Here is a 40,678-nt window from a genome sequence, read left to right as displayed (position 1 = left end):
GATCGCTGATGATCGGGGCAGTGGGGTTCATGGGCGTGAAATCCAAACCAGGCATAAGGTTGCGAAATTCGCAGTTCAGCCAGTCGGCCATAACCCGCCAAAGAGGCTAACAGCGTTGGGATGTGAAACGCGCCAGGCAGCGGGGCGCGGCGGCATTGTGCCTAGTTGCGGGGGAGGATTGAGGGGGGGTGGAGCGTTTAAATATGAGGCCTACATAAATTAGAGAAACGCCCTACACAACATGTCAGCCGGGGTCACAGTGGGCCCCCTCACAAAGCGGCCTGCAAGGGGAATGCACGGCGGGCGGGGCCCATCAGGAGAAGTTCTGCACCAGCACTTCGCTGCCCGCGCCCAGGCGCCGGTAACTGAGCAGCGCCGCCGCCAGCACTACCGCCCCGGCCGCCAGCGCCAGCCAGAAACCGCTGCGGGCGCCGAACTGGTCCACCAACGCGCCGGAACCGGCGGCGCCAATCGCCACGCCGACGCTCAGGCCGGTGATAAGCCAAGTCAGGCCTTCGGTAAGACGGGCCGGCGGCACCAGTTTTTCGATCAGGGCCATGGCTACGATCAGGGTCGGGGAGAAGAACCAACCGGCCACGAACACCGCCAGGGACAAGCCGAGGATATCGCTGGCCAACAACAGAGGCAGGGTGGTCAGGGCCGTGGCCATGCCACCGTAGAGGAACAAGCGGGGCAAGGGGATGGCGGTTTTCCACGCGCCAAAGGCCAGGCCTGCCACGCACGAACCGATGGCGTACACCGACAACACGATGCTCGCCGCCGCCGGTTGCCCCTGCTGCTGGGCAAAGGCCACGCTGACCACGTCCACCACCCCGGCGATGGTGCCCATGGCCATCATCAACAGGCACAACAGGCGCACCGCGCCACTGCGGATCACCGAGCGCTGGCGGCCGGCCGCGCGGGGGTGAATCGCCGGCTCCGTGGCCCGTTGCAGCACGAACGCGGTCACGCCGATCACCAGCATCACCAATGCCACCAACGGCCCGGCCTCGGGGAACAGGCCCACCGACAAACCCACCGCCACGGGCGGGCCGAGGATGAAGCACAGCTCATCGAGCACCGACTCAAGGGCGTAAGCGGTTTGCAGCTGTGGCTGGCCGCGGTACAGCGCCGTCCAACGCGCCCGCACCATGGGCGACATGCTGGGCATGCAACCGGCCAGCGCGGCGAACACGAACAGCATCCAGTGGGGCGCCTGCAAGCGGGTGCACACCAGCACCATCAGCAACCCGCCGCCGCCCACCAACGCCGCCAGCGGCAGCACCCGGCCCTGGCCGAAGCGGTCCACCAGGCGCGACACCTGGGGCGCGCAAAAGGCCGTGGCCAGGGCGAAGGTCGCCGCCACCGCCCCCGCCAGGGCATAGCCGCCCTGCAATTGGGCGAGCATGGTAATCAGGCCGATCCCCGTCATGGAATACGGCATGCGCGCCACTATGCCCGCCAGGACAAAGGCCCGGGTGCCAGGGAGCTGGAAGAGTTCGCGGTAAGGGTTGGCCATGGGGCTGGGTCTCTGGGTCGGGGTGTGACGCAGCATCAAAGCACAGGTCAGGGACCTGCAAATACCCAGAGTGTGTAGGTGTTTGGTAAGGACCGTGGGTAGCCAGCGGGCAGCCCGCTGGCTACGTCAGAATCAGTATCAGGCGATCAGTGCCGTTTGTGCTTGCGCTTGTGCTTGCTCGACTTGCCGTGGCTCTTGCCGTCGTCGTTGGACAGGTTGCTGCCCACTGCCCCACCCGCCGCACCGCCCAGGCCCGCGCCGATGGTGGAACCGGTGGAACCACCCAACTGGTTACCGACCACCGAGCCACCCGCACCGCCCAGGCCACCACCGATGGCGGCCTCGGTGCGGCTGCCCTTGCGCGCACCCACCGCACTGCCCGCCGCGCCACCGACGCCAGCACCGATGGCCGCGCCGGTGCTACCGCCCAGTTGCTGGCCGACCACGTTGCCCAGGGCACCGCCCAGGCCGCCGCCGACGGCAGCGGTGCCATCCCCTGCCGCCATTGCACCTTGTGCGGCGAGCAGACCGAAAACCAGAGCAGGCAGTGTTAGACGCATGACGAGAACCTCGAGAATCGCAATGGGAGTGCCCGACCCACGCGCCGGTAAAGGCGCGGTGCGGGCGACAAAGGATTGGACAGGCAATGGCGAGAGAGATTCACACAGGCAAAAAAAAGCCCGCTGGGGAAGACGGGCTTGAATGGATCTGCTTTTTAACGGATGAGCTGAGACTACCGAGGCGCTTGTGAATAATTCGTGAAAGGAATGTGGACAGAACGAGAAATAACGCCCACAACCGTAGGAAAGTTCCTAAAAATACATCACACAGGCATCGCCGCCAGAGCCATGATGGCCGCCAAGGCCTGCTCCCCTGCCTCGGGCGCCAGTGCCGCCTCGCGCCCTGCCCCACGCAGGACCGACAACCCCTCCAGCAGCGCCACGATCAACACCGCCCGCCCCCGTATCGTTTCGGCCGGCACCTGGGCTGCGTCCCGCGCCAGCAGCACACACACGCGGTCGATGTAGGCCTGGTAGAACCCGGTCAGCGCGGTGTTGGCCGCCGGGTCGTGGCCGGCCATCGCCCACAGTTCCCACAGCACCTGGCAGTCCTGGCAGTGCAGATGGCTGTCGAGTACCAGGGTCAGGGCCGAGGCCAGGTCGTCTGGAGCCGCGGCCAGGCGCTGGTCCCACTCGCGCAGATAACGCTCGACCACCGCTGCCAGCAGGCTGTCCAGAGAGGGGAAGTAATACTGCACATGGCTCAGGGACAGGTCCGCCGCGCTGGCCACCGCACGCATACGAAAGCCATGGGCGCCCTGCTGCGCCAGCACTTGCAACGCCGCCTCCAGAACCCGCTCGCGGCGCACCTCGCCTTTTGTCGCCATCCCTTACCTCCTGACCGTTGAAAAAAACCTCGACGCCGCCCGCCACCGATGCCAATAATTGGTCAATTGACCAAATATAGGAAATCACCCCGTGAAAGTACACCGCGTATTGCTGGCCGGCGGGGCCGGCGTCGTCGGCGCGCAAGTGGCGGCCATGCTGCATCGGCGCCAGCCCCAAGTACAGTTGATTGTCGCCGGGCGTCGCGTGCAGGCCGCCGAGGCGGTGGCGCGGCCCCTGGGCGCTGAAGCGCTGCAACTGGACATCGACGGGCCGCAGTTCCCGGCCCTGGCCGAGGGCACGCTGATCGTCGCCCTGGCCAATGACCGCCACGACCGCTTGCTGCGGTTCGCCTTGGACGGCGGCCATCCTTATATAGATGTCACGCGCTGGACCGAGCGCCTCAAGCAAGCGCTGGTGTGCGTCGCCAGTGGCCCGCCGCCACGGGCGCCGGTGGTCTTCGCCTCGGCATGGATGGCCGCCACCGCCGGCCTGATGGCCCGCGAACTGGTGCAGGACTTGGCCAGCGTCGAGCGCATCAGCCTGGACATTCTCTACGCCTTGGCCGACCGCGCCGGGCCGAACTCGGTGGAGTACCTGGATCGTCTGTCGGTGCCCTTCCACACCTTGGATGGCGGGCAGTGGCAGCAGCGCCAGGGTTTCAGCGACGGCCAGGTGGCGAATTTCGGCGACGCCGGGCGCCACACCACGTACCGCTTCGACACCCCCGACCAAGCCAGCCTGCCGCACCTGTTGGGCGCGGCGACGGTGGAAGCGCGCATCGCCTTCGACGACCGCAACGCCACGCGCCTGTTGCGCACCCTGGTGGCCTGCGGCGTGTGGAAGCTGATTGCCGGCCCGCGCTTTACTCCCCTGCGCCGCGCCATGCTGTACAACCCCGGCAACGGCGGGCCGCACCGCATCCGCCTGCGCGCCGCAGGCACGGACCGGCAGGGCAGCCCCGCACAGCGCACGCTGTTGCTGACCGACCCCGCCGGCCAGACCCACCTCACCGCCCTGGGCACCGTGCTGCAAATCGAGCGCCTGCTGGGCCTGGAACAACCGCCACCCGCACCGGGGGTTTATTTGGGGGAAAACCTGCTCGACCCCTGCCAGACCAAAGCACAGCTTCAGGCAGAAGGTGTGTTGATAAGCGAGTAAAAAACCATGCTGACGGGCGAGATAGAACCGCCCGGTTGCCTGCGACAGAGAATGACCGTTTATCGGGCGAGAACTATTCACCCAGAACAAGGTAAAACGCCCTACATAGCTGCTCTCGTTATATCCCTAGATTGGCGCCTTCATTTTTCAACACGGTAATTTCCTCGTGTTTAAGCGCCTTTTCTTACTCATCACCTGTAGCTTTTTCGTACACATCAGCCAAACCACAGCCAGCCCACTGCCCCAGGTCATCGACCGTGCCCACGATTTGATTGGCACACCCTATCGCTGGGGCGGCAACAGCGAAAAAAGCGGTTTCGATTGCAGCGGCCTGATGGTCTACCTATTTCACCATGAAGCCGACATCAAGTTGCCTCGCACCACCGCCGCCATGGTCAAGGCCGGCTACAAGACCGTTGAAAAGCCCCATTTGAAACCGGGAGACGCGGTGTTTTTCGCGCGCAATGGCAAAGGCCCGATCAACCATGTGGGGCTGTACATCGGTGACGACAAATTCATCCACGCCCCGCGCACCGGCAAAAACGTGCGCATCGACAGCTTGAGCAACAACTATTGGCGGCGCAGCTACAAAACCGCCAAGCGCTTCCATGAACCGCCACCGCGCCCGTTCAACGCCACCGCCGCCCAGCAAGGCCTGGCCCTTCAGAGCCACCAACGCAGTAGGTAGAACATCCCCATGCTCAGCAGCACCGTGGTCAGCACACGGCCAGTCCACAGCATCAGCCCCACCGCACACAGGCCGGCCCACAGGTAAGGGTTGGCCGGGTTGAGGTTGAGCTGATGGTCACTGATGAAAATGATCGGCCCGCAGATCGCGGTGAGCATGCCCGGCACCGCGAAACCAAGAAAATCCTTCACGTTGCGCCCCAGGCGCAATGGCAGCCGCGGTTCCAGGAACAGGTAGCGGTTGAAAAAAACGATCAGGCCCATGCCCACAATAATGGCGAAGATCATCACAGGCGCACCGCCAGGCGTTTGCACATAAACCCGGCGGCCATGCCCGCCAACCCCGCGGCGACCACCGCCGACTCCCACCGCCAGTAGCTGAACAGCACCGCGCAAAACAGCGACACCGCCACGCAGATCACCGTAGGCACGTCGCGCACCACCGGCGTAATCAAGGCAATGAAAGTTGCCGCGATGGAGAATTCCAGCCCCAGGTGTTCCAGCCCCGGGATGCTCTTGCCCAACACGATGCCGGCGAGGGTGAAGAGGTTCCAGATCAGGTAAAAACTCAGGCCCACCCCCAGGGCGTACCAGCGGTTGAAGGTCTGGCGGTCGTACTGGCTGACCAGAGCGAAGAACTCGTCGGTGAGCAAAAAGCCCAAGCCCATACGCCAGCGCAACGGCAGCGGCGACAGGGTCGTGCGCATGTGCATGCCATACAGCAAGTGCTGGGAGGTCAACAAAAGCGTGGTCAACAAGATCGACAGCGCGCCCGCGCCACCTTTAATCATGCCGATGGCCACCAGTTGCGCCGCGCCGGCAAACACAATCACCGACAGGCCCTGGCTTTGCAGCGGCGTGAGTTGAGCGTCGATGGCGGTGGACCCGGCCAGCAGGCCCCAGGGCGCACAGGCCAGGGACAGCGGCAGGATCGCAATCGCGCCACGGACGAATGCATGTTGGGGAAGCGCAGTGGGCATCGCAGGGTGCTCATCAAGGTCGGCCGCCAAGGTTGGCAGTTTTGCCAATGCCTGTCTTGAACGATCTTGCGTTGCGAACGTAGAAAACGGCACAAATGGGGCGCCAAACGGCGGCGAATGGGGGCGGCATGCAAATAAAACCGGTCAATTACCGTTTTTATTTGCGCTTGGACTAACCTTTTAGACCATTCAGCCGATGATATTCCCCCCGTCATACCATCAAGAGCATAGGGATATGAGAAACAACCAGCCTGTCACCCACAGAGAAGTCGCCCTGGGTTCGTCGCAAAAGCTCATCTCCACTACCGATGCCCGGGGTGTCATCACCTACTGCAACGATGCGTTTGTCGCGATCAGCGGCTTTGAGCGCGATGACCTGATCGGCGCCCCGCAGAACATCGTGCGCCACCCCGATGTACCGTCCGCCGTGTTCGCCCACATGTGGGCGGCCCTCAAGCAAGGGCGCCCGTGGATGGGCATCGTCAAGAACCGCAGCAAGAATGGCGACCACTACTGGGTCAACGCCTACGTCACGCCGATCTTCGAGGGCAACCAAGTGGTGGGCTACGAGTCGGTGCGGGTCAAGCCCACGGCCCGGCAGATCCAGCGCGCCCAAGCCCTGTATCTGCGCATCAACCAGGGCAAACCGGCCCTCCCCCGGCGCCATCTGTGGCTGAGCCTGGCCCAAGACTGGCTGCCATTGCTGCTGCTTAGCCAAGTGAGCGCGGCGCTGATGCTGTGGCTCGGCGCGTCGCTGGCTTTCGCCCTGGCGGCGGTGCTGGCCATCGCCCTTGGCGGTGCGACCCTGTACGGGCGTAAAAACGGCCTCAAGCATTTGCTCCAGGGTGTGGAACGCAGCACCTGTGATGGTTTGATCGCCCAGATGTACAGCGACGGCCGTGGCCCCCAGGCGCGCCTGGAAACCGCCCTCATCAGCCAGGACGCACGCCTGAAAACCTGCCTCACGCGCCTGCAGGACAGCGCCGAGCAGGTCAATCAATTGGCCAGCCGCTCCGACACGCTCGCCGCCGATAGCTCCAAAGGCCTGGAACGCCAGCGCGTGGAAACCGAGCAGGTGTCCACCGCCGTCAACCAGATGGCCGCCACCACACAGGAAGTGGCCAGCCATGTACAGCGCACCGCCGACGCGACCCAGCAGGCCCATCAACTGACCAGCCATGGCCGCAACGTGGCCCGCGACACCCGCCAGGCCATCGAGCGCCTATCGGTGGTGGTGGGCGAAACTGGCGAGACCGTGGCTCAACTGGCCCGCGACAGCAATGAAATCGGCACGGTGGTGGACGTCATCAAAGGCATCGCCGACCAAACCAACCTGCTGGCCCTCAACGCCGCCATCGAAGCGGCGCGGGCCGGCGACATGGGCCGCGGCTTCGCGGTGGTCGCCGACGAAGTGCGGCAACTGGCCCAGCGCACCACACAATCGACCCAGCAAATCCACCAACTCATCACCCAGCTCCAGCAGTCGTCCAACAACGCGGTGCAGGTCATGGCCAGCGGGCATCGCCAGGCCGAAGAAGGCGTGGCCTGGGTGCTCGAAGCGGACAAGGCGCTGGTGGGCATCAGCGATGCGGTGGCCCACATCACCGATATGACCACCCAAATCGCCGCCGCCACCGAGGAGCAAACCGCCGTGGCCGAAGAGATCAGCCGCAACATCACCACCATCGCCCACCTCGCCGACCAGACCTCCGAGCAGGCCCAGCATTCGGCCCTGCTCAGCCAGGAACTGACCCGCACCGCCACCACCCAGTACTCCCTGGTGGAACGCTTCAACCGCTAGCCGCGAGCGGGGCGACGCCAGTTGCGGCGCCCCGTGCGCGACAAGTTTTCCTGTTGTGCAGCTACAAGTTTTTTTGTTGGACGCATCCCCCCCTGGCGGCAAAGATGCTCGCCACTGACGCTGGACCTCCCGGGTCAATAATAAAAACCGAGTCGCGCTGCGCGCCGTTCTCCAAGCATGAACCTGACCTGCGCGTCGGTTCGCTGTGGCGCCGTGGCCTGCCGCTGAGGACTTCAACCCCATGCAAACCGTCGTGAACCTGTGGCCGCTGATAGGCGTGCTCGTCATCGTGGTCGGCTTCGTGCTGCGCTTTAACCCCTTGCTCGTCGTCACCGCGGCGTCTATCGCCACGGGCCTGGCCGCACACTTTTCCCCGGAAAAAATCCTCGCCACCATGGGCGAAGGCTTCATCGAAACCCGTGCCCTGCAACTGATCCTGCTGCTGCCCCTGGCCGTCATCGGCCTGCTGGAACGCCACGGCCTGCGCCTGCATGCGCAGAACTGGATCGCACGGTTCCAGCGCGCCACCGTCGGGCGCCTGCTGATTATTTACCTGTTCGTGCGCGAATCCACCGCCGCCATGGGCCTGACCAGCCTGGGCGGGCACCCGCAAATGGTGCGCCCGCTGCTGGCGCCCATGGCCGAGGGCGCAGCGGAAAAACGCTACGGCAAACTCCCCGATGCCCTGCGCCACAAAGTCCTGGCCATGTGCGCGGCCACCGATAACGTGGGGCTGTTCTTTGGCGAAGACATCTTCGTCGCCTTCGGTGCGATTGCCTTGATGCACACCTTCCTGTTGGGCTCGGGCCTGGACGTCGAACCGCTGCACATCGCCTTCTGGGGCATCCCCACGGCCATTTGCGCGTTCATCATCCACGCCATCCGCCTGCACCGTTTCGATCGCATGCTGACCCGCGAAATGCAGCCCACCGGGCAACCCGGCCGCCAGGTGGAGAGCGCGCAATGATTATCTCGATCCAATACCTGTTCTGGCTGGCCGGAGTGCTGCTGCTCATCACCGCCGGCATGATCCTCAGCGACCGCAGCCACCCCAAGCGCTGGTCCACCGGGCTGTTCTGGATGCTCTTCGCCGTGGTCTTCCTGGTGGGTGAACGCCTTGACCCGGCCGTCGTCGGCGGCGGTGTGGTGCTGATGGCAATCATCGCCGGCCTGGGCGGCGTCGGCCGTGGCGCCCACGCCGAATTGCACGTCAAGGCCGCCCGCGCCAGTGCCGGACGCCTGGGCCACAAACTGTTCATTCCGGCCCTGGCCATTCCGCTGACCACCGTCATCGGTTCAGTGCTGCTCAAGCACACCGAGATCGGCGGCGTGCCACTGCTGGACCCGAAGAACACCACTTTCGTCTCCCTCGGCCTGGGCTGCCTGATCGCCCTCGGGCTGGCCTGCTGGCTGACCCGCGACACGCCGATCCAGGCCATGCGCGAATCCCGGCGCCTGACCGAAGCCCTGGGCTGGGCCATGGTGCTGCCGCAGATGCTGGCCATGCTCGGCCTGCTGTTCAACGAAGCGGGCGTGGGCGACGCCGTGGCGCACGTGGCCACTACCTACATCAACCTCGACCTGCGCCTGGTGGCGGTGATGGTCTACGTACTGGGCATGGCCCTGTTCACCGTCATCATGGGCAATGGCTTCGCCGCGTTCCCGGTGATGACCGGCGGCATCGGCGTACCGGTGCTGGTGGGTGTGTTCGGTGCCAACCCCGCCGTGATGGCGGCCATCGGCATGTTCTCCGGCTACTGCGGCACCCTGATGACGCCCATGGCGGCCAACTTCAACATCGTCCCCGCCGCGCTGCTGGAACTGCCGGACAAAAACGCCGTTATCAAGGCCCAGATGCCCACCGCGCTGCTGATGCTGGTGGTCAACATCATCCTTCTCTACCTGTTGATGTGAGGCGCCAATGAACACCCTGCTGCTGACCGGGTTCGAGCCCTTCGACCAAGACCCCATCAACCCCTCCTGGGAAGTGGCGCGCAGGCTCGACGGCGTGCAGTTGCGCGACGACCTGCGGATCGTCGCCCGCCAGTTGCCCTGCGCCTTCGCCACCGCGCCGGGCAGCCTGGCGCAACTGCTGGCCGAACACCGCCCGCAGATGGTCATCGCCCTGGGCCTGGCCTCGGGGCGCCCAGACCTGTCCATCGAACGCGTGGCCATCAACCTCCACGACGCCCGCATCCCGGACAACCTCGGCCAGCAACCCATCGACACCCCCGTCGCCCCCGACGGCCCCGCGGCCTACTTCAGCACCCTGCCCGTCAAAGCCATGGTCAAAGCCCTGCGCGAAGCCGCCATCCCCGCCAGCGTTTCACACACCGCCGGTACCTTTGTCTGCAACCAGGTGTTCTACCTCCTGCAACACAGCCTCGCCGGCACCGGCATACGCAGCGGCTTTATCCACGTTCCCTGCCTGCCCGCCCCCACCACGCCCCATCCGACCATGGCTTTGGCCACACAAGTCGAGGGCCTGCGCATCGCTGCGCTGGCGGCTTGGGAGACTGCGGTGGATGTGGTGGAGAGTGGGGGGCAGGTGAGTTAGGGGCAGTAACGGCTGGTTCCACAGCGCTTCTGCCCGCACGTAAACATGCACTGAGCCTGTAGCGTGATGACCCGAAGGCCGACTTTCCAGATGCCAGAAACCACAAAACCCCTGATTTCGCTAGAAACCAGGGGCTTTGTGTATCGAATATGGCGGTTGAGGAGGGATTCGAACCCTCGATACAATTTCTTGTATACACACTTTCCAGGCGTGCTCCTTAAGCCACTCGGACACCCAACCGTTGCTCTTCAAACTCTTTCAGTCTGTCGAGGCGCGCTAATGTAGTCGAAAGCTTTTCCGATGGCAAAGGTTTTTTTCAGAATTTTCATGCGCTTAAGGCATTTAGGCAGCTTGCCCGGCTGGGGTGCAGGGCAAACCGGCCAATCTCTGGCTTGGCGGGCCCTTCTATATAGAAGGTAATGGGCCGCGGGCGTGGCGGGTGGGGCCTGGCGCTGGGCTCGGGGCTGACCGGGCGGTCAGTCACGGCGCTTTACCTGGAGGGTGGCGGTGAGTAACGTCTGCCTACTTCATTACAAGGAATAGCGTCATGAGTGAGTTGATTTCCTACCACCTCGAAGACGGTATCGCGACCCTGACGTTGAACAACGGCAAGGTCAATGCCATTTCCCCGGACGTGATTGCCGCGTTCAATAGCGCGCTGGACCAGGCAGTGGCCGACCGTGCCGTGGTCATCATTACCGGGCAGCCGGGGATTCTGTCCGGTGGCTATGACCTGAAAGTCATGACCTCCGGCCCCAAGGAGGCGGTGAGCCTGGTGACCCAGGGCTCCACACTCGCGCGGCGCCTGCTGTCGCATCCCTTCCCGGTGATCGTCGCCTGCCCTGGGCACGCGGTGGCCAAAGGTGCCTTCATTCTGTTGTCGGCCGATTACCGCATTGGTGTCGACGGCCCGTTCAGCATTGGCCTGAACGAAGTGCAGATCGGCATGACCATGCACCACGCCGGCATCGAGCTGGCCCGCGATCGCCTGCGCCGTTCGGCGTTTCACCGTTCGGTCATCAATGGCGAGATGTTCAACCCGCAGAGCGCGGTAGACGCCGGTTTCCTCGACAAGGTTGTGGCCCCTGAAGAGTTGCAGAGTGCAGCGCTGGAAGCTGCCCGTCAGTTGAAGAAGATCAACATGACCGCCCACAAGAACACCAAGCTCAAAGTGCGTAAGGCCCTGCTCGATGCCCTGGAGAGCGCGATCGCCCAGGATCAGCAGCACATGGGCTAAGCCGCGCTCCCTGGCCGCAAAAAAAACCGCATCCCTGGGGCTGCGGTTTTTTTCTGCCTGGAGTTTGCCTTCGAAGGCGTGGCTGACTTGCGCCCGAACTCTCGCCGTGAGGGGTGACGTGTGAGCTGTTTGGAGGGTGCCGATGGAGCGGCCCGGTGAGCATCCCCACGCAACATAGAGACTTGATCCGACACCATCTGCCGGAAACATGCGCTTAAACATCCGCTATCTCCTACCTCCACCGGGGTAATTGTGCAAAACAGTGCACATCCGTACACTGCGCCACCTTTTGTCCCGGCGGGCCCACAAATGCTGTACCTGTTTCGCATGTTGCTGATGAGCCTGCACTTTCTGCTAGCAGGTGTGCTGGGCGTGGTGCTCGGCCTATGCCGCCCGTTCAACCCAGACAACAGCCGCCTGTGCGCGCGGCTCTACGCCTGGCCGGCGATGTGCATTTTGCGCCTGCGGGTGCGGGCCAAAATTGCCTCCCTCAAGCATAAGCCGTCGGGCTGCGTGATCGTCGCCAACCACCAGTCCAACTACGACCTGTTCGTGCTGGGCAACGTGGTGCCCTACCGCACCGTGTGCATTGGCAAAAAGAGCCTGAAGTGGGTACCGCTGTTCGGCCAGTTGTTCTGGTTGGCGGGCAATGTGCTGATCGACCGCGGCAACGCCCGCAAGGCGCGCCAGGCGATGCTCACCACCACCGAGACTTTGCAGCACAAGGACACCTCCATCTGGGTGTTCCCCGAAGGCACCCGCAACCTGGGCCAGGACCTGCTGCCGTTCAAGAAAGGCGCGTTCCATATGGCCATCGCCGCTGGCGTGCCGATCATCCCGGTGTGCGTGAGCAGCTACATCACCCACATGCGCCTGAATCGCTGGAACAGCGGGCAGATCCTGATCGAATCACTGGCCCCCATCCCCACCGCCGGCCTGACCCTGGACGACATCCCCGGGTTGATCGAACAATGCCGCGTGCAAATGCACGACTGTATCGCCGCCCTCGACCGCCAAGTGCTGGCCCGGTAGTAGCAAGCGGGCTGGCCCGCGCTGGGTGCGTAGCGCACCCCGACGGTGTATTGCCCAGTAGAGGTTTACGACCCTGCGCAGCCGAGCGCAGGCAAGCCTGCTGACTACTCAAGCACGCTCAGGCTAAGCTGCACGCTGTTTGTGGCCAGAAGAAGTGAACCGGGACCATGGGTAGAGTCGTTGCAGCAGCGGTGTACAGCGCCGGCAAGAAAGTCACCAACATCACCCTCGACGAAGGCAGTGCCTGGGCCGCCAAGCCCGGCCACTTTGTGTGGATCGGCCTGGAAGAGCCCGATGCCCAGGAGCTCGCCAACCTGCAACGCCAGTTCAACTTGCATGAACTGGCCATCGAAGACGCCCTGGAAAAACACAGCCGCCCCAAGCTGGAAACCTTCGGCGACGCACTGTTTATCGTGACCTACTCGCCGATCCGCACCGCCGGCAAGCTGGAGTTCATCGAAACCCACATCTTCGCCGGCAAGGGCTACATCATCACCGCCCGCAACGGCCACTCGGCGTCCTATGCCCACGTGCGCCAGCGCTGCGAGGCGCGGCCGCTGCTGCTGGAGCACGGCGAAGATTTCGTGCTCTACGCCTTGCTCGACTTCGTGATCGAGAACTATCAGCCCGTGGGCGAAGCCATTCATGCCGAAATCGATGAACTGGAGCGCAACGTGCTGTGCAGCGCGATGAACGAACGCGACGTGCTGGCCCTGCACAGCCTGCGCCGCGATGTGCTGCGCCTGCGCCGCTATGCCGCGCCCATGGTGGAGATCAGCGAGGAGCTGCAAAAGCTCAACTTCCCGTTTATCGACAAGAACATGCGCCCCTACTTTCGCGACGTGCAGATCCACGTCACGCGGCAGATGGAAGATTTGTCGACTCTGCGCGATATCGCCAGCCAGACCATTGAGATCGGCGTGCTACTCGAAGCGGCGCGCCAGAGCGTGGTGCAACGCAAATTCGCGGCGTGGGCGGCGATCCTCGCCTTCCCCACCGCCGTGGCGGGCATCTATGGGATGAACTTCGAGAACATGCCTGAACTGACCTGGCACTACGGCTACTTCGGCGTGCTGGGGTTCATAACCTTGGGGTGCGTGGGGTTGTGGGCCAGCTTCAAGCGCTCGGGGTGGCTGTAGCAAACCACATGGCTACGTTGTCGGAGCAACTGTCTTACCTCTCCCACTCGTCACCGCCATTCAATGCCGCCATCGCGAGCAGGCTCGCTCCCACAGTGGAAAAATGAAAATCCCGCCCACACCCCCGTTCAACTGTGGGAGCGGGCTCGCCCGCGATGGCCGCATTCCAATCACTAGAGAGGCTGCGGTTTTACCCGCCTCATCGCGGGCAAGCCCGCACCCACAAGCCTTCTTCCACACAAGCGCCCACCAGGCAGTGGCGGTCTGTCAGGCCTGATGCGCCACAAACCGCATCATCCACTCCGCCACCGTGGTGCCGTGGTGGTCGTGTTCCAGGCTGGCCACGCCGCGGGTGTAGACCTGTTCCCCCAGGTGCTGCTGGCGCAGGTCGAGCAAGGCGCGGGAGTAGTCGTGAATGAATTCCGGGTGGCCCTGGAAGCACAGCACCTGGTCATTGATGTGGTAGGCGGCGAACGGGCAGAAATCGCTGGAGGCGATCACCGTGGCGTTTTCCGGCAGCGCGGTGACCTGGTCCTGGTGGCTGATGAGCAGCGTCAGTTCTTCCACCACCGGGCTCATCCACGGCGCCTTGGCCGCCAGTTGATAGTTGTGGGTGCCCACGCCCCAGCCCTGGGTCGCGCGCTCGCTGCGCCCACCCAGCAACAGCGCCAGCAACTGATGGCCAAAGCAGATGCCCAGCAGTTTGTCGCCGCGCTCGTAGCGCTCAAGCAGGTAGGTCTTGAGGGTTTCGATCCACGGGTCGGTGCCGAAGGAATCGGCCTTGCTGCCGGTGACCAAGTAGGCGTCGAAGTGTTGGTCATCGGCCGGGTACTGGCCCTGCATCACGTTGTAAACGGTGAACTGGGCGGCAATCGGCTGGCGTGAAAACAAGCGCTGGAACATCTGCCCGTACCCCTGGTATTGGTCCACCAGTTCGGGGCGCAGAACGTCGGTTTCCAGAATGCAGATGTGTAGCGACATAAAAAGTACCTGACACGGTAAAGGCAAGAGCGCACGCCCCAGAGCCTGCCTTGAAATACCAGCCCAAGGCAAGCGTCGGGGCGCGGCTCAACCAGTCAGAACAACTGCCCCCGGGCGGCTTTTTCCAGCAGCAGCGCCGGCGGCGCGAAGCGCTCGCCGTACTGCTCGCGCAGGTACTGGGCGCGGGCGACGAAATCAGCCACGCCGTACTGGTTGATAAATTGCAGCGCACCGCCGGTCCATGGGGCAAAACCGATGCCGAAGATCGAGCCGATGTTGGCGTCGGCGGTCGAACGCAGCACGCCCTCCTCCACGCAGCGCACGGTTTCCAGGGCCTGGATGAACAGCAGGCGATCACGCACGTCCTGGGGCGCGATCTGCCCGTCAGCCTTCTCGAACCGAGCCTTGAGTTCGGGCCACAGGTGCTTGGTGTCGCCCACCGGGTAATCGTAGAAACCGCCACCGGCGGCCTTGCCCGGGCGCTGATACTCGTTGAGCAACAGGTCGATCACGGCGAACGCTGGGTGCTCGGGCAACGGCTTGCCTTCGGCTTGCAGGTCTTTGATGGTCTGCTGGCGGATGTGGCTCATCAGGCTCAGGGACACTTCATCCGAGATCGCCAGCGGCCCGACAGGCATGCCGGCCTTGCGCGCCTCGGTCTCGATCATCGCTGCAGCGATGCCTTCGCCGAGCATGGCGATGCCTTCGTTGGTGAAGGTGCCGAACACCCGGGAGGTGAAGAAGCCGCGGCTGTCGTTGACCACAATTGGGGTTTTCTTGATTTGCAGGACGAAATCGAACCCCCGGGCCAGGGTTTCGTCGCGGGTGTGGGTGCCCTTGATGATTTCCACCAGGGGCATTTTGTCCACGGGGCTGAAGAAGTGCAGGCCAATGAACTTGCCTGGGTCCGGCACGGCCGTGGCGAGGCCACTGATGGGCAACGTGGAGGTGTTGGATGCGATCACCGCATCGGCGCCTACCACCTGCTGCGCCGCCGCCGAGACGCGCGCCTTGAGTTCACGGTCTTCGAACACTGCCTCGATCACCAGGTCGCAACCGGCCAAATCGGCGTCCTGCTCGGTGGCGTGGATGCGCGCCAGAGTGGCGTCGCGCTGCTCCGCGCTCAACTGGCCACGCGCAACCTTCTTGTCGAGCAGCGCCGCGCTGTGGGCTTTGCCCTTTTGCGCCGCCGCCAGGGTTACGTCTTTGAGCACCACCTCGATGCCGGCCACGGCGCTGACGTAAGCGATGCCGGCGCCCATCATGCCCGCCCCCAGCACACCGACCTTGCGCGTCACGGTCGGGGCAAACCCGGCGGGGCGCGAGCCGCCGGCGTTGATTTCGTTGAGCTGGAACCAAAAGGTGCCAATCATGTTTTTCGCCACCTGGCCGGTGGTCAGCTCAGTGAAGTAGCGGGCCTCGATCAACTGCGCGGTGTCGAAATCCACCTGCGCGCCTTCTACGGCGGCGCAAAGGATTTTCTCCGGGGCCGGCAGGCAGCCTTGGGTCTTGCTGCGCAGGATCGACGGGGCAATGGCGAGCATCTGCGCCACTTTCGGGTGGGACGGCGTGCCGCCGGGGATCTGATGGCCTTTGATGTCCCACGGCTGTTTGGCGCCGGGGTTGGCCAGAATCCAGGCGCGGGATTTGCTCAGCAGTTCATCGCGGTCCGCCGCCAACTCATCCACCAACCCGGCCTGCAAGGCTTGCTGGGGCCGCACTTTCTTGCCTTCAAGCAAATACGGCAGGGCTTTTTCCAGGCCCAGCATGCGCACCGTACGCACCACGCCACCGCCGCCCGGCAGCAGGCCGAGGGTGACTTCCGGCAGGCCGATCTGCACCGATGGATGGTCCAGCGCGACGCGGTGATGGCAGGCCAGGCAGATTTCCCAACCGCCGCCCAGAGCCGCGCCGTTGATCGCCGCAACCACTGGCACGCCGAGGGTTTCCAGGGCGCGCAGTTGGCCCTTGAGCTCCAGGATATTGCGGTAGAAGGCTTCGGCCTGGGGCTTGCCGACTTTGATGAGTTCGTTGAGGTCGCCGCCGGCGAAGAAGGTCTTTTTCGCCGAGGTAATGATGACGCCGGCAATCGCGTCTTTGTCGGCCGTGAGCCGGGCCACAGTGGCGGCCATGGCGTCGCGGTACACCGCGTTCATGGTGTTGGCGCTCTGGCCCGGCATGTCGATGGTCAGTACGACGATCCGGTCCTGGTCTTTTTCATAGCGAATGGCAGCGGTCATGGCAGCAGTTTCCTTGGAATGGGGGGCTCAGAGGCGTTCGATGATGGTGGCGATACCCATGCCGCCGCCGACGCAGAGCGTGGCCAGGCCATAGCGTTGCCCGCGCACTTCCAGTTCATCGAGCAAGGTGCCGAGGATGGCGCACCCGGTGGCGCCCAAGGGGTGGCCCATGGCGATGGAGCCGCCGTTGACGTTAACCCGCGCCGGGTCGATGGCCATGTCTTTGATGAACTTGAGCACCACCGAGGCAAAGGCTTCGTTGACCTCGAACAGGTCAATGTCCTCGACCCGCAGCCCGGCCTTGGCCAGGGCCTTGCGCGTGGCGGGCGCGGGGCCGGTGAGCATGATGGTCGGGTCGGTGCTGGTGACCGCCGTGGCAACGATCCGCGCCCGGGGCGTGAGGCCCAGTTCGCGGCCCTTGGCCTCGGAGCCGATCAGCATCAACGCGGCGCCATCGACAATCCCCGAGCTGTTGCCCGGGGTGTGTACGTGGTTGATCCGCTCCACGTGGCTGTAGACCCGCAGCGCCGTGGCGTCGAAGCCCATCTGGCCCATCATCTCGAAACTCGGCTTGAGGCTGCCCAGGCCTTCGAGGGTGGTGCTGGCGCGGATGAACTCGTCATGGGCCAGCAGCACGATGCCGTTCTGGTCGCGCACCGGCACCAGGGATTTGTCGAATGAGCCGTCGCCGCTGGCGCGTGCCGCTTTTTGCTGGGAATGCAGGGCGAAGCGGTCGACGTCGTCGCGGCTGAAGCCTTCGAGGGTGGCGATCAGGTCGGCGCCAATGCCTTGGGGCGCGAATTGGCTGTGGATGTTGGTTTGCGGGTCCAGGGCCCAGGCCCCACCGTCGCTGCCCATGGGCACGCGGGACATCGATTCGACGCCGCCGACCACCACCAAATCCTCGAAACCGGAACGCACTTTCATCGCCCCCAGGTTGACTGCCTCCAGCCCCGAGGCGCAAAAGCGGTTGATTTGCACACCGGCCACGCAGATATCCCAATCGGCCACCAAGGCAGCGGTCTTGGCGATATCGGCGCCCTGGTCACCCACGGGCGTCACGCAGCCCAGGACAATGTCATCGACCTGGCTGGTGTCCAGTGCCGTGCGCTGTTGCAGGGCGCCGAGCAACCCGGCCACCAGGTTCACGGGTTTGACGCTGTACAAGGCGCCGTCGGCCTTGCCTTTGCCACGGGGCGTGCGTAGTGCATCGAAAATCAACGCTTGGGTCATGACGTCCTCGAACCGCTGTGCAGGAGAGTGAATGGCGAGTTCCCACCTTAGGCTCGGCGGCGGCGGATTCAATGACCTAAGCGCTCACGGGCCTTGACGGTCACGCTCAGACGAACGGTAGTCGCCTAACGGATTGCCCCGCGTGAGGGCGCCACGTGTCTAGCCAAGGGGCCGCTAGGCGGCTGGCAATAGGCCTCATACCTATTTGGAAGGTTTTATAAAGACATCCATATGAAATGGGTCTAAGCCAGGCGCCACGTGGCCCCTAAGGTAAATTCTGTACGAGATAGCCGTCGGGTTTTGCCGGGGCTCTCGTCACAAGGAAAGTACAGCGCTTTGCCCAGACGGATCTGACAGGCAAGCATTTGACGCTCAGGAAATAACAAAAAAGGCAGTCAGCCATGTTTAAACACTCGAAAGTACGCCAGGCCGGGCTCATTCTTTTCGCCACCACTCTGCTGTTGATCGTGCCGAACATCACCAAGTTGATCGGGTAGACGTGGGTGTGCCAGTCTTGCCGGCTCGCCCGGTAACTGGCACATACCCCACTTTTTTCGACAGGCCTCCCTTCTTGAAAGCCCTTCTGCTGCTGGCAGCCCTGCTGCTTTGCCCGCCCTTGTCCGCGGCACAACTGGTGCTGGAGCTGGGCACCCCGCAACGCACCTGGCAAACCGCCGAACTGCTCGCCCACCCGCAAGCGCAAGCCGTGCATATCCGCAACGACGTGACCTATAAGCGCGACATGACTTACCGCGCCGTGCCCCTGGCAGCGTTGCTGACGGGCATTACTGCGGCCGATCACCTGCAAGCCGTGGCCCTGGACGGTTTTGCCGCCGAACTGGCCGCCGCGCCACTGTTGCAAACTGCCGGCGCCCAGGCTTGGCTGGCGGTGGAAGACCCGCAAGCACCCTGGCCGCCATTGGCCCAGGGCAAGCCCAGCGCCGGGCCGTTCTACCTGGTGTGGACACACCCGCAGGCCAGCGCCATCAGCCCCGAGCAGTGGCCGTTCCAAGTGACGCGAATCAAACGCCTGGCCCCGGTGGCCGAACGCTTCCCGGCGCTGCGCCCCGACCCGGCCCTGGCCAGCGACGACCCGGTCAACCGTGGCTTTGCGCTGTTCCAGAAAAACTGCCTGGCCTGTCATCGCCTCAATGGCGCGGGCGATGCCCAGGTCGGCCCGGACCTGAACCTGCCTTACAGCCCCACCGAATACTTCGGCGCCGACTTTCTCAAGCGCTACATCCGCGACCCGCAAAGCCTGCGCCACTGGCCCCAGGCAAAAATGCCGGGCTTTAACGCCAGCATTCTGCCGGATGAGCAATTGGCGTGGTTGGTGGAGTATTTGACCCATATGGCGGGGCGCAAACCGCGCCTTTGAGGCTGCGCGGCTGCTGTAGCAAGCGGCGGCATCAGCAGCACGCCGTTAGCTTTACTGCTGCTGGACGAGAAGCACCGGTGTGGGCGAGACGAACACCTTGGCGTGCATCTGCTCGCAGCCGCCGCCCCGACGCATGCCGCGTACCGGGCAGGCGTCGAGGTAATCCAGGCCCACGGCCAGTTTCAGGTGGCGTTCGGGGCGGGCCAGTTCGTTGGTCACGTCGAAGCTGTACCAGGCGTCGTCGAGCCAGGCTTCGGCCCAGGCGTGGCTGGCCAGGTGTTCGCAGTTTTCGCTGTACAGGTAACCCGACACGTACCGCGCCGGGATGCCCAGGCTGCGGGCGCAGGCGAGGAAGGCGTGGGTGTGGTCCTGGCACACGCCGGCGCGCCCGGCGAAGGCCTGCGCGGCGCTGGTGTCCACTTCGGTGGAGCCGGGGGTATAGGTCATGTGCTGGTTGAGGGCGTGCATCAGGTCGATCAAGGCACTGCGGTCGCGACGGCTGAAGCATTGGCGGCGGGCGAATTCGCGCAAGGCCTCATCGGCCTCGGTCAGCCGGGTGAAGCGTAAAAACGGCAGCGCCGACTGGCTCTCGTGCTCGGCCTCGCGTAATTCGTCGATGTCCACCTGGCCCCGGGCGCCAATGATGATGGCTTCGTGGGGTTCGTCCAGGGTCAGCACGTGGAGGATGTTGCCGAACGGGTCCAGTTGCGCGCGCACCGGGCGCGGCAGGTCCAGTTGCCAACTCAATACGTGCTGGCGCTCGCTGTCGTGGGGCGTGAGGCGCAGGTACTGGATGCTGGCGCGCACCTGGTCGTCGTAGTGGTAGGTGGTTTCGTGGCTTATGGAGAGTCTCATGCAGCCTCCAGGTAGGAACGGTGAATGGCGTTGCCCAACTGGCGCACCAGTGGGATGAACTCGGTCAGCCAGGCGTGCAGGCCTTCGTCGAGGATTTCGTGGATACCGGTGTAGCGCAGGCGCGCGTCCATTTCCGCCGCCAGGCGTTGGGCCGGGCGGCCGTTGGTGCCGGGCAGGCTGGCGAGGATTTGGTCGATTTCTTCGGTGCAGGCGCGTAACGAGCGCGGGACGTCGGCGCGTAACAGCAGCAGTTCGGCCACATGCCGCGCGCCGGGGGCGTCGCGGTAGATCTCGGTGTAGGCCTCGAACGAGGACAGCGCCCGCAACAACGCGCTCCACTGGTAATAGGCATGGGCGGTGCCGTCGCTCACCGCTTCGGCCTGGTCGCCGGCCATCTCGTAACGCGCATCGAGCAGGCGCAGGGTGTTGTCGGCCCGTTCGATAAAGGTGCCCAGGCGTATGAAGCGAAAGGCATCGTTGCGCATGATGGTGCCGTAGGACGCCCCGCGGAACAGGTGGGAACGTTCCTTGATCCACTCGCAGAAACGGCTCATGCCGTAGCGCCCCAGACCTTGCTCGGCGATGCCGCGAATTTCCAGCCAAGTGGCGTTGATGTTTTCCCACATGTCGGCGGTAATCCGCCCACGCACCGCGTGGGCGCTGGCCCGCGCCGCGCCCAGGCAGCTGTAGATGCTGGCGGGGTTCTCCGCGTCCAGGGCGAAGAAATGCAGCAGGCGTTCGGCGTGCAATTCGCCGTGGCGTGCCAGGTAATCGTCCAGGGTGCCGGTAATCAGCAACGGCATCGCCAGTTCATGCAGGCCATCGCCGCGCCCGTCCTGGGGCATCAGCGACAGCGAATAACTGACATCGAGCATCCGCGCGAGGTTTTCCGCCCGCTCCAGGTAACGCGACATCCAATACAAATCCGAGGCAGTTCTACTCAACATGGCAAGCTTCCTTCAATCCTCGACCACCCAGGTGTCCTTGGTACCGCCGCCCTGGGACGAGTTCACCACCAGGGAGCCCTCGCGAAGGGCCACGCGGGTCAAGCCGCCGGGTACGACCCGGGTTTCGCGGCCAGACAAGACAAACGGGCGCAAGTCGATATGGCGCGGCGCAATGCCGTTTTCGACGAACGTCGGGCAGGTGGACAGCGACAGCGTGGGTTGCGCGATATAGGCGTGGGGCTTGGCCTTGATCCGCTCGCGGAAAGCTTCGATTTGCGCCGCCGTGGACGCCGGCCCCACCAACATCCCATAGCCACCCGAGCCTTGGGTTTCCTTGACCACCAGGTCTGGAAGATTGGCCAGCACATGGGAAAGCTCCGAGGGGTTGCGGCACTGCCAGGTCGGCACGTTCTTCAGAATGGGCTCTTCGTCCAGGTAAAAACGGATCATGTCGGTGACGAAGGGGTACACCGACTTGTCGTCCGCCACCCCGGTGCCGATGGCATTGGCCAGTACCACGTTGCCGCAGCGATAGGCCGCCAGCAGGCCCGGCACGCCGAGCATGGAGTCCGGGTTGAAGGCCAAGGGGTCGAGAAAGGCGTCGTCCAGGCGCCGGTAAATCACGTCAACGGCCTTCGGGCCGTCGGTGGTGCGCATGAACACGCGGTCGTCGCGCACGAACAGGTCGGCGCCCTCCACCAGTTCCACGCCCATTTCCCGGGCCAGGAACGCATGCTCGAAAAACGCGCTGTTGAAGCGCCCGGGGGTCAGCACCACGACGCTAGGGTCGTCCAACGGGCTAGAGCTTTTCAGGGTGTCGAGCAACAGGTTGGGGTAGTGGTCGATGGGGGCGATGCGCTGGGCGGCGAACAGCTCGGGGAACAGGCGCATCATCATCTTGCGGTCTTCGAGCATGTAGCTCACGCCGCTGGGGGTGCGCAGGTTGTCTTCGAGCACGTAGTAGGTGCCGTCGCCGTCGCGCACTAGGTCCACTCCGGAAATATGGGAGTAAATGTCGCGGTGCAGGTCCAGGCCCTGCATGGCCAACTGATACTGCTCGTTGGCCAGCACCTGCTCGGCCGGAATGATCCCGGCCTTGATGATGCGCTGCTCGTGGTAGAGGTCGGCCAGGAACATGTTCAAGGCCTTGACCCGCTGGATGCAGCCGCGCTCGACCACGCGCCATTCGCTGGCGGGGATGCTGCGCGGGATGGTGTCGAAGGGAATCAGGCGCTCGGTGCCCTGCTCGTCGCCATAGAGGGTGAAAGTGATGCCGGCCCGATGAAATAGCAGGTCGGCCTCCCGACGCCGCTGGGCCAGCAGTTCATCCGGTGTTTCGGCCAACCAGCGGGCGAACTCCCGGTAATGCGGGCGCACTAGGCCGGCGGCATCGTACATCTCATCAAAATAGGTGCGGATCATGCCGTACTCCTTGTCACCAGGACACGAAGGCTTCGCAAGCCTCGTGCCATCGGCATAAACGCTTAAATATCAATCAGTTGGATATACAGCCAGCGATCGGCGCACCATTCCTGTGCAGCAAACGCCTCCCTCTGATCGATCCCGCTTCATTGCGAAGCAATAGCCATAGCTATCAACAGCATAGTCAGAGTTGATTTCACTGCACGCCGGCGCGTCGGGATAATCGCCGCCACTTGCCCCAAAGCGCCCAGGACGGCGGACCGGGTGCCCACGCTCTTCCCTTTTGGCCACCTTCGCGGTGGCTTTTTTTTTGCGCGTCTGTCGCCAGGTTCAGTGCCGCACAAACAAAATCGGCCGACCCGAAGGTCAGCCGATGCCGGTATGTGATGACACTCAGGGTGTTCAGGCCAACCGCCCGCGAACCTCCTGCTTGACGCCCCAACCTTCGAGAATGCCGCCCAGTGGTTCGACCACTGCCTCGAAGTCCTGCTCGAAATCGCCGATGCCGCCGTATGTGGCGTACATCACCTTGCTCAACTCCAGGTGCCAGGCGCCGTCGTCGCGCGCACTGACTTGGGCATTGAGGGATTCACCGCGAAACTGCCTGGCTGCCCGGCGCGCTCCTTCTTCGTCCGGGAAAATGGCGTAAAACTCGATGGGATGGAATCGTGAAAAATCAAAGCCGCCTTCTTTCATGCGGCGCAGCACGCTGGTGCTGAGGTCTTCTTGATAGGCTGTGCTCATGAAACGTCCTCCTCACGATGGATAGACTTTCCGTACTCCCTGCACTGGCGCACGACGGCGGACAGCGATATGGCCCGGTAATGGCCAACGGGAAACAAGCATGTAGCTGACAAGACCGGAACTAGCGATGGACTCGCTGATCTCCGTTGCAGAGTAGCCCGAAGCCATTAGCTCTGCCAACGGGCTATGGTGGGTTTTTTAACCGGGGCTGGTCGGTAGAACACTGATGATTTCGATGCTGTTCTGCTCTTTCAGGCTCTTGAGCGTCGGGTCATCGGCGCGCCCTTCCAGGTCATTGAGGGGCAAGGCGTCGAGCGCGGGAAACAAGCGGGCCCGGATCAGCTTGGCCGCCTCTTCATGACTGGGCGGACCGACGCACTCGAACACCTCGACATTGGGTTCACCGTGATCGTCGACATAGGTGACATTCCACTTTTGCATCAGCGCCTCCTCGATAAACCCCAAAGTGGGCTCACAGTATCTCGACCGGCCCCACGCCCGATTCGTTCAACCCGCCCCACAGCAAAAGACCGCCACGGGGGCGGTCTTGGGCGGGCACGTTGCGCCCTTACTTCTCGGCGCGTTCCTTGAGGGCCTTCAAGGTATTGAACGGCGCCTCGACCACGAACTTGTTGGCCAGCCACGACGGCACGCTGCCGCCCGGCTCGGTGTGGACCTGGTAGGTCACTTCAATCTGGTCCGCGCCCTTAGGCACGAACTTCCAGAAGCCCTCGACCTGGGCCACCCGCACAAAGCCCTTTTCTTCGGGCAGGTAGGTGGGCACGCCTTTGAGCGTGCGGGTCAGGCTGCCATCGGCGCCTTGCTCGGTGGTGATCTGCGTCACCGAATCGCGCGGTGTGACCGGCCATGGCGTATTGAACTGGGTGTAGGTCCAGCTCTGCGCGCCTTCGTGCTTGAGCAGTTTCTGCGACTTGCACTCGTGGATCCAGGCGCAAGCGCCGGCCACGTCTTCCTGCAGACCGCGCAGCTTGTCCATGGAGGTCTTAATCACCGTGACGCCGCGGTAGGCCTTGTACTGAGAGCCTGCGACTTCACTCAGGGAAATCTTGATACCGTCCTCATCCTTGGCGGTTTTCCAGTCCTCAGCTTGGGCGGTGGCCGCCAATAAAACCGTTAAACCACAGCACATTGCCATTCGATGCAGCGAACCCATTGTCTTATTCCTTGTTGTTGAAGTTCCGGTCATGGCTGGCCCTCAGGCCGCCGTCATGTCTTCCCACCAACCGATCAGCCTGATGGCTTCTTCGCGATCACTACCACAGACCTCGACATCCGCCTGAAACGCACCACACACGGGCGGGCGTTCGGGCTGGCCGAAAATCAGGCACAGGTGTTCGACCGACAGGTGCAGGCAACGTTCGCCCGCAGCTTTGCCGTTAGGCATGCCGGGCAACGGTGTACTGATGGAGGGGGCGATGCAGCAAGCGCCACAGCCTTGGCGGCAGTTCATGACGAGGGGTTCCTAGATAACAAGCCAGAGCAGGTGAAACGCGGCACAGGTTACTCGCTAAAACAGCCGTTTGAAATTCCCCGGAACCGGGTTTTTACGCGCAAAGCGCCGTGACCGGGCAGTCGGCGACAAAGGGTCATGGCCAGAACGCGCAACGGCGGTGATGGGCTACTGCTTGAACTCGAAGTCCAGGGCTGCGCCTTCCACATCGCGGCGCTCGTCATTGCGTAATTGCAGGCCCATTTCGTTGCTGAGCAAGCGCCCGTTGAGCTGGAAGGGGCTGTCGTCCTTGGGTTTTTCGTTGAACAACGGCGGCAGCAGTGGCTCGCGCTTGACCAGCGAGGGCAGCGCGCCCAGTGGCTGCAAGTGGCGAACCATGTCCTGGGGCAAGCTCAGGTCCAAGTGCGCCGGCACCAACGGGGTTTTCGCCAGTTCGCTGGCAGACTTGGATTTAGCCGCGACCGGCGCACGTTTGCGCGTGGGCCGAGGCTTGGGCTTGGCGGCGGTATTTTTCGGGGAGACCGTTTTTTTCGCGCCGACCCCAGCCGGGTTCACTGTGGTGCTAGCGGTGGACTTCTCCTGGCCGCTGGCCGCCAGCACGGTGCCCACATTGAGGGCACTCAACAGGCCGACCAATAACCAAACAGCGGGAAAACTCGGTTTCATAGACCTGACAGCATTAACGGCAGAGGGCCATATGCTGGCCTGTTGAACACTTGATGACAAGCGCGCCGGCTCAATCGCCCGCTCAAAGCCCCGCAAAACCGCCGGTGGTTTCCTGGCACAGTTGGCTGGCCAGCATGCCCAAGGTCATCAAGGTGCGCTCCGCCTCACGGTTCCAGGGCGTGGCGCAGTTGAGGCGGATGCAGTGGTTGAACTGCTCGGTGTTACTGAAAATCAGCCCAGGTGCAATGCTGATGCCCTGCTGCAACGCCCGCACATGCAGCTCCTGGGTGTTGACCCGCCCCGGCAAACTGACCCACAGGATAAAGCCGCCCGTAGGCCGGGTCATTTGCGTACCTTCGGGAAAATGCTGCTGCACCGCCAGTTGAAAGGCGCTGAGGTTCTTGCGGTACTCCTGGCGGATGTAGCGCAGGTGGCGGTCGTAGCCGCCGTTTTCCAGATACGCGGCGATGCCCATTTGTGTGACGCTGCAGGCCGAATGGGTACTGAACGTCTGCAAACGTTGGATTTCCTGCTGGTATTTGCCGGCAATCATCCAACCGATGCGCACCCCCGGCGACAGGGTTTTGGAAAAGCTCGAACAGTAGATCACCCGGTCCAGTCGATCGTAGGCCTTGAGGGACTTGGTGCGCCCCTGCTCGAACATCAGTTCGCCATAAATATCGTCTTCGACGATCTGGATATCGAAATCCGAGGCCAGGCGCAGGAGTTGCTTCTGGCGCTCTTCCGGCATGGTCCCGCCCAAGGGGTTGCTCAGGCGCGTGGTCAGCACCAGGGCCTTGATTGGCCACTGGTTGGCCGCCAATTGCAGGGCCTCCAGGCTCATGCCGGTGGAGGGGTCGCTGGGGATCTCGATGACCTTAAGCCCCAGCAGGTCCGCCAGTTGCAGCAGGCCGTAATAGGTCGGCGACTCGGCGGCGATCAGATCGCCGGGGCGGGTCAGCACCCGCAGCGACATCTGCAAGGCATCGACACAGCCGTGGGTGATAACGATTTCCGAAGGGTCGACCACCACCCCGGCATCGCGCATGCGGATCGCCACCTGGCGGCGCAGCGGTTCGAACCCGGGGCTGAACATGTAGCTGAAGGCCCGCGGGCTATGGAAACGGGTGACCTTGGCCAGTTGCTGGTGCAACGCCCTTACCGGCAGGTAATCCACGCTGGGCACCGCCGCCCCCAGAGGAAACACGCCTTCGCGGCGCGACTCGACCAACACCTGCTGGATGATACTGCTGCGGGTGACCAACCCCGGCCGCTCGACCCGCGCGATATCCGGGGTAGGCGCCGTCAGTGCTGGCGTCTGGTGCACGTAGTAACCCGACTGCGGCCGTGCGCGGATCAGGCCCTGGTCTTCCAGGTTGGCATACGCCTGCAGCACTGTGGCATGGCTGACATTGAGCTGCGAACTCATCTTGCGCACCGACGGCACGCGCTCGCCGGGCTGATAGACACCGCGCCGAATGTCCTCGGCCAACTGCTGGGCGATACGTTGGTAGAGCAAAAGGTTGGTCATGACGCGGTACTCGGCTTACGGGCCTATTATTTTTGTGGGACGTAACACCGGCACAGTTTAGAAGTGTACGGGCACAGTTGCCACAATAGTCGAGCAGCCAAGGCAGTGACAGGAAAAACTGGACGGTTTGCGCTGTTGTTCACAGGTGCAAACCCGCGCATCAGTGGCAGGTTTACCCTGTGGGCGCGGGTTTGGTCCGCTCCCACAGGCTCGTTCAGTGTTTTTTTTGGAGGGCCGGATTTAGCGGGCGGCGCCGAGTTGGCCTTTTTCGTCGGAAAAGACGATTTCCACCCGGCGATTCTGGGCACGGCCGCGCTCGGAAGCGTTGGCTTCCACCGGGTATTCATCGCCATAGCCTTCGACCTGGATGCGTTTTTCTTCGATGCCCAGGTCGATCAGTACGTCCGCGACCGCTTGGGCGCGGTCGCGGGACAGTTTCAGGTTGTCCTGGCGCCCGCCCGTGCTGTCGGTGTAACCCTCGATGCGCACCACGCGCTTTGGGTTCAGTTGCAAGAACTGCACGAGTTTGAGCACGGTACGGTTGGCTGAGCTTTTCAGGTCGGCCTCGCCGGTGTCGAACAACACGTCGCCCAGGGTCATCACCAAGCCGCGGTCAGTCTGGGTGGTGGCCAGGCTGATGATCTGCTCTTCCAGCCACTTGCCCTGCTGCTGCACGCTGAGCAACTTGGCCTCGCGCAAAGCCAGTTGCAGGCGTTGGCGCTCCAGTTCCAGCTTGGCGGCGCGCTCCTGGTTGAGCACCTGCTCGGTGTGCTCCAGGGCGATGTCGCTGTAGCGCTGGCTCAGGTAGGCGTAATGGGCCACGTCTTCGCCACTGCCCCAGTAACTGGAGAGACGATCGGCACGGGCCAGGGATTCACCGGCGCGGATCACATCCTTGGGCGCGATGCGCAGCACATTGGAGTCTTCCTTGACCTTCTGGAACTGGGTCGCTGCCTGTTGCAGCGCCGCATCACTGTGCTGGCCGGCGCAGCCGAAAAGGCTGGCGCAACTGGCCAGGAGCACACCGCCCATCACGCTTTTATTCAGGCTCATTGGGCGTCTCCCAACTGCTTGCGCAAGCGCGTGATACGGGTGTTAAGCACATTCAACTGCTCGCGGCTCTTGAGGGTCAGGACCCGCGCTTCGGCCAGGCGGGCGTCCAACTCGGCCTGTTCAGCCTGCATGCGGGCGTCCTTGAAGGACTGATCGGACATCTCGGCCCGCGCGCGCAGCAATTTATCTTCGGCCAGTTTCAACTCGGCCACGTCCTCGGGCATGGCGCCCACGGCCTTGGCCTGTTCCAGGGCTTGCTCGGTCAAACGCATTTGTTCATTCGGCGCCGGATCGGCTGCACAACCCGCCAGAGCCAGAACGGCCAGGGCAGCGAAAAGAGGTCGAATACTCACTAAAAATCCCTACTGATTTGGGGCGCTGGCGGGTTGCTTCTGCTGGGCCTTCCAGCGCTCGATATTGCGCTGCAGCACAGCCTGCGCCAGGCCGGACGCTGGCAATTCTGTCATCTTTTTGGCCAACTGTCCGCGCAACCATGGATCGTTGCAGGCCGAGTTATGGGAAACCGCCAGGAACAACCCCGGCTGATCCACTGCTTGCCCGTGGGCCAGGAGGTCGTCGGCCATGCCCAGGGTCTGGGCCATGGCCATTCCCGCATAGCGCCCGGCCAGGACGTATTCCACTTCGCCCAGCAGCAATTTCTGCAAGGCCTGGGTCAGGTTGGGGGTGCGCACCAGGGCCAGGTTTTGCTCGGCGAACAGTTCAAAATCCTGGGTAAGCCGGGCCTTTTGCGACAAGGCCCCGGAGTGGCCCTGTAAGTCTGAAGCCTGGCTGTAGACCAGCGGCGAATCCTTGCGGGTCCAGACCAGATAGTCGTTGCGTACCAGCGGTGGGTGCACGTAGTCCAGGGCGGCCAGTTCATTAACCGTCAACGGTGCGTCCAGCAGCAGGTCCATGCGCCCGCTGCGCACTTCGTCCAAGGCCTGGGCCCGTTTGCCGGCGTACAACACTTCGACCTTAAGCCCCAGCTCACCGGCCACTTGCTGCATCAGGTCGGCACTGGCGCCGATCAAATGTTTGGGGTCTTGCGGGTCCTGCCACAGGTAGGGCGGGGCATCCGGGCTGCCAGTCACCACCAGCCGCTCGCATTTACCGGCCGCGCCCGCCAGTACCGGCAACAGGCCCAACCCCACCAGCAACGACATTCCGCCCAAGCGTCGCAACGCCATGCCTACCTCCCCACCCACAGTGAACACAATAAAAAAAGCCCGACCATAAGGCCGGGCTCTTTATAAGTGAAGCGACTGGTTTAAACCAGCTTCTCCAACTCAGGTACAGCTTCAAACAAGTCAGCTACTAGGCCGTAATCAGCCACCTGGAAGATCGGTGCTTCTTCGTCCTTGTTGATCGCGACGATCACTTTGGAGTCTTTCATACCGGCCAAATGCTGAATCGCGCCGGAGATACCGACAGCGATGTACAGCTGTGGCGCGACGATCTTACCGGTCTGGCCAACCTGCATATCGTTAGGCACGAAGCCTGCGTCCACGGCCGCACGGGAAGCACCCACAGCAGCCCCCAGCTTATCGGCCAGGGCGTAGAGGTGCTTGAAGTTGTCGCCGTTCTGCATGCCACGGCCGCCGGAAACGACGATCTTGGCAGCGGTCAGCTCAGGGCGGTCGGACTTGGCCAGCTCTTCGCCAACGAAGGACGACTTGCCCGCGTCGTGCGCAGCACCAACGGCTTCAACCGCGGCCGAACCGCCCTCGGCGGCAACCGGGTCGAAACCGGTGGCACGCACGGTGATGACTTTCACCGAGGCCGAGGATTGCACGGTAGCAATGGCGTTACCGGCGTAGATCGGGCGCTTGAAGGTGTCGGCCGATTCTACCGAGATGATCTCGGAGATCTGGTCAACGTCCAACTGAGCGGCAACGCGCGGCAGGATGTTTTTGCCGTTGGAAGTCGCGGCAGCCAGGATGTGGCTGTAGCCAGCGCCCAGTTCGGCAACCAGCGGCGCGACGTTTTCCGGCAACTGGTGGGCATAGGCAGCGTTGTCGGCCAGCAGCACCTTGGACACACCAGCCACTTTCGCAGCGGCTTCAGCCACGGCGCCAGCGTTGGAGCCCGCTACCAGGATGTGAATGTCGCCACCGATTTTCGCAGCCGCAGCCACAGTGTTCAGCGTGGCCGGGGCCAGCACTTTGTTGTCGTGTTCAGCAATAACCAAGATAGTCATTTAGATTACCTTCGCTTCGTTTTTCAGTTTCTCGACCAGTTCAGCCACCGACTTGACCTTGATACCCGCGCTGCGTGCAGCCGGCGCTTCGACTTTCAGGGTCTTGTTGGTGGAGGCGGTGGAAACGCCCAAAGCGTCCGGAGTCAGCACTTCCAGAGGCTTCTTCTTGGCTTTCATGATGTTTGGCAGGGACGCGTAGCGCGGCTCGTTCAAACGCAGGTCGGTGGTGACGATCGCTGGCAGGCTCAGTGAGACTGTTTGCGCGCCGCCGTCGATTTCGCGGGTGACTGCAACCTTGTCGCCCGCCACTTCGACTTTCGACGCGAAGGTGCCCTGGCCGAAACCGGTCAGCGCCGCCAGCATCTGGCCGGTCTGGTTGTTGTCGCTATCGATGGCCTGTTTACCCAGGATCACCAGTTGCGGCTGCTCCTTATCGACCACAGCCTTGAGCAGCTTGGCCACGGCCAGGGAGTTCAGTTCATCGGCGGATTCGACGAGGATGGCACGATCGGCACCCAGGGCCAGTGCGGTACGCAGTTGCTCTTGGGCAGTGGACGGACCAATGGAGACGACGACGATTTCAGTCGCTACACCTTTCTCTTTCAGGCGTACCGCTTCTTCCACTGCGATTTCGCAGAAAGGGTTCATCGACATCTTGACGTTAGCGAGGTCGACGCCGGAGTTGTCCGCTTTGACGCGAACCTTGACGTTATAGTCGACCACTCGTTTGACAGCTACAAGAACCTTCATGGATTCCTCGTTACTCTCCGGTGAAAAGAAAGTCGCCTAGGCGAACCTGGCGGTTGATGCTTATCGGCGCAAGGGCACCTCTAAAAACGCCGGCATATTGAACGGGGGACTGTGCCCGCAAGGCGGATGACCATTCGTCAGTAGTGACTGACAAGTCATTCCCTTTCGCGGTGTGTAAACTGCGCGCCAAACCACGCGCCTATGTCACCTGATGCTGCCTTCGCCCTGTCTTTAGAGGTGCTCTTGAAACCAACAGCCAGCCTACGGCGAGCGCAAAACCGACCGTATCTTGACCGGAACGCCTATTCCGGTCAATACGGCAAAATGGTCAGTTATAAGCCGCGCTTCTTTGATTTATCTGGCTTCCAGCAAATTCAAACAAACGTTTGTATTGGACGCTGAGAGTGGTGTAGATATAATGCGCCGCTTAGAGAGACAGGTGGGTCATCCATTGCTTGCCCCCCTTGAGTGCGGCGTCATAAAGCGGTAGCCCAAACAACGGATGCAACACCAAACCTCCAATTAGAAAAAACTGTGAGCCTTGAGTAGGAGAGAGCCTGTGGAACGCGAATACATGGAATTCGACGTAGTCATCGTCGGAGCCGGCCCCGCTGGCCTGTCTGCCGCCTGCCGTCTGAAGCAAAAGGCCGCGCAAGCGGGCCAGGAAATCAGCGTCTGTGTGGTCGAAAAAGGCTCGGAAGTCGGTGCGCACATCCTGTCGGGCGCCGTGTTTGAACCCCGGGCCCTGAACGAACTGTTCCCGGACTGGAAGGAACTGGGCGCACCGCTGAACACGCCAGTGGTACGCGATGACATTTATGTACTGCGCAGTGCCGAGAACGCTACCAAAGTTCCCGACTTCTTTGTGCCCAAGAGCATGCACAACGAAGGCAACTACATCATCTCCCTGGGCAACCTGTGCCGCTGGCTGGCCCAGCAGGCCGAGAACCTGGGCGTGGAGATCTACCCAGGCTTCGCTGCCCAGGAAGCGCTGTTCGACGAAAACGGCGTGGTGCGCGGCATCATTACCGGCGACCTGGGCGTAGACCGCGAAGGCCAGCCCAAGGAAGGCCTGTACACCCCCGGCATGGAACTGCGTGGCAAGTACACGCTGTTCGCCGAAGGCTGCCGTGGCCATATCGGCAAGCAACTCATCAAGCGTTTCGACCTGGGCAGCGACGCCGACGCCCAGCACTACGGCATCGGCCTGAAGGAAATCTGGGAAATCGACCCGGCCAAGCATCAGCCAGGCCTGGTAATGCACACCGCCGGCTGGCCGCTGGACATCATGAGCAACGAGAACACCGGTGGCTCGTTCCTTTATCACCTGGAAAACAACCAAGTGGTGGTCGGCCTGATCGTCGATCTGTCCTACAGCAACACCTTCCTGTCGCCGTTCGATGAGTTCCAGCGCCTCAAGCATCACCCCGTGCTCAAGCAGTACCTCGAAGGCGGCAAGCGCATCAGCTACGGCGCCCGCGCACTGAGTAAGGGCGGCCTGAATTCGCTGCCGAAAATGGTCTTCAAGGGTGGCGCGCTGATCGGTTGCGACCTGGGCACCATGAACGTCGCCAAGATCAAGGGCAGCCACACGGCCATGAAGTCCGGCATGCTCGCCGCCGACGCCGTGGCCGATGCGCTGCTGGCCGGCGGCGAAGGCGCTGACGAGCTGACCAGCTACGTCGATGCGTTCAAGGCCAGCTGGCTCTACGAGGAACTCTTCGCCACCCGCAACTTCGGCCCGGCGATGCACAAGTTCGGCCCGATCCTGGGCGCCGGGTTCAACTGGTTCGACCAGAACATCCTGGGCAGCAAGATCCCGTTCACCCTGCACGACACCAAGCCGGACTACGCCTGCCTCAAGCTGGCCAAGGACAGCAAGAAGATCGACTACCCCAAGCCCGACGGCAAACTGAGTTTCGATAAGCTCAGCTCGGTATTCCTCTCCAGCACCAACCATGAAGAAGAGCAGCCCTGCCACTTGAAACTGGCCGACCCGAGCATCCCGATCAACCAGAACCTGCCGTTGTACGACGAACCGGCGCAGCGCTACTGCCCGGCCGGCGTATACGAAGTCATCACCAAAGAAGACGGCGAAAAGCGCTTCCAGATCAACGCCCAGAACTGCGTGCACTGCAAGACCTGTGACATCAAGGACCCTGCGCAGAACATCACCTGGGTCACGCCCGAAGGCGCTGGCGGCCCGACTTACCCGAACATGTAAGCCGCACGCTTGAACATCGAGGCTCCCGCATGGGGGCCTTTTTGTTGCCCGCCGCTTTAGCGCCCGCCTACGACGCCACCCGCTCCGCCCCCGGGTTACGCTCGAAATAGCGCTTGTACTCACGGCTGAACTGCGAGGTGCTCTGATACCCCACGCGGTGGGCCGCCTGAGCCACGCCCATGCCTTCGGCCACCAGCAATTGCTGGGCCTTGAGCAAACGCAGGCGTTTGAGGTACTGCACCGGCGACAACAGGGTGCTGCGCTTGAAATGCTCGTGGAAGGTCGATGCGCTCATGTTCGCGTAGCGCGCCAGGGTTTCCACATTCAGCGGCTCGGCATAGTGCTCGTGCAAATGGCTGAGGGACGCGGCGACCCGGGCAAATTGCCCCTGCTGTTCCACCAGCGCCCGCAGCACATCGGCCTGGGGCCCGCGCAGCGCGACGAACAACAGCTCGCGCAAACGGGCGCTGCCCATCACCTGGCATTCCAGCGGATCGTGCAGGCAGCGCAACAGCCGCTCGACGCAACCGCGCATGCTGTCATCGAGCACCGCCGAGCTCATGGACTCCAGGGTTTGCGCCGCCACGGGGCCTCCCTCGTCGCGGCCCATCGCCAACACCAACTCGCCGAGCACGGCGCGGTCGATGCCGATCGCCAAGCCCAATAAAGGCGCATCCGCCGAGGCGAAGGTTTCGCACTCGAACGGCACCGGCAACGCCTGGATCAGGTAATGGCCAGCGCCGTATTCCAGGGTGCGCGGGCCCAGATACGCCAGTTTGCTGCCCTGCACGATAACCATCAGGCTCGGCTCGTAGATCTGTGGCCCGCGCGCCACATCCCGGCTGGCGCGCAGCAATTGCACGCCCGGCACGGCGGTGGGAATGAAGCCATCGCGGGTAGCAAGCGGCGCGAGCAAGGCAACCAACGTGGCATTGGCGTCCAAATGACGGGTCAACAACATGGCACAGGCTTCAGGCAAAAAATGAGGCGCCCATCATCGCAGGTCTGCTGGCCGTTGCCGCGCGCCACGGGGCGAATCCGGAGGAATAGGCAAGAGAGCCGGAGTATTCGCCCTGTCGAGCCGGGCCACCGGCGCGCAAAATAACCCGCCTCAACAGTCAACGCATCTGCGAGGTTCTTCATGTACACAGCCATCGGTTACGCCGCCCAGTCCGCGACCACTCCCCTCGCCCCCATGACCTTCCAACGCCGCAGCCCGCGCCCCGACGACGTGGCCATCGAAATCCTCTACTGCGGCGTGTGCCACTCCGACATCCATCAGGCGCGCAACGAGTGGGGCATCGCCGTATACCCGCTGATGCCGGGCCATGAAATCGTCGGCAAGGTCACCGCCATCGGCGCCCAGGTCACGGCCCACAAGGTCGGCGACCTGGTGGGCGTGGGTTGCATGGTCGATTCCTGCCGCCACTGCGACGCCTGCCACGCCGACCTGGAGCAGTACTGCCTCGAAGGCCCGACCATGACCTACGCCACCCCGGACCGGGTCGATGGCAGCAACACCATGGGCGGTTACTCCGACAGCATCGTGGTCAGCGAGCGCTTTGTGGTGCGCATCCCGGCCAAGCTGGACCTGGCCAGCGCCGCGCCGATCCTTTGCGCCGGCATCACCACCTACTCGCCCCTCAAGCACTACGGTGTCGAGCCCGGTGACAAGGTTGGCATCCTCGGTATGGGTGGCCTGGGCCATATGGGCATCAAGTTCGCCAAAGCCATGGGCGCAGAAGTGACCCTGTTCACCCGTTCCGCCAGCAAGGCTGAAGAAGCGCGGCGCCAGGGTGCGGACCATGTGATCGTATCCACCGACGCCGCGCAGATGGCTGCCGCCGCAGGGCAGTTCGACTTCCTGCTCGACACCATCCCGGTGCAGCACGACCTCAACCCCTACCTGCAAACCCTGCGCTTTGACGGTGTGCATATCCTGGTCGGGCTGATCGAACCGGTGAACCCGCCGATCCACGCCGCACACCTGGTGACCCAGCGCCGCGTACTGGCAGGCTCATTGATCGGCGGCATGGCCGAAACCCAGGAAGTGCTGGATTTCTGCGCCGAGCACAACATCACCTGCGACATCGAAATGCTCGACATCCGCCAGATCAACGAGGCCTACACCCGCATGATCGCCGGCGATGTGAAGTACCGCTTCGTGATCGACATGGCCACGCTCAAGGGCTGAACCGGCCGATAGAAAAGCTGCGTTTGTTCTGACCTCATCGCGGGCAGGCTCGCTCCCAACCCGGACGGCTTGCTCGCGATGGCCGTGGCCCTGCCAACACAGACGCGGTGTCAGCCCTGGGCAAACTCGCGCAGAGAATCCCCCTCCATGCGATAGCGCACCCATTCTTCCTGGGGCTTGGCGCCGATGGATTCATAGAATTTGATCGCCGGCTCGTTCCAGTCCAGCACGCTCCACTCGAAACGCCCGCAACCGTTGTCGCAGGCAATGCGCGCCAGGTGGCGCAGCAGTTTCTTGCCCGCGCCGCCGCCACGCTGCTCCGGGTTGATGTACAGGTCTTCGAGGTACAGGCAATTGCTGCCCAGCCAGGTCGAGTAGCTGAAAAAGAACACCGCGAAGCCGATCGGCAAACCGTCGCGCAGGCAAATCAGGCCATGGGCCGTGGCGCCTTCGCCGAACAGGCTGCGCTGGATGTCGGCGACGCTGGCAATGACTTCGTGGCGGGCCTTCTCGTAATCCGCAAGCTCAGTGATAAAGGAAAGGATTTGCTGGGCGTCACTGGGCAACGCCGGGCGGATTTCGATGGTCATGGACGATCCTGGCAAAAATTCAAAAGGCGATGCTAATGCAGTTTGCCGACCTGGCGCAGCTCAATTTCAGCGGCGAATGGCAGAACCTTCGCAGCAGGATCAGCACCGCCCGTCGCCCGCCCGGCACCCCACCGGCCAGCGGCTGACCAATTGAAGGTAACCCCCTGACATTGGAGACGACACCATGAATCGCTCACTCCTTACAAACCTGGCCCTGGCCGGCCTGCTGTCCTCGGTTTCCCTGGCCTCGTTCGCCGGTTCCACCGGGCCGACCAACCCGGTCGATTCGCCAACGCCGCCCACCACCCAGGGCTCGACACCGTCGATGGACACCGGCGGCGCCATGGATAACGGCGGCCTGCCTCCATCCACCGGCACCGACCCGCGGGTGCAGGGTAACGACAGCGGCCGCCAGGGCGGCGCGCCCGATCCGGAAAACGGCAAGATGGGCAGCGGCTCGAAAACCACCACCGGCGGTTCCGGCTCCGAAGGCAACGGCGCCGCTCAGTAAGCGCCAGGCCCCTGGCTCAGGGTTCCAGGCCGATGGGGAAGAACACCCCGGCGCTCCACACCCCGAGCCAGTTCTGGCCATCGATGGGGCGGCTCACCGCCAGCTCCACCAATTGGTAGAAGACGTTGCGGTGGATCAGCGCTTCCAGATTGCTGCGTACCAGCACGTAGGGCGCTGGCTCCTGGCTCGCAGGATCGATCACCACCCGCAATGGGTGTTCGGCATCGGCGGCGAAGGATTCTTCGACATTGCTGGTAAAACGCAACACTTGGCTCTCGCCCTGCCCTTCAACCTCCAGGGTCACGGCAATGAACGGCGCGTCATCGACCTTGATCCCGACTTTTTCCACAGGGGTAATCAGGAAGTAGTCATCGCCGTCGCGGCGCAGGATGGTGGAGAACAACTTGACCATCGGCTTGCGGCCAATGGGCGTGCCCTGGTAGTACCAGGTGCCGTCGCGGGCGATGCGCATATCGATATCGCCGCAGAACTCGGGATTCCACAGGTGCACCGGCGGCAGGCCCTTGGCCTTGGGGATCTGGGCGAACAGGTCGAGGGCTTTTTGCGTGTCGCTCATGGAGGCTCCGGGGGCCGCGCTCAGTCGCTCAGGCCCAGCAGGCTGCGCGCGTACTGGCGCAGGGGTTGGCCGAGCAGGTCTTGCGGCGTGTTGTCATGGAACGTCAGTAAACCGCCACGGCTGCGGATGCGCGCCGTGTCGATCAGGTATTGGGTACTGGTCTCGATCAGCATGATCTGAATCACACCGGTGTCCACCCCTAGGCGATCCACGGCTTCCTGGTCGGCCCATTCATCGTAGTTGCCGATGCGGTCTTCGGCCTTGGCGAAGCGGGTGTAGAGCAGGTAATGGGCGCCGGCGGCGCGAGCCTCGGTCATTGCCTCGTCCAGCCCTTCGGGGGCACGGGCGCGGCGCACCATGGGGAAATACTCGACGAAGCTGTTGAACGCCTCTTCGGCCACCACATTGGGCCGCGGGTAAGCGCTGCCCGGCGGGACGAACGCGCCCTGGGCGATAAACACGAAGGAATCGGGTTGGATGCGCACGGAGCTGGTGCGGCGGGTATCGCTGTGGTCCAACAGGCCCGCATCGCTCATGTGGTAGCGAGCGCCCTCGCCCAGGTCACTGACATTCATGCAGCCACCAAGCGCCAAAACGGCCAGCAGCAAAACCAGGCTACGCATCCTACCCTCCAGAGGCCGGTGACGGAAAACCGGCGAATGGGCACCAGATGCAGCTTCCGGGCCAGCCTGCCTGGGCCTCAGCCGCCAATGATCTTCATCACCGTCGCGCCGCCGGAGAACGCCACTTCCTGCTTGTCGTCCAGGGCTTTCATCAGCAGCCGCTGCAACGCGGGCAGGGCCTGGTGGCGCGGTTTGTCCAGCAAGTCGCCGATGTAGTGGCGGTTGCTCGACGACAGGCAGCCATGCAGCCAACCGGTGGACGACAGACGCAAGCGCGAACAGGTCCGGCAAAACGGCACGCTTTCATTGGCAATCACACCGAAGAAGCCATGGCCCGGTACTTCGTAGCGCACCGCAGTGGCGTCCACCGGGGCGTCGGCTTGCAAGTATTCGTAGCGTTCGCCAATCAAGCCCAGCAACTGCTGGAGGCTGACAAACTGCTGCAGGAAGCTATTGCCATCGCTGGCCAGGTGGCCCATGCGCATCAACTCGATGAAGCGCAACTCGTAGCCACGCTCCAGGCAGTAGTCGAGCAGCGGCATCACCTGGTCCAGGTTCTGCCCGCGCAACGGCACCATGTTGACCTTGACCTTCATCCCGGCGGCCTTGGCCTGGGCCATACCGTCGAGCACGGTGGGTAGGTCGCCGCCCCGGGCGATGGCGCGGAAGGCTTGCGGGTCGAGGGTGTCGAGGGAAACGTTGATGCGGCGGATGCCGGCCTGCACCAGGGAGGGCAACTTGCGCGTCAGCAACTGGCCATTGGTCGTCAGGCTAATGTCCGCCAGGCCCATCTGCCCCACGGCCGCCATGAACGCTTCCAGCTTGGGGCTGACCAGTGGTTCGCCGCCGGTGATGCGCAAACGCTCGATGCCTGCCGCCTCGATCAGGTACGCCACGCCCCGGGCCATGGCCTCGGCCGACAGTTCATCCTGCGCAGCCACCAGCCGCTTGCCGTTGGGCACGCAGTAGGTACAGGCATAGTTGCAGGCTGAAGTCAGGCTGATACGCAAATTGCGAAAACGCCTGCCTTGACGGTCAACGATCATGAAGCACTCCGGCGGAAGAAAAATCGGAACCGGCAAAACCTGACTTATAAATCAGATTTTAGCAAGTCCCATGCCTGAGTATAAGCTGGGGAGGTTCGCGCCACGTAGCTCAATGATGGCGCAATAAAGCACTTGAATGGCTCAACTGCCCGGGGCGTCGGTGTCGCGCTTGCGCTTGTTGCCCATGCGCACACCGATATCCATCAGGAACTGGAAGAAGCCTTCCTGGTCTTCCAGCACATTGCTCCAGAACGGCGAGTGGTACAGCGCCACGGCGCCGTGGACCAGCGCCCAGGACGCGCAATAGTGGAAATACGGCGGCACGTCTTCGAGCTTGCCCTCGCTGATGCGGCCCTTAATCAACAGGGTCAGGCGCTCGAAGTTCGAAGCACGGATCTTGTGCAATTCTTCGACCATCTCCGGAACCTGGTTGCCCTTGACCACCTTCTCTTCCAGGCGATCGAACAAGCGATAGCGCTGCGGGTCGCGCATGCGGAACTCAAAGTAAGCCCGGGACAGGGCTTCCTTATCCTTGTCCACATCGGCAGAGTGCAGCAGCTCATTCAGGTCGCGCTCGTAATCGAGCATCAAGCGCAGGTAGATCTCCGCCTTAGACTTGAAGTGCTTGTAGATCGTGCCTTTGCCGATACCCACGGCATCAGCGATCATCTCGACGGTGACACTGTCTTCACCTTGTTCGAGGAACAGCTTGAGCGCGGTATCGAGAATTTCTTGCTCGCGGCGACGAAACTCACGGACCTTACGAGGTTCTTTGTGCATAAGAAAAGGTCTGTAGGGGTCAAAATCGAAGCCGCGTATTATGCCTAACTTGCGCCAAATTGCACGGATCATCCGACCATGACTACGTTTCTTGATGAATTTGTACAGGCTCCCGGCCTGCGTTATTTGAACCACGCGGCCGTTGCGCCCTGGCCCAATCGCGCCGCATTAGCCGTCACCCGCTTCGCCCAGGAGAACGTTTTGCTCGGCGCCAGGGACTATCCGGACTGGATGGTACTGGAACAACGCCTTCGCGAACGCCTTACCCGCCTGCTCAACGCACCGGCAACGGATGACGTGGCGCTGGTCAAAAATACATCAGAAGCCCTCTCTTTCGTAGCCTTCGGTTTGAGCTGGAAAAACGGCGACCAGATCGTCATCAGCGACGAAGAATTCCCCTCCAACCGCATCGTCTGGGAAGCCCTGGCCGGGCAAGGGGTGGAAGTGGTGCAAGTCAGCCTCAAGGGCGATGACCCGGAAGCCGCGCTGCTGGCGGCCTGCGGGCCGCGCACGCGGCTGATGTCGGTCAGCGCCGTGCAGTTCGCTAGCGGCCTGCTGCTGGACCTGCGACGCCTGGGGGCCGGCTGCAAGCAGCGCAACGTGCTGTTTTGTATTGACGCGATCCAGCAACTGGGCGCCCTGCCCTTCGATGTGCAGGCCTATCAATGCGACTTCGCCATGGCCGACGGCCATAAGTGGATGCTCGGCCCAGAAGGCCTGGGGGTGTTCTATTGCCGTGCCGAGTTGCGCGAACAACTCAAACTGCATGAATTCGGCTGGCACATGCTCGAACACATGGGCGACTACAGCCGCACCGCGTGGGAACCGGCGCAAAGCGCACGGCGTTTTGAATGCGGCAGCCCCAACATGCTCGGGGCCATGGCGCTGGAGGCCAGCCTGTCGCTGCTCGAAGACGTGGGCATGGAAGAAGTCGCCCGGTTAATCGCCGAACGGGTGCAGTGGTTGCAAGACGGTTTGAGCGCCATTCCCGGGGTGCGCTTGCACAGCCCGCTGAATCCGGCGCGTCGGGGCGGGATTTTCTCGTTCAGTATCGATGGCATCGATAATCAGCAGCTATGGCGGCAGTTGATGGCGCAACAGGTGGTGTGCATCCCCCGTGGTGAGGGTGTGCGTTTTTCCCCGCATTTCTATACAGAAAAGCGCGTA

The 40,678-nt window shown here is 62.9% G+C and carries 42 protein-coding genes, 1 tRNA gene and 1 pseudogene (1 of these 44 running past the window's edge); 15 read left to right on the top strand and 29 right to left on the bottom strand.

From position 1 onward, the window contains the following. Positions 1-313 precede the first annotated feature (313 nt). The 3 genes from AC19YT_RS15445 to AC19YT_RS15435 all read right to left on the bottom strand — a co-directional run bounded on the left by AC19YT_RS15445 (position 314) and on the right by AC19YT_RS15435 (position 2,906). Positions 314-1,519, bottom strand: a complete 1,206-nt coding sequence (locus AC19YT_RS15445; RefSeq protein WP_095110890.1) for an MFS transporter — start codon at positions 1,517-1,519, stop codon at positions 314-316. 146 nt (positions 1,520-1,665) lie between these two features. Beyond that, a complete protein-coding gene (locus AC19YT_RS15440) occupies positions 1,666-2,079 on the bottom strand; it encodes a glycine zipper domain-containing protein (protein ID WP_095110889.1) in 414 nt (137 codons plus the stop codon). 263 nt (positions 2,080-2,342) lie between these two features. Continuing rightward, positions 2,343-2,906 (bottom strand): TetR/AcrR family transcriptional regulator, encoded by a 564-nt coding sequence (locus tag AC19YT_RS15435; protein WP_095110888.1) that lies wholly within the window; start codon positions 2,904-2,906, stop codon positions 2,343-2,345. Positions 2,907-2,997: 91 nt separating this feature from the next. Between AC19YT_RS15435 and AC19YT_RS15430 the strand changes: the two genes are divergently transcribed. Then, entirely contained in the window at positions 2,998-4,065 is a 1,068-nt protein-coding gene (locus AC19YT_RS15430) for a saccharopine dehydrogenase family protein (protein WP_500610552.1), read from the top strand. A gap of 166 nt (positions 4,066-4,231) precedes the next feature. Continuing rightward, positions 4,232-4,753, top strand: a complete 522-nt coding sequence (locus AC19YT_RS15425; protein WP_371856251.1) for a C40 family peptidase — start codon at positions 4,232-4,234, stop codon at positions 4,751-4,753. Here the strand turns inward: AC19YT_RS15425 and AC19YT_RS15420 are convergent. Together AC19YT_RS15420 and AC19YT_RS15415 are read right to left on the bottom strand one after the other, a co-directional pair. After that, the gene (locus tag AC19YT_RS15420; protein WP_095110886.1) at positions 4,729-5,040 is read right to left on the bottom strand and encodes an AzlD domain-containing protein; all 312 of its coding nucleotides are present in this window, start codon (positions 5,038-5,040) and stop codon (positions 4,729-4,731) included. The genes AC19YT_RS15425 and AC19YT_RS15420 overlap by 25 nt on opposite strands. Then, positions 5,040-5,732 (bottom strand): AzlC family ABC transporter permease, encoded by a 693-nt coding sequence (locus AC19YT_RS15415; RefSeq protein WP_095110885.1) that lies wholly within the window; start codon positions 5,730-5,732, stop codon positions 5,040-5,042. The genes AC19YT_RS15420 and AC19YT_RS15415 overlap by 1 nt, the downstream gene beginning before the upstream one ends. A gap of 196 nt (positions 5,733-5,928) precedes the next feature. Here AC19YT_RS15415 and AC19YT_RS15410 point away from each other — a divergent pair. The 5 genes and pseudogenes from AC19YT_RS15410 to pcp all read left to right on the top strand — a co-directional run. Continuing rightward, positions 5,929-6,240: pseudogene (locus AC19YT_RS15410) on the top strand (PAS domain-containing protein); the annotation flags it as partial. 225 nt (positions 6,241-6,465) lie between these two features. Further along, entirely contained in the window at positions 6,466-7,533 is a 1,068-nt protein-coding gene (locus tag AC19YT_RS15405) for a methyl-accepting chemotaxis protein (RefSeq protein ID WP_500610553.1), read from the top strand. Positions 7,534-7,774: 241 nt separating this feature from the next. Then, complete coding sequence (locus AC19YT_RS15400) at positions 7,775-8,500, top strand: DUF969 domain-containing protein (RefSeq protein WP_095110883.1); 726 nt, start codon at positions 7,775-7,777, stop codon at positions 8,498-8,500. Then, a complete protein-coding gene (locus tag AC19YT_RS15395) occupies positions 8,497-9,447 on the top strand; it encodes a DUF979 domain-containing protein (RefSeq protein ID WP_500610551.1) in 951 nt (316 codons plus the stop codon). Before AC19YT_RS15400 ends, AC19YT_RS15395 begins: the two co-directional genes overlap by 4 nt. Before the next feature lie 7 nt (positions 9,448-9,454). Then, positions 9,455-10,090, top strand: a complete 636-nt coding sequence (gene pcp / locus AC19YT_RS15390) for a pyroglutamyl-peptidase I (protein WP_095110881.1) — start codon at positions 9,455-9,457, stop codon at positions 10,088-10,090. Between the two features lie 150 nt (positions 10,091-10,240). On the opposite strand, the gene AC19YT_RS15385 is transcribed toward pcp, so the two are convergent. After that, positions 10,241-10,330, bottom strand: a tRNA-Ser gene (locus AC19YT_RS15385). 307 nt (positions 10,331-10,637) lie between these two features. Here AC19YT_RS15385 and AC19YT_RS15380 point away from each other — a divergent pair. From AC19YT_RS15380 to AC19YT_RS15370, 3 genes are all read left to right on the top strand, one after another. Further along, positions 10,638-11,327, top strand: a complete 690-nt coding sequence (locus AC19YT_RS15380) for a crotonase/enoyl-CoA hydratase family protein (RefSeq protein WP_500610550.1) — start codon at positions 10,638-10,640, stop codon at positions 11,325-11,327. 309 nt (positions 11,328-11,636) lie between these two features. Further along, positions 11,637-12,359: a 1-acylglycerol-3-phosphate O-acyltransferase gene (locus AC19YT_RS15375; RefSeq protein WP_095110879.1), complete on the top strand. Its 723-nt coding sequence runs from the start codon at positions 11,637-11,639 to the stop codon at positions 12,357-12,359. Between the two features lie 167 nt (positions 12,360-12,526). Next, positions 12,527-13,498, top strand: coding sequence for a magnesium and cobalt transport protein CorA (locus AC19YT_RS15370; protein ID WP_095110878.1), 972 nt, complete (start codon positions 12,527-12,529; stop codon positions 13,496-13,498). Between the two features lie 267 nt (positions 13,499-13,765). Here the strand turns inward: AC19YT_RS15370 and AC19YT_RS15365 are convergent, their stop codons facing one another. The 3 genes from AC19YT_RS15365 to AC19YT_RS15355 form a co-directional block, all read right to left on the bottom strand. Next, positions 13,766-14,479, bottom strand: a complete 714-nt coding sequence (locus AC19YT_RS15365) for an amidotransferase (RefSeq protein WP_095110877.1) — start codon at positions 14,477-14,479, stop codon at positions 13,766-13,768. Positions 14,480-14,574: 95 nt separating this feature from the next. Further along, positions 14,575-16,719 carry a 3-hydroxyacyl-CoA dehydrogenase NAD-binding domain-containing protein gene (locus AC19YT_RS15360; RefSeq protein ID WP_095110876.1) on the bottom strand — a complete coding sequence of 715 codons (2,145 nt, stop codon included), beginning with the start codon at positions 16,717-16,719 and terminating at the stop codon, positions 14,575-14,577. A gap of 27 nt (positions 16,720-16,746) precedes the next feature. Then, a complete protein-coding gene (locus tag AC19YT_RS15355) occupies positions 16,747-17,952 on the bottom strand; it encodes an acetyl-CoA C-acetyltransferase (RefSeq protein ID WP_500599161.1) in 1,206 nt (401 codons plus the stop codon). Between the two features lie 571 nt (positions 17,953-18,523). Here AC19YT_RS15355 and AC19YT_RS15350 point away from each other — a divergent pair. Next, entirely contained in the window at positions 18,524-19,330 is an 807-nt protein-coding gene (locus AC19YT_RS15350; protein WP_500610549.1) for a c-type cytochrome, read from the top strand. Positions 19,331-19,381: 51 nt separating this feature from the next. Here the strand turns inward: AC19YT_RS15350 and AC19YT_RS15345 are convergent, their stop codons facing one another. From AC19YT_RS15345 to AC19YT_RS15280, 14 genes are all read right to left on the bottom strand, one after another. Next, on the bottom strand, positions 19,382-20,185 hold the full coding sequence (locus tag AC19YT_RS15345; protein WP_095110873.1) for a transglutaminase family protein: 804 nt from the start codon (positions 20,183-20,185) through the stop codon (positions 19,382-19,384). After that, positions 20,182-21,132, bottom strand: coding sequence for an alpha-E domain-containing protein (locus AC19YT_RS15340; protein ID WP_095110872.1), 951 nt, complete (start codon positions 21,130-21,132; stop codon positions 20,182-20,184). The genes AC19YT_RS15345 and AC19YT_RS15340 overlap by 4 nt, the downstream gene beginning before the upstream one ends. Positions 21,133-21,144: 12 nt before the next feature. Continuing rightward, the gene (locus tag AC19YT_RS15335) at positions 21,145-22,554 is read right to left on the bottom strand and encodes a circularly permuted type 2 ATP-grasp protein (RefSeq protein WP_095110871.1); all 1,410 of its coding nucleotides are present in this window, start codon (positions 22,552-22,554) and stop codon (positions 21,145-21,147) included. 402 nt (positions 22,555-22,956) lie between these two features. After that, positions 22,957-23,298, bottom strand: a complete 342-nt coding sequence (locus AC19YT_RS15330; protein ID WP_095110870.1) for a ribonuclease E inhibitor RraB — start codon at positions 23,296-23,298, stop codon at positions 22,957-22,959. A gap of 198 nt (positions 23,299-23,496) precedes the next feature. Beyond that, a complete protein-coding gene (locus tag AC19YT_RS15325) occupies positions 23,497-23,739 on the bottom strand; it encodes a hypothetical protein (RefSeq protein ID WP_500610548.1) in 243 nt (80 codons plus the stop codon). A 127-nt stretch (positions 23,740-23,866) separates the two neighbouring features. Continuing rightward, the gene (locus AC19YT_RS15320) at positions 23,867-24,472 is read right to left on the bottom strand and encodes an START domain-containing protein (protein ID WP_095110868.1); all 606 of its coding nucleotides are present in this window, start codon (positions 24,470-24,472) and stop codon (positions 23,867-23,869) included. A 42-nt stretch (positions 24,473-24,514) separates the two neighbouring features. Next, a complete protein-coding gene (locus tag AC19YT_RS15315) occupies positions 24,515-24,769 on the bottom strand; it encodes a YkgJ family cysteine cluster protein (RefSeq protein ID WP_095110867.1) in 255 nt (84 codons plus the stop codon). Positions 24,770-24,937: 168 nt separating this feature from the next. After that, positions 24,938-25,435, bottom strand: coding sequence for a translation initiation factor 2 (locus tag AC19YT_RS15310; protein ID WP_095110866.1), 498 nt, complete (start codon positions 25,433-25,435; stop codon positions 24,938-24,940). Between the two features lie 82 nt (positions 25,436-25,517). Beyond that, the gene (locus AC19YT_RS15305) at positions 25,518-26,966 is read right to left on the bottom strand and encodes an aminotransferase-like domain-containing protein (RefSeq protein WP_095110865.1); all 1,449 of its coding nucleotides are present in this window, start codon (positions 26,964-26,966) and stop codon (positions 25,518-25,520) included. A gap of 240 nt (positions 26,967-27,206) precedes the next feature. Continuing rightward, the gene (locus AC19YT_RS15300) at positions 27,207-28,019 is read right to left on the bottom strand and encodes an OmpA family protein (RefSeq protein WP_500610547.1); all 813 of its coding nucleotides are present in this window, start codon (positions 28,017-28,019) and stop codon (positions 27,207-27,209) included. After that, entirely contained in the window at positions 28,016-28,372 is a 357-nt protein-coding gene (locus AC19YT_RS15295; protein ID WP_095110863.1) for a DUF4398 domain-containing protein, read from the bottom strand. The genes AC19YT_RS15300 and AC19YT_RS15295 overlap by 4 nt, the downstream gene beginning before the upstream one ends. A 9-nt stretch (positions 28,373-28,381) precedes the next feature. Continuing rightward, positions 28,382-29,206 (bottom strand): substrate-binding periplasmic protein, encoded by an 825-nt coding sequence (locus tag AC19YT_RS15290; RefSeq protein ID WP_500610546.1) that lies wholly within the window; start codon positions 29,204-29,206, stop codon positions 28,382-28,384. A gap of 80 nt (positions 29,207-29,286) precedes the next feature. Then, on the bottom strand, positions 29,287-30,216 hold the full coding sequence (locus AC19YT_RS15285) for an electron transfer flavoprotein subunit alpha/FixB family protein (RefSeq protein WP_095110861.1): 930 nt from the start codon (positions 30,214-30,216) through the stop codon (positions 29,287-29,289). Beyond that, entirely contained in the window at positions 30,217-30,966 is a 750-nt protein-coding gene (locus AC19YT_RS15280; protein WP_095110860.1) for an electron transfer flavoprotein subunit beta/FixA family protein, read from the bottom strand. 559 nt (positions 30,967-31,525) lie between these two features. On the opposite strand from AC19YT_RS15280, the gene AC19YT_RS15275 reads away from it, so the two are divergent. After that, the gene (locus tag AC19YT_RS15275) at positions 31,526-33,190 is read left to right on the top strand and encodes an electron transfer flavoprotein-ubiquinone oxidoreductase (RefSeq protein WP_500599151.1); all 1,665 of its coding nucleotides are present in this window, start codon (positions 31,526-31,528) and stop codon (positions 33,188-33,190) included. 67 nt (positions 33,191-33,257) lie between these two features. On the opposite strand, the gene AC19YT_RS15270 is transcribed toward AC19YT_RS15275, so the two are convergent. Beyond that, on the bottom strand, positions 33,258-34,151 hold the full coding sequence (locus tag AC19YT_RS15270; RefSeq protein ID WP_095110858.1) for an AraC family transcriptional regulator: 894 nt from the start codon (positions 34,149-34,151) through the stop codon (positions 33,258-33,260). Positions 34,152-34,331: 180 nt separating this feature from the next. On the opposite strand from AC19YT_RS15270, the gene AC19YT_RS15265 reads away from it, so the two are divergent. Further along, entirely contained in the window at positions 34,332-35,384 is a 1,053-nt protein-coding gene (locus AC19YT_RS15265) for an NAD(P)-dependent alcohol dehydrogenase (protein ID WP_095110857.1), read from the top strand. 110 nt (positions 35,385-35,494) lie between these two features. Here AC19YT_RS15265 and AC19YT_RS15260 read toward each other — a convergent pair whose 3' ends face one another. Further along, entirely contained in the window at positions 35,495-35,974 is a 480-nt protein-coding gene (locus tag AC19YT_RS15260) for a GNAT family N-acetyltransferase (protein WP_095110856.1), read from the bottom strand. A 184-nt stretch (positions 35,975-36,158) separates the two neighbouring features. On the opposite strand from AC19YT_RS15260, the gene AC19YT_RS15255 reads away from it, so the two are divergent. After that, the gene (locus AC19YT_RS15255; protein WP_095110855.1) at positions 36,159-36,485 is read left to right on the top strand and encodes a hypothetical protein; all 327 of its coding nucleotides are present in this window, start codon (positions 36,159-36,161) and stop codon (positions 36,483-36,485) included. 16 nt (positions 36,486-36,501) lie between these two features. Here the strand turns inward: AC19YT_RS15255 and AC19YT_RS15250 are convergent, their stop codons facing one another. The 4 genes from AC19YT_RS15250 to AC19YT_RS15235 all read right to left on the bottom strand — a co-directional run bounded on the left by AC19YT_RS15250 (position 36,502) and on the right by AC19YT_RS15235 (position 39,511). Next, complete coding sequence (locus tag AC19YT_RS15250) at positions 36,502-37,062, bottom strand: DUF1285 domain-containing protein (protein WP_095110854.1); 561 nt, start codon at positions 37,060-37,062, stop codon at positions 36,502-36,504. 20 nt (positions 37,063-37,082) lie between these two features. Further along, positions 37,083-37,685 (bottom strand): DUF4823 domain-containing protein, encoded by a 603-nt coding sequence (locus tag AC19YT_RS15245; protein ID WP_500610545.1) that lies wholly within the window; start codon positions 37,683-37,685, stop codon positions 37,083-37,085. A 77-nt stretch (positions 37,686-37,762) separates the two neighbouring features. After that, on the bottom strand, positions 37,763-38,731 hold the full coding sequence (locus AC19YT_RS15240) for a GTP 3',8-cyclase MoaA (RefSeq protein ID WP_095110852.1): 969 nt from the start codon (positions 38,729-38,731) through the stop codon (positions 37,763-37,765). Positions 38,732-38,872: 141 nt separating this feature from the next. Continuing rightward, positions 38,873-39,511, bottom strand: coding sequence for a TetR/AcrR family transcriptional regulator (locus AC19YT_RS15235; RefSeq protein ID WP_095110851.1), 639 nt, complete (start codon positions 39,509-39,511; stop codon positions 38,873-38,875). A gap of 78 nt (positions 39,512-39,589) precedes the next feature. Here AC19YT_RS15235 and AC19YT_RS15230 point away from each other — a divergent pair, with 78 nt between their 5' ends. After that, a protein-coding gene (locus AC19YT_RS15230; protein ID WP_500610544.1) for an aminotransferase class V-fold PLP-dependent enzyme crosses the window boundary here: on the top strand, positions 39,590-40,678 show its 5' portion. It continues 45 nt past the right edge of the window; the window shows 1,089 of its 1,134 coding nt (coding positions 1-1,089); its start codon is at positions 39,590-39,592; the stop codon falls past the right edge of the window.

This window comes from Pseudomonas sp. MF08875 (genome assembly GCF_059862525.1).
Note: the sequence above shows the minus strand (reverse complement) of the source record. Positions and strands in the feature narration are given on the sequence as shown.

Bases quoted from the DNA above. Each gene is read 5' to 3' on its own strand.
- AC19YT_RS15445 (WP_095110890.1), bottom strand. From the start codon at position 1,519: ATGGCCAACCCTTACCGCGAACTCTTCCAGCTCCCTGGCACCCGGGCC.
- AC19YT_RS15440 (WP_095110889.1), bottom strand. From the start codon at position 2,079: ATGCGTCTAACACTGCCTGCTCTGGTTTTCGGTCTGCTCGCCGCACAA.
- AC19YT_RS15435 (WP_095110888.1), bottom strand. From the start codon at position 2,906: ATGGCGACAAAAGGCGAGGTGCGCCGCGAGCGGGTTCTGGAGGCGGCG.
- AC19YT_RS15420 (WP_095110886.1), bottom strand. From the start codon at position 5,040: ATGATCTTCGCCATTATTGTGGGCATGGGCCTGATCGTTTTTTTCAAC.
- AC19YT_RS15415 (WP_095110885.1), bottom strand. From the start codon at position 5,732: ATGCCCACTGCGCTTCCCCAACATGCATTCGTCCGTGGCGCGATTGCG.
- AC19YT_RS15405 (WP_500610553.1), top strand. From the start codon at position 6,466: ATGCTGTGGCTCGGCGCGTCGCTGGCTTTCGCCCTGGCGGCGGTGCTG.
- AC19YT_RS15400 (WP_095110883.1), top strand. From the start codon at position 7,775: ATGCAAACCGTCGTGAACCTGTGGCCGCTGATAGGCGTGCTCGTCATC.
- AC19YT_RS15395 (WP_500610551.1), top strand. From the start codon at position 8,497: ATGATTATCTCGATCCAATACCTGTTCTGGCTGGCCGGAGTGCTGCTG.
- pcp (WP_095110881.1), top strand. From the start codon at position 9,455: ATGAACACCCTGCTGCTGACCGGGTTCGAGCCCTTCGACCAAGACCCC.
- AC19YT_RS15380 (WP_500610550.1), top strand. From the start codon at position 10,638: ATGAGTGAGTTGATTTCCTACCACCTCGAAGACGGTATCGCGACCCTG.
- AC19YT_RS15375 (WP_095110879.1), top strand. From the start codon at position 11,637: ATGCTGTACCTGTTTCGCATGTTGCTGATGAGCCTGCACTTTCTGCTA.
- AC19YT_RS15370 (WP_095110878.1), top strand. From the start codon at position 12,527: ATGGGTAGAGTCGTTGCAGCAGCGGTGTACAGCGCCGGCAAGAAAGTC.
- AC19YT_RS15365 (WP_095110877.1), bottom strand. From the start codon at position 14,479: ATGTCGCTACACATCTGCATTCTGGAAACCGACGTTCTGCGCCCCGAA.
- AC19YT_RS15360 (WP_095110876.1), bottom strand. From the start codon at position 16,719: ATGACCGCTGCCATTCGCTATGAAAAAGACCAGGACCGGATCGTCGTA.
- AC19YT_RS15355 (WP_500599161.1), bottom strand. From the start codon at position 17,952: ATGACCCAAGCGTTGATTTTCGATGCACTACGCACGCCCCGTGGCAAA.
- AC19YT_RS15345 (WP_095110873.1), bottom strand. From the start codon at position 20,185: ATGAGACTCTCCATAAGCCACGAAACCACCTACCACTACGACGACCAG.
- AC19YT_RS15340 (WP_095110872.1), bottom strand. From the start codon at position 21,132: ATGTTGAGTAGAACTGCCTCGGATTTGTATTGGATGTCGCGTTACCTG.
- AC19YT_RS15335 (WP_095110871.1), bottom strand. From the start codon at position 22,554: ATGATCCGCACCTATTTTGATGAGATGTACGATGCCGCCGGCCTAGTG.
- AC19YT_RS15330 (WP_095110870.1), bottom strand. From the start codon at position 23,298: ATGAGCACAGCCTATCAAGAAGACCTCAGCACCAGCGTGCTGCGCCGC.
- AC19YT_RS15325 (WP_500610548.1), bottom strand. From the start codon at position 23,739: ATGCAAAAGTGGAATGTCACCTATGTCGACGATCACGGTGAACCCAAT.
- AC19YT_RS15320 (WP_095110868.1), bottom strand. From the start codon at position 24,472: ATGGGTTCGCTGCATCGAATGGCAATGTGCTGTGGTTTAACGGTTTTA.
- AC19YT_RS15315 (WP_095110867.1), bottom strand. From the start codon at position 24,769: ATGAACTGCCGCCAAGGCTGTGGCGCTTGCTGCATCGCCCCCTCCATC.
- AC19YT_RS15310 (WP_095110866.1), bottom strand. From the start codon at position 25,435: ATGAAACCGAGTTTTCCCGCTGTTTGGTTATTGGTCGGCCTGTTGAGT.
- AC19YT_RS15305 (WP_095110865.1), bottom strand. From the start codon at position 26,966: ATGACCAACCTTTTGCTCTACCAACGTATCGCCCAGCAGTTGGCCGAG.
- AC19YT_RS15300 (WP_500610547.1), bottom strand. From the start codon at position 28,019: ATGAGCCTGAATAAAAGCGTGATGGGCGGTGTGCTCCTGGCCAGTTGC.
- AC19YT_RS15290 (WP_500610546.1), bottom strand. From the start codon at position 29,206: ATGGCGTTGCGACGCTTGGGCGGAATGTCGTTGCTGGTGGGGTTGGGC.
- AC19YT_RS15285 (WP_095110861.1), bottom strand. From the start codon at position 30,216: ATGACTATCTTGGTTATTGCTGAACACGACAACAAAGTGCTGGCCCCG.
- AC19YT_RS15280 (WP_095110860.1), bottom strand. From the start codon at position 30,966: ATGAAGGTTCTTGTAGCTGTCAAACGAGTGGTCGACTATAACGTCAAG.
- AC19YT_RS15270 (WP_095110858.1), bottom strand. From the start codon at position 34,151: ATGTTGTTGACCCGTCATTTGGACGCCAATGCCACGTTGGTTGCCTTG.
- AC19YT_RS15265 (WP_095110857.1), top strand. From the start codon at position 34,332: ATGTACACAGCCATCGGTTACGCCGCCCAGTCCGCGACCACTCCCCTC.
- AC19YT_RS15260 (WP_095110856.1), bottom strand. From the start codon at position 35,974: ATGACCATCGAAATCCGCCCGGCGTTGCCCAGTGACGCCCAGCAAATC.
- AC19YT_RS15255 (WP_095110855.1), top strand. From the start codon at position 36,159: ATGAATCGCTCACTCCTTACAAACCTGGCCCTGGCCGGCCTGCTGTCC.
- AC19YT_RS15250 (WP_095110854.1), bottom strand. From the start codon at position 37,062: ATGAGCGACACGCAAAAAGCCCTCGACCTGTTCGCCCAGATCCCCAAG.
- AC19YT_RS15245 (WP_500610545.1), bottom strand. From the start codon at position 37,685: ATGCGTAGCCTGGTTTTGCTGCTGGCCGTTTTGGCGCTTGGTGGCTGC.
- AC19YT_RS15240 (WP_095110852.1), bottom strand. From the start codon at position 38,731: ATGATCGTTGACCGTCAAGGCAGGCGTTTTCGCAATTTGCGTATCAGC.
- AC19YT_RS15235 (WP_095110851.1), bottom strand. From the start codon at position 39,511: ATGCACAAAGAACCTCGTAAGGTCCGTGAGTTTCGTCGCCGCGAGCAA.